This window comes from Lysobacter sp. TAF61 (assembly GCF_052113485.1).
Lineage (GTDB): Bacteria > Pseudomonadota > Gammaproteobacteria > Xanthomonadales > Xanthomonadaceae > Lysobacter_J.
The window spans coordinates 55,355-111,036 of record NZ_JBFRDH010000002.1; the positions used below are offsets into that span (position 1 = coordinate 55,355).

Genomic DNA, 55,682 nt, shown 5'->3' on the forward strand with positions numbered 1-55,682 from the left:
CGCGGCGACGCTGCGGCGCACCGACAGCCTGGCCGGCCAGCAACTGCTGTCGGCGCAGGACCTCGACAACGCCTACGCCGCCAACGCCCAGGCGGTGGCCGGGCTGAGCCAGTCGCGCGCGGCGGTGGAGGCGGCCGAACAGAGCGTGCGCAGCGTCAGCGTCAACCGCGCCGCGCTGGAGGCGGCGGTGGCCGGCGCCGAAGCCGCGGTCAAGCTGGCCCAGATCAACCTCGACCACACCCGCATCGACGCGCCGCGCGACGGCCAGCTCGGCCAGGTCACGGTTCGCCAGGGCGCCTACGTCACCAACGGCACGCAGTTGATGGCGCTGGTGCCGGGCATCCTGTGGGTGGTGGCGAACTACAAGGAAACGCAGATGCAGCACATGCGCATCGGCCAGCCGGCGCGCTTCAGCGTCGATGCGCTCGGCGGGCAGCGCCTGACCGGCCGCGTGCTGGAGATTTCGCCCGCGGCAGGTTCGGAGTTCAGCGTGCTGCCGGCCGACAACGCCACCGGCAACTTCGTCAAGATCGCCCAGCGAATCCCGGTCAAGGTGTCCATCGACCGCGGCCAGGAAGCGGCCGCGCGGTTGCGGCCGGGCATGTCGGTGGTGGTCGACATCGATACGTCGGCGCAGCGTGGCAATTGAGCACGTGGCAATTGAGCGCGTGACAATTGAGCGCGCGACGGCTCAGCGCGTGAGGACCGCGCGCGTCGCCGCTGGCATCATGTCGACATGAGCGACCACCCGACGATCCACTGGCAGGCCCGGCACTTTCGCGAGCTCGACATCGACACCCTGTATGCGTTGCTGAAGCTGCGCTCGGAAGTGTTCGTGATCGAGCAGAACTGCGTCTATCTGGACCCCGACGGCAAGGACCGCCACCCGGACGCGGTCCACCTGCTCGGCTACGCCGACAACGGCGAGCTGGCGGCCTACCTGCGGATCCTGCCGGCGGGCCTGAGCTATCCGCAGGTCAGCTTCGGCCGCGTCCTGACCGCGCCGGCCCATCGCGGCCGCGGACTCGGCGAGCCGATGCTGCATGCCGCGCTGCAACAGATCCAGGCGCGCTGGCCCGGCGCCGACATCCAGATTGGCGCGCAGGCGCACCTGCAGGCGTTCTACGGCAGGCACGGCTTCGTGCCGTCATCGGAACCCTACCTCGACGACGGCATCCCCCACGTCGACATGCTGCGCCGCGCCCACGGCTGAGCCGCGCTATCGACGTGGCATCGCGATCGCGGCAGACTGCGGCCGAACCGCACAGGTGCCCGCATGATCACCACGCCCGACTACCGCGCGCTGCTCGCCGCCGCCGTCGCCGAGGCCCGCCAGGGCCTGGCCGAGGGCGGCATCCCGATTGGCGCGGCGCTTTACCACCGCAATGGCAGCCTGCTCGGCTGCGGCCACAACCGCCGCATCCAGGAAGGCGATCCGTCTGTGCACGGCGAAACCGACGCCTTCCGCAAGGCCGGGCGCCAGCGCCGCTACCGCGACACCATCATGGTCACCACGCTGGCGCCGTGCTGGTACTGCAGCGGCCTGGTGCGGCAGTTCAACATCGGCACGGTGGTGGTCGGCGAATCGGTGAACTTCCGCGGCGGCATCGACTGGCTGCGCGAGAACGGCGTCGAGGTGGTCGACCTCAACGACGGCGAATGCATCGACATGCTCGGCGAGTACATCGCCGGGCACCCCGAGGTGTGGAACGAGGACATCGGCGAGGATTGACCCGGCGGCATTCGTGACTTCCGTCCGATGCCCCCGCCGCCGCCATCGCGCAGGATGCCGCCATGCCCGCCCACGAGTACGAAACCCGCCACGGCGCCGGCGACACGCTGCGCACGCATCGCCACGACGGCGCGTACGCCGCGCTGGTGCTCGATGGCAGCCATGTCGAAGCCAGCGCCGATGGCCCGGTGGAATGCACGCCGGGCACGCTGGTGCTGCATCCGCGCTGGCATGCCCACGGCAACCGCTTCGGCCGCACCGGCGCCAAGGTGATCAACCTCGAACTGGGCGGCGACTTCGCCGTCGGCGCCGGCGGGCTGGCGTTGCGCGTGCTGCGGGTAGCCGACCTGGTCGAGGCGGGCGCGGTGTTCGCCCGCGCACATCATCATCTCGATGACCTGCTGCGGGCCTGCACGCCGGCACAGGCGCCCGCGCTGCACGACTGGCAGCCGGCATTCCTGCACGAGCTCGAGCACGGCGACCTGCCGGTGTCGGTGCTGGCGCGCCGTGCCGGGGTATCGCTCGCCCATGCTTCGCGCAGCTTCCTGCGTTCGCACGGGATGCCGCCGCAGCTGCTGCGGCGCGAGCTGCGCTGCCGCCAGGCGCTGGCCCTGCTCGGCGGCGAGGCCCCGCTGGCGGAAGTCGCCGCGGCCGCCGGCTTCAGCGACCAGAGCCATCTGAACCGGACCCTGCGGCTGGCCACCGGCACCACCCCGGGGCGGCTGCGCGGACAGATCAAATCCGTTCAAGACCGCTCGGCCGTCCTTCGGCTGCAATAGGGGTGAAGGCGGCACTGCGACCGCCACCCCCGAATGGAAGCCCCAGATGACGCTCACTTCTTTCCTGACTTCGGCCGCGCTGACCGTGGCCCTCGCCGCGGCCCTCCCGGCCACCGCCGCCGACGCGCCGGCCAGCAGCAAGACCGCGATCGCCGCGATTGCCGAATCCACCAATGGCATCCTGCAAGGCGACAGCGCCCGTGCCCTGGCGGCGCTGGAAGCGGCGCCTGCCGCCGGGTTCCTCGGCAAGGACGCGGACTACCGCGCCTGCATGCTCGGGCAGTACCAGGCGAAGAAGCCGGTGCTGACCACGGCCGGCATCGACGATCCCTACCTGCGCGGCGTGCTCGACGACTACCAGGATTACTGGTGGCGTTCGATGGCGGCGCCGGCACAGCGCGACGCGCAGGAAGCGGCGCTGCTGGCCAAGCTGCACAAGCGCCTGGGTGCGCGCGCGGCCAAGGCCACCAGCATGGACGAGATCGAACCGTTCCTGCAGGCCCAGCTGGAGCAGCACGGCTATCACGCCCAGCTCGGCCGCACTCCGCCGCTGCGCGAGCTGATGGTCTGGCGCAAGCAGGACACTCGCATGTTCGATGTCCAGTTGCCCGATGGTCCGTACAAGGTCCAGGTCGAACTGCTCGATGATTTCGCCAGCCGCGGCTGGACCGCCTACGGCCGCTGCGAACGCGGCTCGGCCGGCGGCTGGGCAACCGACAAGGCGCTGTTCGCGGTCGTGCCCAGCTACACCGAAGGCCTCGACAGCGAAGCGTTCCGGGTCGTCTTCCTCGGCCACGAAACCCAGCACTTCGCCGACCAGAACGCATTCCCGGGCCTGGCCCCGTGGGAGTTGGAATATCGCGCCAAGCTGGTCGAACTGGCACAGGGTCGCGAGGTCAGCGCCAAGCGCCTGGGCTGGATGATCACCGCGCAGAGCGACGACATGAGCTCGCCGCATACCTATGCCAACAAGCGCGTCGTCGCCGACCTGACCACGCGCCTGGGCAAGTCGCCCGATGCGGTCAGCATCGACGAGCTGCAGGTGGCGGCGCGCGACCAGCTGCTGGAAGACACCCGCCAGCGCAAGGCCAGGGCGGCCTCCACCGCGGTCGCGAAGTAACCACGGCCATGGCATCGTGACGGCTCCCCCCAGACCGGAGCCGTCCATGTCCGAGCATCGTGCTTCGATCCACTGGCTGCGCAACGACCAGCCGTTCGGCAATGAAGGCTATCCGCGCGACCACGAATGGGCATTCGACGGTGGCCAGCGCATCACCGGCTCGGCCGCACCGGAATACCTTGGCAGCCCGCAAGGCGTGGATCCGGAAGAAGCCCTGGTCGCGGCGCTGTCGTCATGCCACATGCTGACGCTGCTGGCGATCGCGGTGAAGAAGGGTTGGGTGGTCGACGACTACCACGATGAAGCCGTCGGCACGCTGGAAAAGAACGGCGAAGGCCGGCTGGCGGTGACGCGCGTCGTGCTGCGGCCGCGGATCGTGTTTGCGGCCGGCAAGGGGCCGGATGCGGAGGCGCTGACGAAATTGCACGAGTCGGCGCATCGCAATTGTTTCATCGCCAATTCGGTGAAGACCGGGGTGACGGTGGAGGCGCGCTAGCGCTGTGCCCTTCTCCCCCTCGCGGGAGAAGGTGGTCCGAAGGACCGGATGAGGGCGCTGCTGCCCTCACCCCAACCCTCTCCCGCGCAGCGGGAGAGGGGCTCATGTCACAGGATGTACCGGCTCAGATCCGGATCCTTCACCAGCTCGCCCAGGTGCGAGTCCACGTAAGCGCGGTCGATCGTGATCGCCTGCCCGCCACGGTCCGGCGCCTCGTAGCTCAACGTATCGAGCAACCGCTCCAGCACCGTATGCAGGCGCCGCGCGCCGATGTTCTCCTGGCGCTCGTTCACCAGTGCCGCGATCTCGGCCAGGCGATCCACCGCATCGGCGCCGAACTGCACCGCCACGCCCTCGGTCTTGAGCAGCTCCACGTACTGCGTCACCAGCGCCGCCTTGGGTTCGGTCAGGATGCGGACGAAGTCGTCCTTGCTCAGCGCGGTCAGTTCGACGCGGATCGGGAAACGGCCCTGCAGCTCCGGAATCAGATCGCTCGGCTTGGCCAGGTGGAACGCGCCGGAAGCAATGAACAGGATGTGGTCGGTCTTGACCGGGCCGTACTTGGTGCTCACGGTCGACCCTTCGACCAGCGGCAACAGGTCGCGCTGCACGCCTTCGCGGCTCACATCGCCGCCGGTCATGCCGGATTCTCCCCGCTTGGCGACCTTGTCGATCTCGTCGATAAAGACGATGCCATGCTGTTCGCAGGCTTCGATCGCGGCCTCGCGCACATCGTCCTCGTTGACGAGCTTGCCGGCCTCGTCCTCGGTCAGCTGTGCACGGGCGGTGCGGATCGCCATGGTCTTCTTGTGGGTCTTGGCACCGGCGACCTGCGAGAACATCTGCCGCAGCTGCTGGCCCATTTCCTCCATGCCCGGCGGCGCCATGATGTCGACACCGACGTTGACCGCGGTTTCGATCTCGATCTCGCGGTCGTCGAGGGCGCCCGCACGCAGCTGCTTGCGCAGCTTGGCGCGGGTCTCGTTGTCCTGCGACGACGGCTCGTCCCTGGCCGCTTCGGCGGCGTTGAATCCGAATGCGGAACTGGCGGCACCGGCGCGACGCGGCAGCAGCGCGTCGAGGATGCGCTCCTCGGCGCGTTCCTCGGCCTGGGTGCGGACCTTCTGCTTGGCCTGCTCGCGGTAGAGCTTGACCGCCGTGTCGGCGAGGTCGCGGATGATCTGCTCGACGTCCTTGCCGACGTAGCCGACTTCGGTGAAGCGCGTCGCTTCGACCTTCACGAACGGCGCGTTGGCGAGCGTGGCCAGTCGCCGCGCGATCTCGGTCTTGCCGACGCCGGTGGGGCCGATCATCAGGATGTTCTTCGGCATGACTTCGTTGCGCAGCTCGTCGTCGAGCTGCATGCGCCGCCAGCGGTTGCGCAGGGCAATGGCGACCGCGCGCTTGGCCGCGTGCTGGCCGACGATGTGGCGGTCGAGCTCCTGCACGATCTCGCGCGGAGTCATGGTGGCGTGGCTGGTATCGGGCTTGATGGGCATGGGTTTACAGCTCTTCGACGACAACGTTGCGATTGGTATAGATGCACACGTCGCCGGCGATGTTGATCGCCTCGGTGGCAATCGTGCGGGCGTCGAGCTGGGTGTGGGCGATCAGCGCGCGCGCGGCCGACAAGGCGTACATGCCGCCCGAGCCAATGGCGATGATGCCGTCCTCCGGCTCGATCACGTCGCCGGTGCCGCTGATGATCAGCGAGGTGTCGCGATCGGCCACGGCGAGCAGCGCTTCGAGCTTGCCCAGGCGGCGCTCGGTGCGCCAGTCCTTGGCCAGCTCGACCGCGGCGCGTGCGAGCTGGCCGTGCTTCTCGAGCTTGGCTTCGAACAGTTCGAACAGGGTGAAGGCGTCGGCGGCGGCGCCGGCGAAACCGGCCAGCACCTGGCTATCGCGGCCGAGGCGGCGGACCTTGCGGGCATTGGCCTTCATCACGGTGTGGCCGAGGGTGACCTGGCCATCGCCGGCGACGGCGACGCGGCCATCGCGACGCACCGAGACGATGGTGGTGGCGTGGAAGACGTTGGGATTCTGGCTCGGGTCCATGGGGACCTCCGGGGGGGACCGGAACGAGATGGGGTCGGGCGGTGCGGCTTTTCAAGGACAGGCCGCCGCAGGCGCCGAGGGAGAGGGGAATGCCTTAAGGCTTCCGCTTCGCCCGCGGGTGCGCTGCGTCGTAGACCTTCGCCAGGTGCTGGTAATCCAGGTGCGTATAGATCTGCGTGGTGGCGATGTCGGCGTGGCCGAGCAGCTCCTGAACGCCACGCAGGTCGCCGGACGATTCCAGGATGTGGCTGGCAAACGAATGCCGCAGCAGATGCGGATGCACGCGCTTGAACAGCCCCTGCCGCTGCGCCAGCTGACGCAGGCGCAGCTGCACCGCGCGCGGGGTGATCGGGCCGCCGCCGCGTCCGGGAAACACCGGCGCATCGTTCGCAGCGCCGGTGGATCCCCGCCACTCCTGCAGCGCCGCGCGCGCATGCCGGCCCACCGGCACGCTGCGCTGTTTGCTTCCCTTGCCCAGCACATTCACCAGCGCATCGGCCAGGTCGATGTCGCGCCAGCGCAGGCCGCACAGTTCCGACAGGCGCAGACCGGAGGAATAGAACAGTTCGAGCAACGCGCGATCGCGCAGGCCCAGCGGCGCGTCGGTGGGCACTTCCACCAGCGCCTTGGCCTCGTCGGGGTCGAGCACCTGCGGCAGCTTGCGCGGTGCTTTCGGTGAACGGATCGCCGCGGCGGGACTCGCGCTCAGGCGGCCCTGGCGGACCAGCCAGGCGAAGAAACTTCGGCAGGCCGACAGCCGTCGTTGCAGGCTCTTTGGCGACAGGCCGCGGCGATGTTCGGAAGCGACGAATGCGCGCACCTGCTCGGCATGCAGCGCGGTAACGTCGGTCGATTGCGATTGCGCCCATTGCGCCAGCGCCAGCAGGTCACGCCGGTAGGCATCGAGCGTGTGCGCGGACATGCGCCGCTCGACCTGGAGGTGGGCGAGGTATTGCTCGACGGTGGGGTCGGGCGCAGCAGGCTGCACGTTGGGCTTTGTCGTGCTCATGCGCAGGAGCACCCCTCCCCGGCCCTCCCCTTCGCTGCGCGAAAGGGAAGGAGAAACGCGGGGCGCATTGCTTTCATCGTCAGTCGAAGCGCTTCAGCGCCGTCACCAGCGACTCGCCCATCATCCGCAGGAACAGCGTGCCCATGCCGGGGAAGAAGCGGTTCGCATCGCGGCTGCCGACGGCGACCATGCCCACGCCCGGCAGCGGCAGCAACGCAGTCGACTGCACTTCCTCGGCACGCATGCCGTAGAGCAATGCATGCTTCTCCGGCTGCAGGCGGCCGCACAGCGGTTCGCCGTCGCCGAGGCAATCGCGGAACGGTTGCAGGCGCGCGTCGTCCTGCGCGACGACCTGCAGCCAATCGACGTCGCCGACGCCGTCAACCGGTTTGAACATCACCAGCCGCACCAGGTCGCCGTTGAAGTCTTCGGCCAGGCTCGCCGCCATCGCCCGCAGCGTGTCGGCTGCGCTGCCCTGGCGCATCAGCGCCAGCGTGAGCTGGTGCGTGCGCACCGACAGGCGCTCGTTCTCCTGGGCGTTGCCGAACAGCTCCTGCAGGCGCCGCGACAGTTCGCGGTTCTTGTCGCGCAGCACTTCCAGCTGGTAGCTGGCCAGCGACGCCGCCGAGCCTTCCTCGCGCGGCACCACCAGGGTCACTGCCAGGTCGGGGAACTGCTGCAGGAAACGCGGATGCCGGCGCAGCCAGGCTGCCACTTCGTGCGCGCCCAACTTTTCCTGGGTCTCGTTCATTGGTTCCACTCCCCTTCGAACACGAATGCGGTCGGCCCGGACATCGTCAGCGGCACGTCGTCGGCCGGCCAGGAAATCTGCAGCTCGCCACCCGGCAGGGCCACGGTGACGTCGCGATCGACACGGCCACGGCGCATCAGCACTGCCGCCGCGGCACAGGCGCCACTGCCGCAGGCCAGAGTTTCGCCGACGCCGCGCTCGTACACGCGCAGGCGGATGCGCTTGCGCGACTCGACCTGGGCGAAACCGACGTTGACCGATTCCGGAAACGCGGCATGCGACTGCAATACCGGCGCAACGGTTTCGACCGGTGCGGCCTGGACATTCTCGACCTCGATCACCGCGTGCGGGTTGCCCATCGACACCGCGCCGAAGGTGAACACCGAATCGTTCTGCTCGACGACGTACTCGTCCTGCGCACCGGCAAAGCCGTGCAGCGGGATGCTCGCCGGGGCGAAGCGCGGCGTGCCCATGACGATCCGGTAGCGGCCTTCGCCGAGCTGCGTCACCGCGTGCGTGCCGACCGGACTGTCGAGCAGGAAGTCGGCAGGCAGCGCCTTGCCGCGTGCCTGCGCGTCGCGCACCAGCCAGGCGGCAATGCAGCGCGCGCCGTTGCCGCACTGCTGCGAGGACGAGCCGTCGGCGTTCCAGATGCGGTAACGGGCGACGGCATCGCTGCCGTGCGCATCCTCGACGGTGAGGATCTGGTCGCAACCGACACCGAAGTGGCGGTCGGCCAGTGACCTGCACAGGTCCGCATCGGGTGCCGGCGAAGTGCCGCGCAGGTCGTCTTGCCGAAGATCCAGCACGACGAAGTCGTTGCCGGCGCCCTGCATCTTGCTGAACCGCACCGGCTTGCGCGGGTGCACTGGCTCAGCCATTGCCATTGCCGGCCGGCGCGGGAACGGGGGTCGGTACGGCGGTGTCCTTCTTCTTGCCGTCGATGTCCTCGGCGTCCGTGGCCGGGACCTGGTTGGCCGGCGCTTCGGTGGCCGGTGCGGGCGCGTCGACCGGCTGCCGCGGCGGCAGGGTCGACGGGTCGACCGGGATCGACTTGGGCGGCAGGATCAGCGGGCCCTTGTTGCCACAGCTGGCCAGGGCCAGCGGCAGCGCGACCAGGGACAGCGCGATGAGGATCAGTCGTGCGGCAGGACGTGCGTTCATGGCCGCAGTGTAGCCCGCGGCGATGAACGATTCGACGTGGCCGGGCCGGGCTGTCATCGCGGGGGCGGCGGGGGCTCCGGCCGCGCCCACAGCCAGAGTGCGACGACCGTCATGATGGCCGCCCCGGTCGCCGCCATCCACCAGCGCGGTGCGGTCAGGAACATGATCACCGCACAGGCCGACATCATCGTCACCGCCAGCCATTTGGCGCGGCGGCTGACCGCGCCGTGCGCCTGCCAGTCGCGGATCATCGGCCCGAACTGCGGGTGCGCCAGCAGCTTGTCGTGCAGCCGCTGCGAACCGCGCGCGGCGGCGAACGCAGACAGCAGCACGAACGGCACGGTCGGCAGGCCGGGTACGACTATGCCGATCACGCCCAGGCCCAGGCTGGCATAAGCCAGCAGCCACCAGGCCCAGCGCCAGCGGCTGGGGGGCGTGGAAGGGTTGGGGGAAGGTCTGGACATGGGGATTTCTGTCCGTCATTCCCGCGCCGGCGGGAATCCATGGACGCGATGGGCGCCCGGAAGAGCAACGTCCATGGATCCCCGCCTGCGCGGGGATGACGGTGACGGTTATTGCTGGGTGGTGCCCGCCAGGCCGAGCTGGTCGAGCATGAACGCGTACATCTCCGACAGCTCGCGGTAGCGGCGGAAGCGGCCCGACTTGCCACCGTGGCCGGCGTCCATGTTGGTGCGGAACACGATCGGCTGCTTGCCGGCGTCGAGGTCGCGCAGGCGCGCGATGTACTTCGCCGGCTCCCAGTACTGCACCTGCGAGTCCCACAGGCCGGTGCCGACGAACATCGCCGGATAGGCCTGGGCCGTGAGGTTGTCGTACGGCGAGTACGACAGCATGTAGTCGTAGTACTCCTTCTTTTCCGGGTTGCCCCACTCGTCGTATTCGTTGGTGGTCAGCGGGATGGTCGGGTCGAGCATGGTGGTGACCACGTCGACGAATGGCACCTGCGACAGGATCACGCGGTAGCGTTCCGGGGCCATGTTGCCGATCGCGCCCATCAGCAGGCCGCCGGCGCTGCCGCCGTAGGCGGCGACGCGGTCCTTGGCTGCATAGCCCTGCTTGACCAGGTCGTCGGTGACGTCGATGAAGTCGGTGAAGGTGTTCTTCTTGTGGAACAGCTTGCCTTCGTCGTACCACTTGCGGCCCATTTCCTGGCCGCCGCGGATGTGCGCGATCGCATAGACCATGCCGCGGTCGAGCAGGCTCACCACCGGGCCGTTGAAGCGCGGGTCGGTCGAGCTGCCGTAGCTGCCATAGGCGTACTGCAGCATCGCCGCCTTGCCGTTCTTCTCGAAGCCCTTCCTGTAGACCAGCGACACCGGCACCTTGACACCGTCGCGAGCGGTCGCCCAGACGCGCTCGGTGACGTACTTCTCCGGGTCGTAGCCGAGCACCGGATCGCGCTTGAGCAGTTTGCGCTCACCGGTTTCGACGTTGACTTCGTACGTGGTGCCCGGGGTGGTCAGCGAGGTGTAGCTGTAGCGCAGCCACGGCGTGTCGTGCTCGGAGTTGACCGACAGGCCCATCGCGTAGGCCGGCTCGTCGGCTTTCACGAACTCTTCCTTGCCGTCCTTCTTGAGCAGGCGCAGGCGCTCGAGGCCGTCGGAACGCTCGGCCACGGCGGTGAAGCCGTCGAACAGCTCGAAGCCCTCGACGAAGACATCGTCGCGATGCGGCACCCAGTCCTTCCACTGCTTGCGCGAGGTCGCATCGCTGGGCGCGGTGACCAGCTTGAAGTTGGCGGCGGGCTTGCCATCCGCACCCGGGGCATTGGTACGGATCACCCAGCGGCCATCGAGATGGTCGGCCTGGTACTCGACGTCGCGTTCGCGCGGCGCCAGCACGACGAACTGGTCGGGCTTGGCGGCCGGTGCGCAGCGCATCTCGCTCGACACCGTGCTCTCGACGCCGATGCAGATGTACTTGTCGTCTCGCGAGCGGTCGATGCCCATGTAGAAGCTGTCGTCCTTCTCCTCGTACACCAGCACGTCCTTCGATGCCGGCGTGCCGAGCACGTGCTTCTTCACGCGCACGGTGAGCAGGGTTTCCGGATCGTTCTCGACGTAGAACAGGGTGCGGTTGTCGTCGGCCCAGACGATGTTGGGCGACACGCCGGGGATCTCGTCGGCATAGGCCTCGCCGGTGGCGAGGTTCTTGAAGCGGATCGTGTACTGGCGGCGGCCGACGGCGTCATCGGCCCAGGCCAGGATCTGGTTGTCCTGGCTGACTTCCCAGTCGCCGACGCTGAAGTAGTCCTTGTCCTTGGCCATCGCGTTGACGTCGAGCAGCACCTGCTCGGGCGCGTCCATGCTGCCGCTGCGGCGGGCATGGATCGGATAGTCCTGGCCGGTTTCGAAGCGGCTGTAGTAGTAGAAACCGCGCTCGTGGTACGGCACCGAGCTGTCGTCCTGCTTGATGCGGCTGACAATTTCCTCGTACAGCTTGTTCTCCAGCGGCTTGAGCGGCGCCATCAGGGTGTCGGCGTAGGCGTTCTCGGCATTGAGGTACGCCAGCATCTCCGGATTCTTGCGCTTGTCGTCGCGCAACCAGTAGTACTCGTCGTCGCGCTGCGCGCCGAACGGCGCCTTGACCACGTGCGGCTTCCTGGTGGCGTCTGGCGGTGTGGCGGCGGTCGCGGCGATGGTGGGGGTGGAGAGGGTCATGGTCAGGACGGCCGAAAGCAGGAGGGAGGTCGGGTTCATAGATTGGGTCCGTTTACGCTCGGGACAACGGGGGCGTCACTTGCTCAACTCATTCCACAGAAAGGTGAACGCCAGCGCGCTCATGTGCGCGGCCTGGGCATTGTTGGCCGAACCGCCGTGGCCGCCTTCGATGTTCTCGTAGTAACGCACGTCCTTGCCCGCGTCGAGCATCTTCGCCGCCATCTTGCGGGCATGGCCCGGATGGACGCGGTCGTCGCGGGTGGAGGTCATGAAGATCACCGGCGGGTACTCGCGCCCGGCATCGAACAGGTGATACGGCGAGAAGCTGCGGATGTAATCCCAGTCGGCGCTGTCGGGATCACCGTATTCGGCCATCCACGACGCACCGGCCAGCAGGTGGCTGTAGCGCTTCATGTCGAGCAGCGGCACCTGCACCACGACGGCGCCGAACAGGTCCGGGTATTGAGTCAGCATGTTGCCGGTGAGCAGGCCGCCGTTGCTGCCGCCCTGAATGCCCAGGTGCTGCTTCGAGGTGATCCTGCGCGCGACCAGGTCCTGCGCGACCGCGGCGAAGTCCTCGTAGGCCTTGTGGCGCTTGGCCTTGAGCGCGGCCTGGTGCCAGCGCGGCCCGTACTCGCCGCCGCCGCGGATGTTGGCGACGGCATACACGCCGCGCTTCTCCAGCCAGCCCTTGCCGACGCTGCCCGAATAGGCCGGGGTCAACGAGATCTCGAAGCCGCCATAGCCGTACAGCAGGGTCGGCGCCTTGCTGTCGAGCTCCAGATCCTTCGGCCGCACCAGGAAGTACGGCACCCGGGTGCCGTCCTTCGACGTGGCGAAGTGCTGTTCGATCAGGTCGCCGGAGCCGTCGAAGAACACCGGCATGGTCTTGAGCACCTGCGGACGCTCGCCCACCTGCGCCAGCGACAGCGTGGTCGGGGTCAGGTAGTCGGTGGCGGTCAGCCACACGGCATCGCTCTCGTCTTCATCGACCGCGGAAACGGCGAGCGTGCCGAAGGCCGGTGCCCCGATGAACTCGCCGTGCTTCCAGGCGCCATCGTCGCCGGGGGTGAGCACGCTGAGGCGGTTCTTGACGTCGTCGAGGACGTTGAGCACCAGGTGATGGCGGGTCCAGTTGAAGCCGGCCAGCGAGGTGCTTTCCCCCGGCGCGAACAGCACGGTGAAATCGCGCTTGCCGGCCATGAAATCGTCGAAACGCGTGGCGATCAGGCTGCCCGCGGCGTAGGTCTGGCCGCCCGTGCTGTAAGGGTCGCGCAGTTCCAGCAGCAGCCAGTCGCGATGGACCGACTTGCTGGCCGAATTCGGCGCCTCCACCATGCGCAGCTTGCCGTCGGCATCGCGCAGAAAGAGTTCGTCGTTGTAGAAGGCCAGCGTGCGGCTGACGAAGTCGCGGGCGAAACCCGGGGTGTGGTCGTGCGTGGCGGCGATGTAGAGGTCGCTCACCTGGCCTTCGTAGACCAGGCGCGCCTGCTCCAGCGGCGTGCCGCGCTTCCATTCCTTGACGATGCGCGGGTAGCCGGAGCTGGTCATCGAGCCCGCGCCGAAATCGCTGAACACATATACGGTGTCGCGATCGATCCACTGCAGGCCTCCCTTGGCCTCGGGGCGGAAGAAGCCGCCTTCGACCCACGTCTTCGTCGCCAGGTCGAACTCGCGGGTGACATTGGCGTCGGCGCCGCCGCGCGAGAGCGCGATCAGGCAGCGCTCGGGCGTTTCCCCCTGGCGCTGGGGCTTGAGGCAATCGGCGCCGTGCCAGACCCAGTTCTCACCCTCGGCCTTGTTGAGCGCATCGAGGTCGATGATGGTTTCCCACGCCGGCTTGTCCTTGCGGTACTCCTCCAGCGTGGTGCGGCGCCACAGGCCGCGCTCGTGCTGCTGGTCCTTCCAGAAGTTGTAGTAGTACTCGCCGATCTTCTCCACGCCCGGGATCTTGGCGTCCGAATCGAGGATGGCGCGGATGTCGGATTCGAGCTGCCTGAAATGCGGCGTGGTCGTCAGCTCGGCTTCGGCCTGGGCGTTGTGCTGCCTGACCCAGGTCAGCGCTCGCTCGCCCTGGACTTCCTCGAGCCAGGCGTAGGGGTCTTCGGACACGTTGGGGGATTCCTTGGGGGCGGCGCCAACGGCCGCCAATCAAGGGCCAAACGCTAGCACAGCGGGCACGCCCGATCAGGCCGCCTGCGAATGCTTCCTGCGCGGGCTGGCCGAACGCCGGCGCCGGGCTTGCTCGCCGCTGCGACGGCGCACTCGCGACTGCGACCCGGCGGCCTCTCCGTGCGCCGACCGGCGCAGGCGGTGCAGCGCCCACCAGGCGCTCAGCGGCATCGCCAGCAGCCACAGCGGCAACCAGCCAAGGGTATCGCTGAAACCACGCGCGGCAGGCAGCAGCACGACGATGGCGGCGCCGATGGCGACGGCATGGCGCAGCAGGTCTTCGAGGCCGGGTTCGGCTGTCTCGGCGTCCTGGCGGGGCAGGTCTCTGGGCAGGTTCATCGCGCTGGCTCCTGGGTGGATGGAGCGAGCGTGCTGGCGGGGGGTCTCACGGGCTGCGACGGTCCACGGTCATTCCCGCGAAGGCGGGAATGACGGACCCTCAGCGGTCGTAGTTCGACAGCGCCAGCTGCAGCAGGGCGCGTGCCTGTTCGCGCAGCACCGGTGGTTCGACGATCTCGGCGTCGCTGCCGTAATGCATCACGTCCATCAGCAGTTCGCGGCCGGCGCTGTAGGGCACCTTGAGCTCGTAGCGGCCGTCGGGCAGGAAGCGGCCCTGCTGCTGCGAGTGCCAATGCTCATCGGCGACCCAGCGCGCGGCCTTGGGGCTGAAGAGGATCGTCGCCCAGCCCTTGGGCGTGCCCGAGAAAATGCCGTAGCTGGACGCCAGGTGGCTGTCGAGCTGTTCGTCCGCCACGTCCTGGGCCGCCTGCTCACCCAGCTTTGCCGCGCTGATGCGGTCCACGGCAAAGCTGCGCAGCGCTTCGCGGTTGTGGTCCCAGGCATCCAGGTACCAGTTCTCGCGGTAGTGGGTCAGGCGCTGCGGCGAGACCAGGCGCCGGGTCTGCTCGTCGGTGGAACGGGCACGGTATTCGAAACTCAGTTGCTTGCGGTCGAGCACCGCCGTGGCGACGATCCGGAACGAGGTTTCGTCGAGCCTGCGCGTGCGGTGCGGGATCACGCGCACGCGCTCGACCGGCACCCGGCGGCCGCCGGCGTGTTCGTCGAGCAGTTTCTCGATGCGGTGCTGGAGCGGCGCCAGCGCATTCGACAGCACGCCACCACCGCTGCGCACGAGCAGTTGCTGCGCGGCGAGCAGCGAATGCAGTTCCTCCGAACTGAGCCACAGGCCGGGCAGCTCGAAGCGCTCGCCTTCGCTGTGGTCGTAGCGGAAGCCGGCCTCGCCGTTTCCGACCACCGGCGCCATCAGGTAGTCGCGCAGGTAGGCCAGGTCGCGGTAGACCGTGGCACGCGAACACTCCAGGTCTTCCTGCAGACGCTGCACCGTGACCGGGTAGCGTGAGGCGCTGAGAATGCGATGCAGGGAGTGGATGCGTTCGATGCGTTCCATTGGCGTGGCATCAGGGAATCAGGGCCAAGGATCGCACTGCCGGCGCACTTGCCGCCACCTCGACGCATCGCAACCGGGTCCGCCGTCAAGGCAGGTAGCGGCTGCCTGGCGGGCCTTCGACGGCGTGCGGGCGCCATTTTCCGGTAACCGTCGCTTAACTGCCCTGCGACCATACGGCTGCCGGGCGACGGGGTGCGGCAGCGCAGCAACGGCGTGAGCGGCGTCGTTGCGTTCGCTTGCCTGCGCCGTCGCAGGCACAATGCCCGGATGCGCGCGCCCGTAGAGCCAGCCATCGATCTGTCACCCGCGACCGCCGACGAGGTCAAGACCACGACGTGCTACATGTGCGCGTGCCGCTGCGGCATCAAGGTGTGGCTGCGCGACGGCCAGATCCGCTACATCCAGGGCAATCCCGAGCATCCGGTCAACCGCGGCGTGCTGTGCGCCAAGGGTTCGGCCGGGATCATGCAGCACTACTCGCCGGCGCGGCTGGACAAACCCTTGCTGCGCGTGGGCGAGCGCGGCAGTGGCGAGTTCCGCGAGATCGAATGGGACGAGGCGCTGGAGATCGCCACCTCGTGGCTGGCGCCGATCCGCGCGCGCAATCCCGACGAACTGGCGTTCTTCACCGGCCGCGACCAGTCGCAGGCGCTGACCGGCTGGTGGGCGCAGCAGTTCGGCACGGTCAACTACGCCGCCCACGGCGGCTTCTGCTCGGTCAACATGGCCGCTGGCGGACTGTATTCGCTGGGTGGCAGCTTCTGGGAGTTCGGCGAGCCGGACTGGGAGCACACCCGCTACCTGATGATGTGGGGCGTGGCCGAAGACCACGACTCCAACCCGATCAAGCTCGGCCTTGGCCAGTTGAAGGGGCGCGGCGCCAAGATCGTCGCGGTCAATCCAGTGCGCTCGGGCTACGGCGCGATCGCCGACGAATGGATCGGCATCCGTCCCGGCACCGATGGGCTGTTCGCGTTCGCACTCGCGCATGAGTTGCTGAAGGCCGATCGCATCGACCTGGAATACCTGGTGCGCTACACCAATGCGCACTGGCTGGTGGTGCGCAATCCCGGCGGCGCCGATGATGGTCTGTTCGCGCGCGATGGCGAGGACAACGCGCTGTGCTGGAATCGCCAGGGGGCGCAGGCTAACGCCAACGACATCGGCATTTCGCCGGCGGTGGTTGGCGAGTACACCCTGGCCGACGGCCGTCGCGTCGTCCCCGTCTTCCACCTGGTCGCCGAACGCTACCTCGACCCGCAGTACTCGCCCGATGCGGTCAGCGAGCGCTGCGGCATCCCTGCGGAAACCATTCGCCGCATCGCCCGCGAACTGGCGGAGGCGGCGTTCGACCAAGCCATCGAACTGCCGATCGCCTGGACCGATGCCTGGGGCCGCAAGCACGCCACCATGCGCGGCCGCCCGGTGGCGATGCACGCGATGCGAGGCATCAGCGCGCACAGCAACGGCTTCCACACCTGCCGCGCCCTGCACCTGCTGCAATTGCTGCTCGGCGCGGTGGATACACCCGGTTCGTTCCGCTACCAGCCGCCGTTCCCGAAGCCGATTCCGCCGCCGAACCGGCCCGGCAAGCGCCGCCAGGACAACGGCGTGCTCGATGCCGCGCCGCTGGGTTTCGTGCATTCGCCCGAGGACCTGGTGGTCGACAGCAACGGCCAGCCGCGCCGCATCGATCACGCGTTCTCGTGGGCCTACCCGCTGTCCGCGCACGGGATGATGCACACCGTCATCCGCAACGCCTGGGCCGGCGATCCGTACAGGATCGACACGCTGATGATGTTCATGGCCAACATGAGCTGGAATTCGGCGATGAACACCGCCCAGACCATGCAGTGGCTCACCGACAAGGACGACTCGGGCGAGTACCGCATCCCGCGCATCATCTACGCCGATGCCTATGCCTCGGAAATGGTCGCCTATGCCGACCTGGTCCTGCCCGACACCACGTACCTGGAACGCTTCGACGCGATCAGCCTGCTCGACCGGCCGATTTCCGATGCCGACGGCGCCGCCGATGCGATCCGCCATCCGGTTCTCGACGCCGCCGAGCAGAGCCCGGGCCGTGACGTGCGCGGGTTCCAGTCGGTGCTGATCGATCTGGGCGCGCGGCTCGGCCTGCCTGGCCTGATCAACGAGGACGGCTCGGCCCGGTATCACGACTACGCCGACTACATCACCCGCCACGAGCGCGCGCCGGGCGTGGGCCTGCTTGCCGGCTGGCGCGGCGCTGACGGCGAACTGGAAGCCAAGGGCCAGCCCAATCCGGAGCAGTTGCAGCGCTACATCGACAACGGCGGTTTCTGGCGGAGCGAGATCCCCGAGGATGCGCGCTACTTCAAGATGGCCAACCGCGGCTACCTCGACTGGGCGCAGCGGATGGGCTTTCTCGGTCACGCGGAGCCCATCGTCCTGCAGCTGTACTCGGAGACGCTGCAGAAGTTCCGCCTGGCAGCGCAAGGGCATGGCAGTGCGCAGCCGCCTGACGAACACCGCGAGCGGGTGGCCACGTATTTCGATCCGCTGCCGATCTGGTATGAGCCGTTTGAAGGGGCGCAGGTGGCCGCTGCCGAAGCCAACGCGTTTCCGCTCAGCGCCGTCACGCAACGACCGATGTTCATGTATCACGCGTGGGGTTCGCAGAATGCCTGGCTGCGCCAGATCGCCACGCGCAACTGGATGTACATGCATCCGGACACCGGCGCGCGGCATGGCATCGCCGACGAGGACTGGATCGACGTGACCTCGCACAACGGCACGATCACGGTACAGGCCAAGTTCGCCGCCAACGTGCAGCCCGATACGGTCTGGACCTGGAACGCGATCGGCAAGCGCCGCGGTGCCTGGCGCCTGGGCAAGGATGCGCCGGAGGGCCGCCAGGGCTTCCTGCTCAATCACCTCATTTCCGACATCACGCCGCGCGGCGACTACGCCAACGCCGACCCGGTGACCGGACAGGCCGCCTGGTTCGATCTGCGCGTGCGCATCGCTCCGGCGGCAGTGGCGGACACTTCGGCCAGCGCGCCGCAGTTCCCGCCGCTCGATCTTGGCCAGGCCGACGACAAACCGCTGCGCTACGGCGCGCAATTCCGCAGGAATCCGTCCCGATGAAAGCATTGCGTCTGGTTGCCGGCTGGAGCTGCATCCTGCTCAGCTTCGTGCTGGTGGTGCTGTTGGGCTTTGGCGTGTTCGAACTGCCGTACGTCACTCCGACCGGATCGACCTCGATGGTGCCCACCCTCATTGGCCTGCTGCCCAGCACCAGCTTCTCGCTGGCGCTGTTTGTACTCGGCGTGTGGCTGCTGTTGAAGGATGGCCCGCGATGACCGGGTTGCCGCCGCCATCGAAGAAGAAGATGGGGCTGGTGATCGACCTCGACACCTGCGTCGGCTGCCATGCCTGCGCGGTGAGCTGCAAGGAATGGAACACCGGCGGCTTCTCTGCACCGCTGACCGACGAACAGCCCTACGGCAAGGATCCGAGCGGCATCTGGTTCAACCGCGTGCATAGCTACGAAGTGGCGGAAACGGCGCCAGGTTCGTGCGGCAGTGCGGCGCCGCTGCCGGCGATGACCCTGCACTTCCCGCGCTCGTGCCTGCATTGCGAGCAACCGGCCTGCGTCACCGTCTGCCCGACCGGCGCCAGTTTCAAGCGCGCCGAAGATGGCATCGTCCTGGTCGACGAGGACAAGTGCATCGGCTGCAAGCTGTGCTCCTGGGCCTGCCCCTACGGCGCGCGCGAGTACAGCCCGGTCGAAGGCGTGATGAAGAAATGCACGCTGTGCATCGACCGCATCTATAACGAGAACCTGGCCGAGGCCGAGCGCCAGCCCGCCTGCGTGCAGGCCTGCCCGACCCGCGCACGCCACTTCGGCGACCTTGGCGATCCGGATTCGAACGTGTCGAAGCTGGTGGCCGAACGTGGCGGCCTGGATCTGTTGCCGCAGCTGGGCTACCAGCCGGTCAACAAGTACCTGCCGCCGCGGCCGCGACGCGCCGGCGAGACGCAGCCGGCGGTGCCGGCGCCGGCCGAACCTGTCGAAGCTACCGAATCGGTTGACACCGCCGCGTTGTCGCCGCTGCTGCGCTGGGTCGACCGCGTGCTGTCGCGATGACGGCGTGCGGCGCGCCGGAAATGAATGAGACGAAAGAGAACTGAACGATGCATCCCGCCTTTTCCGTCATCTTCTTTACCACGCTGTCCGGCGCAGGCTACGGCGTACTCGCGCTGATCGGCGCGTTGCTGACGGACGCACCGCTGGGTACCCGCGTCGATGCTGGCGAACCTGCGGGCGGTTTCTTGATGCTGCTCGCCGTGCTGCTGGTGCTGGCACTGGCGATGGTCACCATCGGCCTGCTCAGTTCGACGTTCCACCTTGGCAAACCCATGCGGGCATGGCGCGCGTTCTCGCAGTGGCGCACGTCCTGGCTGTCGCGCGAGGGCGTGCTTTCGCTGGCGACATACGTGCCGGCGCTGGCGTTGCTGGGATTGACGCTGGCAGTGATGCTCGGCAACCCCGCCGGCCGCGATGCATTTGCCTCGGCCGGCCCCGCGCTTGCCTGGGCGGCCGCGGCGCTGGCCGTGTTGACCGTTGCCTGCACGGCGATGATCTACGCCTCGCTCGTGCCGATTCCCGCCTGGCGGCATGGACTGGTGCTGCCGGCGTACCTGGGCTTCGCGTTGCAGGGCGGCCTTGCGATCGTCGCTGCAGCTATCGCCCTGCTGGGTTGGCCTGCGGCGGGCTTGGCGTTGGCGCTCGGGCTGGTCAGCCTGGTGCTGGCGGCGATCAAGCTGCGCTACTGGCGCGATATCGACCGCGATCCATTGCCGGCAACGCGCGGCGATGCGGTCGGATTGCCGGGGCGCGAGGTCAGCGTGTTCGAGCGCCCCCACAGCGAGCAGAACTACCTGACGCGCGAAATGGGCTTCGTCGTGGCGCGCAAGCATGCGCACAAGTTGCGCGCCATCGCGCTGGTCCTGTTCGGGCTGGTGCCGGTGATGGCGGCCCTGCTTGTGTGGGCATTGCCGGCATCGGCGCCGGTTGCGTTGCCGCTGGCAGCCCTTTCGGCCTTGCTGGGCGCCTTCGTCGAGCGCTGGCTGTTTTTTGCCCAGGCAAAGCACCTGGTCACGCTCTATTACTGAACGCAATTCGCACAAAGCGGCCGTGCGGGTGGACCTGTAACCGCTTTCACTGCATTATTCGGGCCCTTCACCACCGCCTGCCCCTGTCATGCCTGGTGTGCTCGGGCTCGCCCTGCTGGGCGGCTCCCTCCTCACCCTGCCCTCGCCAGCGTTGAATGGCGACCCGACGCTGATCGCCATTGCGAGCGATCCGGCGCAGATGCGGCTGTACTGCTTTTCCACGCGCTGCGGCGACGAGGAATGGAAGCTGGCGACGTCGGCTTCCGCGCCCACCCCGCCTCCGGCCAACGCCCGCGCCCGCTCGGTGCGACTGCCCGGCAGCCAGCGCTATGCGCAGCTCAGCGCGCCGGCGACACCGCGCGAAAGCCGCGGCAACTACTCCAACGATTTCCGCATCGGCACGCGCTACGGCGTGCAGGCGATGCGCGATGGCCCGACCCAGCTCGGCCTGACCCTTGGCGCCGGTTACCGCCTGGCGCCGCTGTATGACGACGGCATCAACCAGGCCGGGCCGGTGCTGCGCGGCGAGCTCAACTTCGGCCAGAAGATCGGCGAGCGCGCGATCTGGACACAGCGCGTGCAGTTCGAGAGCGGCCGTGGCGAGGCCTTCGTCAAGCAATCGCTGAGCCTGGACGTGACGCTGTGGCCGAACTGGACGCTGCAAAGCGACTTCGCGATCCGCCACGACACGCAGAACGGTGGCGGCAGCGAAACGGCCGAGAGCAAGCTGGAGCTGCGGCGGCGGTTCTGAGGCGCCCTTCGACTTCGCGCCGGGGCGCTACGCTCAGGACGAACGGGGGTTTGCTCAGGTGGCCGCGATGAACTCGGCGGCGCCCTGTTCCAGCAGCATCTGCGCGACTTCCAGTCCGAGGCATTCGGGCGCATCGCCGCGGCCTTGCGCCTGTGCGCGCACGACGCGGCCATCGGCCACCGAACCGACCAGGCCGGCAAGGTGCAGGTGTTCGCCGTCGAGTTGCGCGTAGGCCGCGACCGGTACGTGGCAGCTGCCGTGCAGGGCGCGGTTCATCGCACGCTCGGCCTCGGCGCACACGCGCGTGTCGCTGTGGTCGAGGCGGGCGCACAGCTCACGGGTGGCGACATCGTCGTCGCGGCACTCGATCGCGACCGCGCCCTGCGCCGGCGCCGGCAACCACTCCGGCGCCTGCAGGCGCGAGCGGATGCGGGCGTGGAACCCGAGTCGATCCAGGCCGGCGCAGGCCAGCACGATCGCGTCGTACTCGCCGCCGTCGAGCTTGGACAGGCGGGTGTTGACGTTGCCGCGCAGGTCGAGCAGTTGCAGGTCGGGCCGCAGCGCGCGCAACTGCGCCTGGCGCCGCAGCGAGGACGTTCCCACGCGCGCACCCTGCGGCAGCGCGGCGATGTCGGCATGGTGGTTGCTGACGAAGGCATCGGCGTAGTCAGCACGCGCCAGGATCGCCGGCAGGGCGAATCCCGGTTCGAGCTCCATCGGCACGTCCTTGAGCGAGTGCACGGCGCAGTCGGCTTCGCCGCGCAGCATCGCCAGCTCCAGCTCCTTGAGGAACAGGCCCTTGCCGCCGATCGCCGCCAAAGAGCGGTCCAGCACCTCGTCGCCGCGCGTGCTCATCGGCACCAGGGTGACGGCGAGGCCGGGGTGGGCCTCGCGCAGGCGCTGGGCGACATGCTCGCTCTGCCACAGGGCGAGCGGACTCTTGCGGGTGGCGATGCGGAGCGTGGTCATGCCGGCATTATCGCCGGAACACTCCGGCAGGAGCACGCGGGGCGGCGGCCTAGAGGTGTTTCAGTGCATCCTTCAGCCCGGCCACGCAGCGCCGGCTGACTTCCAGCGGCTGCTTGCCATGGCGCAGCACCGCCTGCACGTGGCCGTCGGCGGCGCGACGCAGTTCGACGATCTCGTGGCGGGCGACCAGGCAATTGCGGTGGATGCGGACGAAGCGCTCGCCGAACTCATCCTCGAGCGATTTCAGCGACTCCTCGATCAGGTCCTCGCCGCGCGCGTGATGCACGACCACGTACTTCTCTTCGGCCTGCAAGTAGTGCACGTCCTCGATCGGGATCAGGCGCAGGCTGCCGCGCAGGCGCGCGCACAGGTGGCTGCGGCGCTGGCTGGTTCCAGCCGTTGCGGTGGCGGTGGTGCGTTCACGCCCGGCAGCGAACGTGCGCACGCGCTCCAGCGCCGCAGCCAGGCGCTCGGCGCGCACCGGCTTGACCAGGTAATCGATCGCCTCGGCCTCGAAGGCCGACAGCGCGTGCGCGTCGTAGGCAGTGCAGAACACCACCGCCGGCCGCGGTTCGAATGCGGCCAGGTGGCGTGCCGCCTCGAGCCCGTCGATGCCGGGCATGGCGATGTCGAGCAGCACCAGATCGGGATGGTGTTCGGCGCAGGCATGCAGTGCGTGCTGGCCATCGGCCGCTTCGGCGACGACTTCGACGCCGACCTGTTCGGCCAGCAGTCCCCGCAGGCGCTCGCGCGCCAGCGGCTCGTCATCGGCGATCACTACCCTCATTGGCGCGTCCACCCGGTCGGCATTACATCCGCACCGATGGTAGCCCCCGCCAGCGCCCGCTACCAATCGGCCGGGGCCTTTCGATCAATGAGGATGCGACTCAGCCCGCAAAACGGTGACCCAGCCAGTCGCCCAGGGCCTGGATTTCCTCGGCGCAGACCTGGTGGGCCATCGGGTAGTCGTGCCACTCCAGGGCGAAACCGAGGTCCTTCATGGTGGCCGCACCGAGCTGGCCGATCACCGCCGGCACCACCGGATCGAACTGGCCATGGGCCATGAACACCGGTTGCGACAAGGCCGCAGGCCTGAGTTTCGCCGCTGCCTGCTGCTGCCCCAGCGGCAGGTAGGTCGACAACCCGGCCACGCCGGCCAGGGGCACTTCCCGGCCCAAAGCCGACGCCAGCGCAATCGCGCCGCCCTGGGAAAAGCCGATCAGGACGATCCGCTCGGGCGGGATGCCGCGCGCACCTTCGCGCGCGATCAGGGCTTCGACCTGCGCCACCGACTCGGCCACGCCGGCCTCGTCGGCACGCTTGCCGGCAGCCAGCGCGTCGAAGTCGAAGCTGATGATGTCGTACCAGGCGCGCATGCGCATGCCGTTGTTGATCGTGACCGGACGCACCGGCGCATGCGGGAACACGAAGCGCAGCGCCGGCCAGTCGCGACGCACCAGCTCGGGCACGATCGGGGCGAAGTCATTGCCGTCGGCGCCCAGGCCGTGCAGCCACAGCACGGTCCAGGTCGGCGAGGGGGCGGTTTCGTGCTCGACCGTTTCGAGCAGGGGGGCGATGGCATCCATGCCGGCATTGTCGCCGCTGCGGCGCTGCCCTGCCATCGCCGCCGCGATGGCGAGGTCGTTTCCCGGGCTTGCTGCGCCAAATCGGCCGCCACCTGGGGCAATAGCGCCTTGCCGGCGATGCCATCAGCGAAATTGTGTATCGCCGCGTCCAACGCTTACCCTTGCTGTCATGCCTGCGTCCTCCGCCATCGCCGCTGCCCTGCGCCTGCTGTTGCTTGGCCTGCTGCTGGCCGGCTTCACGCTGAAGCCGGCGCTGGCGTTCGCCGAGGAAGTGCATGAACTCACCGCGCACGTGGCGGCGGGCGCGCAGGCGCACGACCACGAGGCGAGTGTCCACGGCCACGACGGCGCGCCCGCACCGGATGGCAAGGACGGGCACGACGACGATCATTGGCACCTGAGCCACTGCTGTGGCCAGCAGGCGGCTGTGCTGCCGCGCATGCAGATCGAGCTAGCCGTCGCCGTGGCCGCCTCGCCGGTCGCCACGCTGTCGGTCGCTTTCGCGCCGGCGCGCCTGACAGCTCCGTTCCGTCCTCCGATCCAGGCGTGACCGGTCCCGGCCCCTGCGCCGGTTTTCCGCCACCCTTCCAATCGGAGTAATTCCCATGCCTTCGCGACTCGCGGCCTGTGCCGCGTTGGTCGTCGTGCTTGCTGCGGCCCTGCCCGCCCAAGCCGCCGACCGCCTGACCCTGGACGATGCGTTCGCACGCGTCGTTGCCCCCAAGTCATCGGGCAGCCCGGACCAGCCACTGCCCCATCCCGACCTTCGCCTGTCCGACGTGCGCGGCGACATCCTCAGCGCCGAGCGCGAGGTCGCCGGTCAGCGTCCCGCGCTGGTCGCCGGCGCCGAACTCGAGAACGTACTGGGCAGCAACGACTACCGCGGGCTGGACCGCGCCGAACTGAGCCTGACGCTGGCCTCGGTGCTCGAACGCGGCGGCAAGCGCGACGCTCGCCGCGCGCTCGCGCAAAGCCGCATCGACGCGCTCGGCGTGGAGCGCGAAACCACCCGCCTGGACCTGCTGGCGGAAACCGCGCGGCGCTACCTCACCGTCGCCGCGGGCACGCCGCTGCTGCAGATCGCCGACGACGACATCGCGCAGCGACGCCGCACCGTGGCCGCCGCGCAGCGGCGCCTCGATGCCGGCGCATCGCCCGAGTCGGTGGTGCTGACCGCGCAGGCGGCACTGGCACGCGCCGAACTCGAACGCCGCCGCACCACCCAGGCGCGCGATGCCGCACGCCAGCACCTGGCCGCACTGTGGGGCGAACGCGAACCCGACTTCGAACTCGCCAGCGCCAACCTGCTGACGCTGCCGGACATTGCCGATTTCGACGTCCTCGCCGAACTGCTGCTGCGCACACCGGAACTGCTGCGTTTCGCCGACCAGCGCCGGATCGGGGAAGCACGCCTGCAGCTGGCGCGTGCCCAGGCCGCGCCGGACCTGCAATGGCAGGTGGGCGTGCGGATGTTCAACGAGAAGACCGACGCCGCCGACAACGACGTCGCGCTGCTCGGCGGCGTTTCGCTGCCCCTGGCCAGCCGCAGCCGTGCGCAGCCGCTGGTGCGCGCGGCGGAGGCGGAGCTGGTCGTCACCGAAGTGGAACGCGAGGCACAGGGCATGGCGCTGTACTCGACCCTGGTCGAGGCCCACGGCCGCTACCGCGTGGCGCAACTGGAAGTGCTGCGCCTGCGCGATGACGTGTTGCCGAAACTGGCGCGTGCACAGCGCGCGGCCGAGCACGCATTCGGCGCCGGTGCGATCAGCTACCTGGAACTGTCGCAGCTGCAATCGGACGTCACCGACGCACGCCGCCAGCAACTCGAGGCCGCGCTATCGGCGCAACGTGCCCTGATCGAAATCCAGCGACTCACCGGCGAGCCCCTCGTCGTCGCCACCGCCCACGCACGAGGCCAGACCCCATGATCACGTTCGCCAAGACCAGCGCGCTGGCGCTGATGTTGTCCCTGCTGCTGTCCGCGTGCGGCGGCGAAACCTCCAACGATGCGGGCCACGCCGACGAAAGCGGCGACGACCACGGCCAGGCCGAAGAGGCCGTCAAGGGCGTCCACGGCGGACGCGTGCTGGAGCAGTCCGGTTATCGGGTCGAACTGGCCATCGCCGAAGACGGCACGCCACCGCGCTACCAGGCGTGGATCTATCGCGGCGAGACACCGCTGCCGGCCACGGCCGGCACGGTCGAAGTCCGACTGCGGCGGTTGGGAGGCGCGAGCGAGCGACACGCCCTCACCGCCCGGCCCGACGGCAGCCTCATCGCCACCGGCACCGTCGCCGAGCCGCATTCGTTCGACGTCGAGGTGATTGCCAGCATCGAAGGCAAGCCGCTGCGCTGGAACTACCCCAGCTACGAGGGACGTACCCGGATCGAGGACGCCACTGCGCAGTCGTCGGGCATCCGCGTTGCGCCGGCAGCGCCGGGGCTGATCGCCGACGAGCACGAGGTGCAGGGCCTGCTGACCCCGGTGGAGGGCCGCGAAGCGAAAGTCGCGGCACGCTTCCCCGGGCCGGTCCGTGCACTGCGCGCCAACCTGGGCGACCGCGTCCGCGCCGGCCAGCCACTGGCGACGATCGAAAGCAACCTCAGCCTGACCAGCTACACGGTCGCCTCGCCCATCGACGGCGTCGTGCTGGCGCGCAATGCCAGCGTCGGAGATGTCGCCAGCGAAGGCGCGCCCTTGTTCGAGATTGCCGACCTGTCGAAGCTGTGGGTGGACCTGCACATCTTCGGTGCCGACGCCCAGCACATCCGCCCGGGCGTGCCGGTGCGGGTCACGCGGCTGAGCGACGGCGTGAGTGCCGACACCCAGCTCGAGCGCGTGTTGCCCAACACCGCCACCGCCAGCCAGAGCACGGTCGCCCGCGCCACGCTGGACAACATCGACGGCTTGTGGCGCCCGGGCTCGGCGGTGCGCGCGCGCATCACCGTGGCCCAGCAACCGGCGTCGCTGGTGGTGCCGCTGTCGGCGTTGCAGACCTTCCGCGACTGGGACGTCGTGTTCGTCCGCGTCGGCGACACCTACGAGGTGCGTCCGCTGGAACTGGGCAAACGCGACGGACAACGGGTGGAAGTGCGCTCCGGCCTGAAGCCGGGCGACCTGGTCGTGGTCGAACAGAGTTATCTCATCAAGGCGGACATCGAAAAGTCCGGCGCCTCGCACGATCACTGAGGAGACGCCGACATGCTCGAGAAAATCATCCGCTTCGCCATCGGCCACCGCTGGCTGATGCTCGCGCTCACCTTGGCGCTGGTGGTGCTGGGGATCTGGAGCTTCCGCCAGCTGCCCATCGACGCCACGCCCGACATCACCAACGTCCAGGTGCAGGTCAATTCCGAAGCCACCGGATATTCACCGCTGGAATCGGAACAGCGCATCACCTTCCCGATCGAGACGGCGATGGCCGGACTGCCCGGGCTCGACTACACGCGCTCGCTGTCGCGCTATGGCCTCTCGCAGGTGACGGTGGTCTTCAAGGACGGCACCGACCTGTACTTCGCCCGCCAGCAGGTGGCCGAGCGGCTGCAGCAGGCGCGTTCGCAGCTGCCATCGGGGATCGAGCCGGAAATGGGGCCGATCGCGACCGGACTCGGCGAGATCTTCATGTACACCGTCGAGGCCAATCCCGAGGCGCGCAAGGCCAACGGCACGCCGTGGACCGCGACCGACCTGCGCACGCTGCAGGACTGGGTGGTCCGGCCGCAGTTGCGCAATACGCCGGGCGTCACCGAGGTCAACACGATCGGCGGTTTTGCCCGGCAGATTCACATCACTCCGGAACCGTCGCGGATGATGGCGCTGGGCTTCACCCTGCGCGACCTGGTAACGGCCATCGCCGCCAACAACCAGAACATCGGCGCCGGCTACATCGAGCGCAACGGCCAGCAGTTCCTGGTGCGGGTGCCGGGCCAGGTCGCCAACATCGCTGCAATCGGCGAGATCGTGCTCGACCGTCGCGACGGCGTGCCGATCCGCGTGGGCGACGTTGCCCGCGTGGGCGAGGGTCCCGAGCTGCGCAACGGCGCGGCCACGCAGGACGGTCGCGAGGTCGTGCTCGGCACCGTCTTCATGCTGGTGGGCGCCAACAGCCGCGAGGTCGCCCAGGCCAGCGCCGCCCGCCTGGAGGCGGTCAATGCCAGCCTGCCCCCGGGGGTGGAAGCGACACCGGTCTACGACCGCACCGGGCTGGTCGACCGCACCATCGCCACCGTGTCGAAGAACCTGGCCGAGGGTGCGTTGCTGGTGGTGGTGGTGCTGTTCGTCCTGCTCGGCAACTTCCGCGCGGCGCTGATCACTGCCGCGGTGATTCCGCTGGCGATGCTGTTCACGGTCTGGGGCATGGTCCGCGGCGGCGTCTCGGGCAACCTGATGAGCCTGGGCGCGCTCGACTTCGGCCTGATCGTCGACGGCGCGGTGATCATCATCGAGAACTGCCTGCGCCGCTTCGGCGAGATGCAGCACCTGCTGGGCCGAGCCCTGGACAAGGAGGAGCGCTTCGAGCTGACCGCCACGGCAACGGCCGAGGTGATCCGGCCGAGCCTGTTCGGTGTCGGCATCATCACCGCGGTCTACCTGCCGATTTTCGCCCTCACCGGCATCGAGGGAAAGATGTTCCACCCGATGGCGATCACCGTGGTGCTGGCGCTGAGCGGGGCGATGCTGCTGTCGCTGACCTTCGTGCCGGCGGCGATCGCGCTGTTCCTGGGTGGCCGCGTCGAGGAGAAGGAAAACCGGGTGATGCAGTGGTGCAGCCGCCGCTATGCACCGATGCTGGCGTGGACGCTGCAACGTCGCGGCTGGGTGTTCGCCGCCGCGGCCGCGCTGGTCGTGGGTTGCGGATTGCTGGCAACGCGCCTGGGCAGCGAGTTCATCCCCAACCTCGACGAAGGCGACGTCACCATCCATGCCATGCGCATTCCCGGCACCAGCCTGACCCAGGCAGTGGGCATGCAGACGACACTGGAGCGCACGCTGGGCGCGTTGCCCGAAGTCGAGCGGGTCTTCAGCAAGATCGGCACCGCCGAGATCGCCAACGACCCGATGCCGCCATCGGTGACCGACACGTTCGTGATGCTCAAGCCGCGCAAGGCCTGGCCCGACCCTGGCAAGTCCAAGGACACGCTGGTTGCCGAACTCGAGGCGGCGGCGCGCAGCCTGCCCGGCAACAACTACGAGTTCACCCAGCCGATCCAGATGCGCATGAACGAGCTGATCTCGGGGGTGCGCGCCGATGTCGCGGTGAAGGTGTACGGCGACGACCTCGACACGCTGGTGGAGGTCGGAAAACGCATCGAGGCGGTGGCCAGGTCGGTGCCGGGTGCGGCCGACGTCAAGATCGAGCAGACCACCGGCCTGCCGCTGCTGACCGTGCTCCCCGATATGCAGGCTCTGGTCCGCTACGGCCTCAATCCGGGCGACGTGCAGGCCACGGTCGCTACCGCCGTCGGCGGCGAGGTCGCCGGGCAGCTGTTCGAGGGCGATCGTCGCTTCGACATCGTCGTGCGCCTGCCCGAACGCCTGCGGCGTGATCCGGCCGCGTTGGCCGACCTGCCCATACCGCTGCCCGGCGGTGATGCGGATGACGACGAGTCCAGCCTCGCCGGCAGCTGGACATCGGGAACGCCACGCACCGTGCCGCTGCGCGAAGTGGCCAGGATCGAGACGCAACTGGGCCCGAACCAGATCAACCGCGAGAACGGCAAGCGCCGCGTGGTGGTGACGGCAAACGTGCGCGGCCGCGACCTCGGCGGCTTCGTGACGGAACTGCGCGCGCGTGTAGGCAGCCAGGTCGAGATGCCGAGCGGCTACTGGATCGACTACGGCGGCACGTTCGAACAGCTGATCTCTGCCAGCCAGCGGCTGTCGGTGGTGGTGCCGGTGACCCTGGTGATCATCTTCGCCCTGCTGTTCTGGTCGCTGGGCTCGGTGCGCGATGCCGGCATCGTCTTCAGTGGCGTGCCGCTGGCGCTGACCGGCGGCGTGATCGCGCTGGCGCTGCGCGGAATCCCGTTGTCGATTTCGGCCGGCGTCGGTTTCATCGCGCTGTCGGGCGTGGCGGTGCTCAACGGGCTGGTGATGATCGCCTTCATCCGCAAGCTGCGCGAACAGGGCACTGCGCTGGACCTGGCGATTCGCGACGGTGCGCTCGGCCGGCTGCGGCCGGTGCTGATGACGGCGCTGGTGGCCTCGCTGGGCTTCGTGCCGATGGCCTTCAACCAGGGCGCTGGCGCGGAAGTGCAACGGCCGCTGGCGACGGTGGTGATCGGCGGTATCGTTTCGTCGACGCTGCTGACCCTGCTGGTGCTGCCGGTGCTGTATCGCTGGCTGCATCGCAAGGAGGGCACCAACGCGACCGCAGCAACCTGATGGTGTCTGGTGGCAGGAGCCGACCGCCGGCTCCTGCCGTCACGTCACGACTGGCCCGGCTTCACGAGTGGCCCACCGCGTCCGGGCACGGCCCACCGGCGTCGGTCCACGCCTTGAAGGCCTGCACGAACTCGTCGTGCGGCACCGGCACCGGTTCGCGGTTGCCACCCGGGGCCCAGCCCCACAGCACCAGCTTGTCCTCGGCGATGTGCTTGAACAGCGCATTGAAATCGCGATCGCCGTTGCGCTTGCGGTCCTTGATCATCTCGCACAGCTGCGCCGCCGGCACGCCGATCCAGGCCATCTTCCGGTCCGGTGGCGGCAGCGACCAGTGCGGCGCACCGGGTGGCGCGTGCGGGCCGTAGCTCGCCGGCAGGTTGGCCTCGCCGTGGCAACTCGCGCACGGCAGGCCCGCCGCGCCCTTGCCGTCGGGGCCGCGCACGACGTTCATCATGTGCGGCGTCTGCGCATCGAACTGCAGCGGCTGGTCGCCCGGAATATGGCAGTTGCTGCAGCGCGGGTGCTGGAACACTTTCTCGATGGTGGCGAAGGCGGCAACGCCCTGGGCCTTCTGCTCCGGGCTCATCTTCGGCGCGCAGGCCGTGGACACGGCCAGTGCCGACAGGATCAGCGATGCGATCGAAAGACGCATGGACGGCTCCTCAGGCAGTGGCTGCGGCGGGTGCGCTCTTTTCGGGCGCCACGGCCGCCAGGCGCAGCGGCAACTCGCGCAGGCGCTGGCCGGTCAGGGCGAAGACCGCATTGGCCACGGCCGGCGCGATCGGTGCGGTACCGGGCTCGCCGGCGCCGCCCATCTTTTCGCTGCTCGGCACGATGTGCGCTTCGACCTTCGGCATCTCGCTCAAGCGCAGCACCTGGTAGTCGTGGTAGTTCGACTCCTGCACGTGGCCGTCCTTGAAGCTCAGCGCGCTGTGCAGCGCCGCGCCCAGGCCGAAGGCGATCCCCGATTCCATCTGTGCGCGCACGCCTTCGGGATTGACCGCCAGGCCGCAGTCGATCGCGCAGACCACGCGGTGCACGCGGATCGCACCGTTCTCGACCGACACTTCCGCGACCTGCGCCAGATAGCTGCCGAACGACTCGTGCACGGCAACACCACGCCCGCGCCCCTGCGGCAGCGGCGTGCCCCAGCCGGACTTCTCCGCGGCCAGGTTCAGCGCCGCCAGGTGGCGCGGATGGTTCCTGAGCAATGCGCGCCGGTACGCGACCGGATCCTGGCCGGCCGCATGCGCCAGTTCATCGACCAGGCTTTCCATGACGAATGCGTTGTAGCTGTGCCCGACCGAGCGCCACCACAGCACCGGGATGCCCGTGCGCGGCGAATGCAGTTCGACGCGGTGGTCGGCGATGTCCTCGAGGTAGGGCGAGTCGGCGACACCCTCGACCGAAGTCGAGTCGATGCCGTTCTTGACCATCGCCGATTCGAACGGCGTGCCCGCCAGGATCGACTGCCCGACCAGCACGTGGTGCCAGGCGATCGGCATGCCCTGCGCGTCCAGGCCGATGCGCGCCTGCTGCAGGTACATCGGACGGTAGTAGCCGCCGCGCACATCGTCTTCGCGGGTCCAGACCGTCTTGACCGGCGCGCCTGCGGCCTTGGCCACCTGCACTGCTTCGCTGACGAAATCCGAGGTGGGCGTGGCGCGCCGGCCGAAGCCGCCGCCCAGGAAGGTGGTGTGGATCTGCACCTGTTCCGGCTTGAGCCCGGTGATCTGCGCGGCCACCTGCTGGTCGATCGTCTGGAACTGGGTGCCGGTCCAGATCTCGCAGCCGGCGGCATCGATCTTGACCGTGCAGTTGAGCGGTTCCATCGGCGCATGCGCCAGGTACGGCACGTGGTACTCGGCCTCCAGCGTCTTGGCCGCTTTGGCCATCCCGCCCTTGGCATCGCCTGCAGTGCTGGCGACCGTGCCGGCATTGGCGGCGAGCGCGCGGAACTGCTCGCGCAGTGCCTGGGTGTCGAGCGCGGCGTTGGGGCCGAGGTCCCAGTCGACGCGCAGGGCATCGCGACCGAGCTTGGCCGCCCAGAAGTGATCGGCGACCACCGCCACGCCACTGGGCACCTGCACCACCTTGCGCACGCCCGGCACGCCCAACGCCGTCGTCGCATCGAACGACTTCACCGTGCCGCCGAACACCGGCGCCCGCGCGACCAGCGCCGTCAGCAGGCCTTCGAACTGCACGTCCATGCCGAACTGCGCGCGGCCGGTGATCTTCTCCGGGGTATCCAGGCGTCTGGTCGGCTGGCCGATCAGCTTCCAGTCCTTGGCATCCTTCAGCGCCACCTTCGCCGGTGGCGGCAACTGCGCGGCGGCCTGGGCCAGTTCTCCGTAGCGCGCGCGCTGGTCGCCGGCAATCGCCATACCGTTCTCGGTACGGACCTGATCGACTGGCACGCCGAAACGCTGCGCGGCGGCGGCCACCAGCAGCGCCCGCGCGGTGGCGCCGGCCTGCCGATAGCGATCGAACTCCGACCAGGTCGAGGTCGACCCGCCGGTCATCTGCATGCCGAAGACGGTGTGCGCATAGGCCGGCGCCGCCGGTGCGTGTTCGACCCTGACTTTGGACCAGTCGGCGTCCAGCTCTTCGGCGATCAGCATTGCCAGGCCGGTCCAGATGCCCTGGCCCATTTCCGAATGCGAGACCAGCACGGTCACGCTGTCGTCGTCGCCGACGCGCAGGAAGGCGTTGGGTGCGAAGCCGGCCGCAACGGCGGCGGTTGCCGGCTCGGCGGCGGCCAATGCGAATCGGCTGGCGCCGGGAATGACGAAAGCGACCACCAGGCCCGCGCCTGCGACGGCGCCGGACTTCAGGAAGCGACGACGGGACGCTTGCATCGCGGCGTTCATGGGACCTCCGGAAATGTCATGCCTTGCAGCGTCAGGCCTTATCAAGCTCGGCGGCGCGATGCACGGCGGCGCGGATGCGCTGGTACGTGCCGCAACGGCAGATGTTTCCCGACAGCGCCTGGTCGATATCGGTGTCGGTGGGCACCGGCACTTTCGCCAGCAACGCCGCGGCCGACATGATCTGGCCGGACTGGCAGTAGCCGCACTGGACCACGTCGAGTTCTGCCCAGGCGCGCTGCACCGGGTGCGAGCCGTCCTTCGACAGCCCTTCGATGGTGGTGATCTGCTTGCCTGCGACGGTGGCCACGGGCGTGACGCAGGCGCGCCGCGGTGCGCCGTCGACGTGCACCGTGCAGGCGCCGCACTGGGCGATGCCGCAACCAAACTTGGTGCCGGTGAGATGGAGCAGGTCGCGCAGCACCCACAGCAGTGGCATGTCGGGTAGGGCGGCGACCTCGTGCTCGCTGCCGTTGACCAGCAATTTCATGACGATTCCCTTGCGGCGGCTGGGGACCGGGGCAGCCTAGCACCGCCCCTGCCAGCGCCGCGTGCAGGCGTGGCGATCACGGCAAGCGTGCCCGCACAGGCTCTAGACTCGCGCCATGGAACCCTTCAAGCCCGGCGCCACCCGTGGCGTGCTCGAAGCCACTGCCAACGCCATCGCACACGGCGAGCCGGCCGCCCTTGCCCTGGTGCTGGAGACGTCGGGCTCGACCTACGTCCATGCCGGCGCACTGGCGCTGTTCGGCAGCGAAGGCCGCCAGGTCGGCTGGCTCAGTGGCGGCTGCCTGGAGCCGGAAATCGCACTGCGCGCCGCCGAAGCGGTGCGCACGCAGGCGATCCAGTGGCTGGAGATCGACACGCGCAACGACGAGGACCTGCTCTCCGGGTCCGCCGTCGGTTGCCGCGGCCGCCTGCGGATCGCGCTGGTGCCGCTGGCGGAACTGGCGCCATGGCCGGCACTGATCACGGCGTGGCGCTCGCGGCAGGGACCACTCGAGTTCACCCTGGATCCCGGCGGCGTGTTCGTCGGCAGCGTTGGTTCGCAGCAGGGCGAACACCGTTTTGAAGCCACGCCCGTGCCGTGGCCGGATGTGCCGCCGGCCTGGACGCTGAGCATCGCGCGCCCGCCGTCGGTGCTGCTGCTCGGCGCCGGCCCGGAGACCGAACTGCTGCTGCCGATGCTGCGCCTGCTCGGCTTCACCACCACGCTGGTCGAGCGCCGCCCGCGCTGGCAGTCCGCCGCCGCGGCTGCCGACGTCGCCCTCGCCCAGTTGCCGGCACAGGTGCTGCCGGCGGCCGAGGGCCAGTTTGATGCGGCACTGGTGATGCACCACCATTTCGAACTCGACCGCGAAGCACTGGCGGCGCTGGCGGAGGGCAGCATCCGCTTCATCGGCCTGCTTGGCCCGGTGCGCCGCCGCGAGGATCTGTTCCGCGTGCTGTCGGCCCCGGTGCGCGACGCGCTGTTGCCGCGCCTGCATTCGCCGGTGGGGCTGGCGCTCGGCGGCACCGGGCCGGAGGCGATCGCGCTGAGCATCGCCGCCCAGCTGCAGAACCATCTGCACGGCGGTCGCGCATGAGCGAGGCGACGACGACACATGCCGCGGTCGTGCTTGCGGCCGGCGGCAGTCGCCGCCTCGGACGTCCCAAACAGCTGCTGTGCAGGGACGGCGAGACCCTGGTCCACCGTGCCCTGCGCCTGGCCGCCGCGACACGACCGCGACGGTTGCTGCTGGTGACCGGCGCCGATGCGGCACGGGTGGCAGCCGCAGCGGCCGATATAGGCGCGCAATGCATCGTCAACCCCGACTGGTCGCAAGGCCTGGCCAGCAGCCTGAAGTGCGCGGCCGCGGCACTGTCGGGATTCGACGGGTCGGTGCTCGTGCTCGGCTGCGACCAGCCCGCACTGGAGGTCGATCATCTCCACGCGTTGTTGCTGGGCGCGGGGGAATCCGCGTCAGGGTGCGCGGCAACCGCACACGGCGAAGCGGCCGGCGTCCCGGCGGTGGTCACGATGGCGCTGATGCAGTCCTGCGCACAACTTCAGGGCGATCGCGGACTGGGCGCGCAGCTGACGGCGATGGCGACGACGGTATGGCGGCTGGATGCGCCGGAACTGCGACTGGACATCGATCGCGAGGAGGACGTCGAAGAAGCCGCGGCGCTGGGAGTGCTCGACCGCTGAGCGCGGATCGGTGTCGGGGCGTGGCGCCCGGAGACGGTGAATCGACGGCCGGCGCATGCACGCGGGCCGGAATGGATGCGGTGGCTTGCGCACACCGCATCCCGGTACATCACGCAGCTATCAGGCTGCGGCGTCCTTCAGCTTCTTCAGCGGACGGACCTTGACCTTGACCGAAGCCGGCTTGGCGGCAAACCAGACTTCTTCCTTGGTGAACGGGTTGATGCCCTTGCGCTTGGGCTTGGCCGCAACGCTGACGGCGGTGATCTTCAGCAGGCCCGGCAGGGTGAATGCACCGGCGCCCTTCTTGCTGACCGAGCCGTGCACTGCGCCTTCCAGCGCAGCCAGGACAGCGCGCACGTCCTTGGCAGCAACGCCAGCAGCCTCGGCGATGTGCGCCACCAGGCCCGACTTGGTCAGCGCTTCCTTGATCGGCTTCGGTGCAGCCGGCTTGGCGGCGGCGGCCTTCTTCGGCGCGGCCTTCTTTGCCACTTTCTTCGTCTTCGCCATATGTGTCTCGTAGTACTCGATTAGTTGATGGGTGCCCGGATTTCCCCGCTAGGCAAGCGGAATGTAGGGCAAGCCAAAGGCGACGCCAAGTGGTAAGAGGCGAAAAAATGCGGGAAATCGCTACTTTCTTCGTTTGCGGCCATCCGGATGGCCCGCCGCGACCGTTTGTCCGTCAGACAATCGACAACGCCGCGGCCCCGCGCGCCAGGGTTTCGATGCGGTTCCAGTCGCCGTGCGCCAGTGCGTCGGCGGGTGTCAGCCACGATCCGCCCAGGCAGGCGACGTTGGGCTGGCGCAGGTATTCGGGCGCCCGCGTGGCGTCGATACCGCCGGTCGGACAGAAGCTGACCCCGGCGAACGGCCCGCGCCAGGCAGCCAGCAACGCCAGCGCATTGATCGCCTCGGCCGGGAACACCTTGAGCAGGCCGAACCCCGCGGCCACCGCCGTCATCACTTCGCTGCCGGTGGCGACGCCGGGCAGGTAGGCCATCGATTCGTCGCGCGCGGCCGCCAGCAGTTTCGCCGAGGAACCCGGCGACACCGCAAACGAGGCACCGGCGCGCTGCACCTGGCGCATCTGCCCGACGTCGAGCACGGTGCCGGCACCGACCTTCATGCCCGGCACCTGCTCGGCGACGGCGGCGATCGCGTCCAGCGCCACCGGCGTGCGCAGCGTGACTTCGATGGCGTCGATGCCGCCGCGCAGCAGCGCCTGTGCCACGTTTACGGCTTCCACGACGCTGCGCGGCGTGTACACCGGGATGATGCGGCTGCCGCGCAGCAGTGCCCGCGCATCAACGACGGACATGGAAGCCCGCCTGCGCCATGAAATCCTCCACGTCCGCGCGTGCGACCAGGTTGAAATCGCCCGGCAGCGAATGCTTGAGGCAGGCCGCGCCAAGCCCGAAATGCAGCATTTCGGCCGGGGCCATGCCCTCGATCAGGCCGTGCAGCACGCCGGCGGCGAATGCATCGCCGGTGCCGATGCGATCGACGATCGCCTCCAGCTCGTAGGCGGGTGCGCGATGGCGCTCGCCACCGCGGCCGACCATCACCGCCGACAGCGTGTGGTGGTCGACGCTGTGCTGGCCACGCAGGGTGCAGGCCAGCCATTGCAGATGCTCGAAAGCGGCAAACGCGTGCGCGGCCGCTTCGGCCACGGCGTCCTCGCCTTCGCCGCTGCTGGCCTGCCCAAGCACCACCGCGATGTCGCGATGGTCGGCGAACAGCACATCGGCTTCGGCAAAGATGCTGCGCAGGATGCTGGCGGCATCGCCGTTCCAGGCCTGCCAGAGCTTGCCGCGGAAGTTGCCGTCGAACGACACTTTGACCCCGCGCCGGCGCGCGGCGCGGGCCGCAGCGATGGTCGCCTCGGCCGTGGCGGCGCCCAGTGCCGGGCTCACGCCGGACAGGTGCAGCCAGCTTGCGCCGTCGAGCATCGCGTCCCAGTCGTAGTCGGTGGCGCGCACGAACGCCGAATCGGCGCGGTCGTACAGCACTTCGCTCGGGCGCTGCATCGCGCCGTGCGACAGGAAGTACAGACCCATGCGTCCGTGCGCTGTGCGCACATGACGCGTGTCGACGCCATGCCGGCGCAGTTCGCCGACCGCCGCCTCGCCCAGCGCGTTGTCGGCCACCGTGCTGACCACAGCTGCGTCGTGGCCGAACCGCGCGAGCGACACGGCGACGTTGGCTTCGGCGCCACCGATGTGGACGTCCAGGCCCGGCGACTGCAGAAGACGCTCCCGCCCCGGCGCCGACAGGCGCAGCAGCAGTTCCCCAAAACACACGATCCGTTGACTCACGCCCTGCTCCCGGAGGAAGGAATGCCCCTATTGATACCGCCAGTCATGCGGCTTGTGACCCCTTCTGGGTCGCACGGTGACCCCATGGAGGACCCGATGTCGATCCCGCGAGCCGGTTATGGCGCACCGCAGCATGCCAACCGCCGTCCACTTTGCTAGGGTTTTGACCATCGGTGTCATTTGCACCGCGGGAACACGATAGCAAGCGTCGCAAGCCAGTCAACAAGCACCTTACAAGCTGTATTCGTCATTAGGGAGGGGAACCTATGCAATTTCAGCGTGCCACCAAAAAGACACCGGTTACCTTATTGGCGGCCTCGATAGGCCTCGCGCTCCAGATGGCGGCGCTCAGCGCGCTTGCCCAGGATGCGTCGACGACCAACAAGTCCACCGCACCGGCCGAAGCCGTCACCAATACCTCCGCCCAGGGCCAGCAGGCGACCGATCTCGATACGGTCGTGGTCACCGGCTTCCGCGGCAGCCTCGAGCGCGCGCTCGACATCAAGCGCAGCGAAACCGGCGTGGTCGATGCCATCGTTGCCGAGGACATCGCCGACTTCCCGGACCTGAACCTGGCCGAATCATTGCAGCGCATTCCGGGTGTGTCGATTGCACGAGACGCCGGTGAGGGGCGGCAGATCTCGGTGCGCGGCCTGGGCCCGGATTTCACCCGCGTGCGCATCAACGGCATGGAGGCGCTGACCACCACCGGCGGCACCGACAGTTCCGGCGGCGCCAACCGCGGCCGCGGCTTCGACTTCAACGTGTTCGCCTCCGAGCTGTTCAACAGCATCAAGGTGCGCAAGACCGCCTCGGCGGACATCGAGGAAGGCTCGCTCGGCGCCACCGTCGACCTGCAGACCGCACGCCCGTTCGACTACGACGGCTTCACCTTCGTCACCGGCGCGCAGATGGGCTACAACGACCTGGCCGGCGATCTCGATCCGCGCGCCACGATGCTCATCAGCGACACCTGGTTCGACAACAAGTTCGGCGCGCTGATGTCGGTCGCCTATACCAAGCGTCGCCTGATCGAGGAAGGCCACAGCACGGTGCGCTGGGACAACGGCACCAGCAGCGGCGGCTTCTCGGGCACGCCGTCGGTCGAGAACGCCGCCGTGTTCCATCCGCGCATCCCGCGTTACGGCGTGCTCGAGCATGAGCAGGAACGCCTGGGCGTGACCGCTTCGCTGCAGTTCGACCCCAGCGCCAGCACCCACATGGGCCTGGACCTGATGTACGCCGACCTGGACGCCAACCGCACCGAGAACTTCCTGGAAGGCATCTCCTTCAGCCGCACCGGCACCGGCAAGCCGCAGACGGTGGTCGTCGACAGCGCGGTCGATGCGCACGGCAACATGGTCTACGGCCTGTTCAACAACGTCGACGTCCGCTCCGAGGCCCGCTACGACGAGCTGGAGACGAAGTTCACGCAGTGGAACTTCTACGCCGACCACTCGATCACCGACGACTTCAAGGTCAACGCCGAGTTCGGCCAGGCCAAGAGCGAGTTCGAGAACCCGATCCAGACCACCATCACGCTCGACCGCAACAACGCCCAGGGCTACAGCTACGACTACCGCGGCGACAACCGCCTGCCGATCATCCACAACGGCTTCGACGTCAACGATCCGTCGCAGTGGGGCTTCATCAGCGGCACGTCCGAGATCCGCCTGCGTCCGCAGTTCGCCGAGAACACCATCGACAGCGGCCAGCTCGGCTTCACCTGGGCGTTGAACGATGCCTTCAGCCTCAAGGGTGGCGGCCAGTTCAAGCAGTACACCTTCGAGTCCCGCGAAGAGCGTCGCGCCAACGAGCTGACGATCCCGGCGCTGCCGGCCGGCTCGACACTGGCCGACTTCACCCGCCAGATGAGCCTGGAAGACATCAATGCCGGCGCCGGCAACGACTCGACCTGGCTGATCCCGGACATCGATGCGTTCAACCGTGCCTTCGGCATCTACAGCGACAGCGGCATGTTCGCCGTCAGCGACCAGGTGCCCGGCGTGCTCGGCAACAATCGCAGCGTGACCGAACGCGACCAGGGCTTCTTCATCCAGGGCGACTTCAACACGCAGATCGGCAGCATGCCCTTCAGCGGCAACGTCGGCGTGCGCCAGGTCAACACGTCGCAGGCCTCGACCGGCTACGCCACCGTCGGCGGCACGCCGAGGCTGACCACGGTCAAGCGCAGCTACGACGACACCCTGCCCTCGTTCAACCTCGTCGCCGATGTCACGCCGGACTTCCTGATCCGCCTGGCCGGCGCCAAGGTGATGGCGCGCCCGGGCCTGGGCAACCTGACCCCGGGCGTCACGGTCAGCGTCAGCGGCGGCAACAAGGTCGTCACCGGCGGCAATCCGGACCTGGAACCGTTCCGCGCCAAGACCTTCGACCTGAGCTTCGAGTGGTACTTCACCGAAGAGGCGCTGCTGAGCCTGGGGCTGTTCTACAAGGACATCGACACCTTCGTGCAGACCTCGCGCGAAATCCGTCCGTACAACACCTCCGGTTTGCCGGACAGCCTGCTGGCCGGCACCACCGCGCTGCCGACCGACGACTTCCAGTTCAACATCCCGCTCAACACCCCAGGCGGTGACCTGCAGGGCGCCGAGCTGAGCTACCAGCAGCCGTTCACCTTCCTGCCTGGTTTCTGGAGCGACTTCGGTGTGCAGCTCAACTACACCTACGTCGATTCCAAGATCCAGTACATGACCGCCGCGGGCGCCAACTCGCTCAGGACCGACCTGGTCGGCCTGTCGAAGAACGCCTACAACGCCACGCTCTACTACGAAGGCGACAAGTTCAGCGCGCGTGTCTCGGCTGCGTACCGCGACCAGTTCCTGACCACCGTGCCGGGACGCAACAACAACGACGTCGAAGGCACGGCCGAAACGCTGACCATCGACATGTCGGCCTCGTACAAGATCAACGATCAGTTCGAGCTGACCCTGGAAGGTCTGAACCTGACCGACGAGTTCCAGGACCAGTGGGTGGATTCGATCGGCGATCGCGCATCGGTCTACCACCACACCGGCCGCCAGTACTTCCTGGGCGCGCGCTACAAGTTCTGATGTTTGCCTGAAGCCCCTCTCCCTCTCGCGGGAGAGGGGTGCTACCTGCCGCAGTCGCATGTCGTGTCCCATCAGCGGACGCCGTGCCGCCTCCGCTGCCGACGTCCGCTCCGTCCACACCACGAAGGAGCGGTACCGATGAGCACTCGCACGTCCGTCCTGCTGTCCGCAATGCTGTTGTCCCTGCCCGTCGCCGGCACCATCGCCGCGCCACCGGCCGATCTCGAACGCCAGACCCTCGCACCCAATGACGGCTGGGCCTCGCAGCCCACCGCCGCCTTGCCGCAAGGCACCACCGGTGGCTCGGCCGCCGATGCCGCGCACGTCTTTACCGTCAGCGACCGCAACGCGCTCGTTGCCGCTCTGGCATTCCCCGACGCCACGCCGAAGATCATCCGCATCGCCGGCATGATCGACGCCAACGTCGACGACGCCGGCAACGCGTTGACCTGCGCCGACTACGCACGACCGGATCCGCAGACGGCCACGCCCTATTCGCTGGAGGCGTTCCTCGCCACCTACGATCCTGCCGTGTGGGGCCGAGTGAATCCCAGTGGCCCGCTCGAACGTGCGCGCGTGGCCTCGGCCGCGGCGCAGCAGGCGCGCGTGCGCATCCGCGTGCCGGCCAACACCACCATCGTCGGCGTCGGTCGCGGCGCGGGGCTGCGCGGCGCGTGGATCGACATCCGCCCGGGCAGCACCAGCGGCAACCAGCCGATGAACGTGATCGTGCGCAACATCAGCTCCGTCGACACCTACGACTGCTTCCCGCAGTGGGCGCCGACCGACGGCGCCGAGGGCAACTGGAACTCGCTGTACGACGCCATCTCGGTGCGCAACTCGACCCATGTCTGGATCGACCACAACGCCTTCCTCGACATCGACAGCGACGACCGCACCCAGCCGACCTATTTCGGCCGGCTCTACCAGGTTCACGACGGCCTGGTCGACGTGACCAACGAGTCGGACCTGGTCACGGTCTCGTGGAACCTGCTGGCCAACCACGACAAGGCGATGCTGATCGGCTCGTCCGACAGCGCCGTCGCCGACCGCGGCAAGCTGCGCGTGAGCCTGCACCACAACCTGTTCCACGGCCTGGGCCAGCGCGTGCCGCGGGTGCGCTACGGCCAGGTCCACGTCTACAACAACCAGTACAGCCTGACCAATAGCGGCGCCCTGACCTACGGCTACAGCTGGGGCGCCGGCATCGAGTCGCAGATATACGCACAGAACAACCATTTCCTGATGCCCGTCGCGGTTACGCCGGACCTGTTCGTGGAACGCTTCAACGGCACCGCGCTGCATGCACAGGGCACGCTGCTGAACGGTTTCACCCGCTTCAGCGAGGTCGACGTGGTCGCCGCTTTCAACGCGACCAGCGCCACGCTGCTCGATCCGAACGTGGCATGGACGCCAACGCTGTATCGACGCATCGATCCGACCTGGTCGGTGCCGTTGACGGTCATCCTGGGGGCAGGTCCATTCAAGTGAGCGTCCGACCTTGATGAACCATGATGTGTCGAAGCAACGGCGACGCCTGCTGCAGGCGTCGCTGACCGCCGCAGCCGCGGCCACGCTTCCGCCGTTGCGGGCAGCCGCCACCGCACCACCATTCGACGCCATCGTCGCGCGCACGCCCCAGCCGGGCGCGCGCACGTTCGCCAGCGTCGGCGAGGCGATTGCAGCTGCGCCAATGGAAGGACGGGCGCCGTTCCGCATCCTGGTCACGCGCGGGCGCTGGCACGAGAAGCTGGTGGTCGACCGGCCCAACATCCACCTGGTCGGCGAGGACCGCAGCGGCAGCGTGCTCACCTTCGACGCCGCAGCCGGCATGAAGCGCCCCGACGGCGAACCCTGGGGCACCTGGGGCTGCGCCAGTGTCACGGTGCGCGCGCCGGACTTCCGCGCGCAGCGGCTGGCGATCGAGAACGCGTTCGACTACGTCGGCAACCTGGCCACGCCGAAGTTCGAACCGATCGGCCCGAACGGTGCGCAGGCGGTGGCGCTGATGCTCGATGCCGGCGCCGACCGCTGCGAGTTCGACGACGTCGACCTCAGCGGCCATCAGGACACATTGTTCGCCGATGCCGGGCGCAGCCTGTTCCGCAGCTGCCGCATCAGCGGCAGCGTCGATTTCGTCTTTGGCGGCGGCAATGCGCTGTTCGAGGACTGCGAACTGCATTCGCGGTTCCGCCCGGGCAAGGAGCGCCAGGGTTATGTCGCCGTGCCATGCACGCCTGCCCGCCAGCCGCATGGCCTGACCTTCCTGCGTTGCCGCCTAAGCCGCGACGCACTGATTCCGGACGCCAGCGTCGCGCTCGGACGCGCATGGCGCCCGGGCCGGACGTTTGCCGACGGCAAGTACGGCGATCCCGATGCGGTTGGCGCCGCGGCGTATCTGTCGTGCTGGATGGATGCGCACATCGACCCCAAAGGCTGGGACGCGATGGGCTATACCGCGCGCGACGGCAAGCGCGTGATGCTGGAACCGGAGCTGGCACGGTTGTTCGAACACGACAGCCGCGGCCCGGGTGCACATCAGTCGCCGACGCGGCGACAAATCGATCCGACGCAGCTGGCGATGTACACGCGCGAACGCGTGCTCGCCGGCTGGATGCCTGAAGCGTAACGAGAGACTGCAATGCTGAGATTTGCCCTGGCCCTGGCCCTGTGCCTGTCGATCCTGTCCATGGCCGGCCCGGCCCTCGCGGCCGATCCGGCGCCCGTGACCATCCACCTCGCCGGCGATTCGACGATGGCGGAAAAGCTCCCGGAAAAGCGCCCCGAGACTGGCTGGGGCGAGTACCTGGAGGCGCAGTTCAAGCCCGGCGCGGTCATCGTCGACAACCGCGCGAAGAACGGTCGCAGCACGCGCACGTTCATCGAGGAAGGGCGCTGGCAGGCGCTGCTCGATGCGACGCGCGCCGGCGATGTGGTGCTGATCCAGTTCGGCCACAACGACCAGTCGGTGGAGAAGAAGGATCGCTATACGCCGCCGGCGGACTACGCCCGCAACCTCGCCCGATTCGTCGCCGACGTCCGCGCGCGCCAGGCCACGCCGGTGCTGCTGACACCTGTGGCGCGGCGACGCTTCGACGAGGGCGGCAAGGTGCTCGACAGCCACGGCGAGTATCCGGGCCTGGTGCGTGCACTGGCTGCGCGCGAACAGGTCGCGCTGATCGACATGGAGCGGCGCAGTGCGGCGGTGCTGCAGGAGGCCGGCGTGGAAGGGTCGAAGCGGTTGTTCCTGTGGGTGCCGGCGGGAGCGAATCCGAACTATCCCGATGGCGTGGAAGACAACACGCACTTCTCGCCGGCGGGAGCCGAGCGCATGGCGCGCGAGTTTGCGTTCGCGCTGCGCGAGTCGGGGTTGCCGGCGGCGCAGTTGCTCGGCAACCCCTGAACTCTCTCCCCGAGCCCTACTTCAACGGCGCCCGCCGCGGCAACGGCTTCAGCGGCTCCATCGTGTCGAGGTCCCAATCGGCCGGTACGAAGGCCTGCGTCGTCGCCTGCTGTTTGGGGTAGCCACCGACCTGTTCCTGGCTGTCGATGATGCGACCCCGCCCTTCGATGGTGTCGGCGAGGATCCGCCGGTCGACATCGTCGCGATCCCACGGCCGCGCGCCGGCATTGGCGACCACCGCGTCCTGCACCTGCGACGACGGCATCACGGTCACGCCGAACGGCAAGGCCGGCGGCTTCTTCAGCATGTCGACCTTGATCGGCGTGGTGGTGTAGCGCCCCTGCTGCGGCAGCGGCGCACCGAGGCGATCGACCGCGAGGTTGTCGTCCAGGTATACGTCCAGATCGCCGGAACCGCCGACGCTGAAGAAGGCCACTTCCTCGGTCGAGATGCCCGCGCGCATGACATTGCCGCGCGCAATCACCTGCCCGCGCGAGTACGGATGGCCGAGCCATTCCTCGGCGATCAGGTTGTAGTGCACGCCGCGCTGGCCCGGGTCGTAGATCAGGTTGTTGATCACCTGGCCGCGCGCGCCGCCCTTGAACAGGGGGTTGCGTTCGTAGTTGTGGGCGTAGAGATTGCCGATGATCAGCACGTCGTTGACGTGGTCGTGGATCAGCGAGCCCTTGGAGTGTTCGCCCTTGGCGTGGGTGGCATTGGCCAGGCCCTCGGCGATGATGTTGTTGCTGTAGGTGATGCGGCGCGACGCTGCGTCCATCCACTGCTGCTCGCTTTCGCCGTAGAAGCGCGTGCTCGATGCCGACAGGTTCTCGTCGGTGGCCCAGCTCAGCGAGCAGTGGTCGACGATGACGTCATGCGCGCCGCGCACGGTGGTGATCGCATCGATGTCGCCCGACCACTTGGGCTTGTTGCCGTCGCCCGGGCGCATCCGGATGTGGCGCACCACCACGTCATGCGTGGCGATGGTCAGGCCGCCCTTGATGAAGCTGATCCCCGGCTGCGGTGCGGTCTGGCCGGCGATGGTCAAGTAGGGTTCCGTGATGCGCAGTTCCTTCATGCCCAGGTCGATCACGCCGCCCACTTCGAACACCACGATGCGCGGCCCGCTGGCCGCCAGCGCCTCGGCGAAGGAGCCCGGGCCGGACGCCTCCAGCGTGGTAACGCGGATGATCCGGCCGCCGCGTCCGCCGGGCGTATGCGCCGCCCAGCCCTGCGCGCCCGGGAAGGCCAGCGCGGACGCTGCTGCGGCTGTCCCCGTCGAGACAGGCGCCCCTTGGGCGCCATTGGCGGCCAGGCCGGGGCCGGCCATGGCCAGAGCCAGCGCGGTGACCGCAAATCCGCGGCCAAGCCCCTGAAAAACGTGCCCCTTCCCCTGCTTCCCCATCCGTGCCTCTCCCCGAGTCGTGGTCCGAGTGTAGGCCCCGATTGTCAATGACACCGGTTTCCTATACAACTCCATCGAAGAGACATCACCAGGGGATAGGGCACTGCATGGACAGACTCGCGCCGGAAGGGGACAGCGCCGACAGCGCCGCAATCGCGCAACGGCTGGTCACGGCGCGGCGTCAGGCGGTGGCGTTACCGGACTATCCCGGCGCGCTGCCGGAGACGCTCGATCAGGGCTACGCGATCCAGGACCATGCCATCGCGCTGTGGGGACGGCCGGTGGTGGGCTGGAAGGTTGGCCGCATTCCCGCCGACTGGGAGGCGCGCCTGGGTGAGGAACGCCTGGTCGGTCCGATCTTCGAAGGCGCGGTGCAGGCGCCTGCCGACGGCGTCGGCGAATTCGCGGTGATCACGGGCGGCTTTGCCGCGGTCGAGGCCGAATACGTGTTCCGGCTGCGTGCCGATGCGCCTGCCGACAAGATCCGCTACAGCGATGATGAAGCGGCTGCGCTGGTGGATGTGCTGCTGGTCGGCGTCGAGCTCGCCGGCAGCCCGCTGCCGCTGATCAACGTGCTGGGGCCGCCGATCGTGGTCTCCGACTTCGGCAACAACACCGGCCTGGTCCTCGGCCGGGAAGTGCCGGACTGGCAGACGCTGGATCCGGCCGCTCTTCGCTGCGAGACCTTCATCGACGGTGAGTCGGTCGGCACCGGCGGCGCCAGTTCGATTCCCGGCGGCCTGCTCGCCGCGCTGGCGTTCGCGCTCTCCCGCTGCGCCAGTCGCGGCCACCCGCTCAAGGCGGGCATGCTGGTCACCACCGGCGCCGCCACCGGCATCCACGACATCCTGGCCGGGCAGGACTCGCGCATCAGCTTCGGTAGCTGGGGCGAGCTGCATTGCCGCACGACCACCGCCACCGAGGGGCGCGCATGATCGAAAGACGCCGGTTCCTTGCTGGCATGGCCGCGGCCTGCGGCGCGTCGGTGCTGCCTGCGCTGGGCGCCAGCCCCGACGTCCGCATCCTTACCGCCACCGACGTCCATGTGAAGGACTACCCGACCGTTGCCGCCGTGCAATGGATCGGCAAGCAGCTCGAACAGGAAACCGGCGGCCGCCTGCGCCTGCGCATGTACCACTCCGGCCAGCTCGGGCGTGAGTCGGAGGCCATCGACATGGCCCGCTTCGGCGCGATCGACATCACCCGCGTCTACTCCGGTGCGCTCAACAACGCATTCCCGCTGACCCAGGTGCTGTCGCTGCCGTACGTCTTCGATTCCGTGCCGCACCTGCGCGCGGCACTCGACGGCAACGTCGGCGCCGCCGTGCTGAAGGGTTTCGAACAGCGCGACCTGGTTGGCCTGGCGATCTACGACAGCGGTGCGCGCTGCTTCTACAACGTGCGCCGGCCGATCCACACGCCGGCGGACATGCACGGGCTGAAGTTCCGCGTGCCGGCCTCGGACATCTTCATGCGGATGATCCGCCTGTTCGGCGGCAACCCGACACCGCTGGCCTACGGCGAAGTGTTCTCGGCGTTGCAGACGCACCTCATCGACGGCGCCGAGAACAACCTGCGCAGCTTCCACTCCAGCCGCCAGTTCGAAGCCGCCCACTACTGGTCGCAGACCGAGCATTCCTACGCACCCGACGTGCTGCTGATCTCACGCCGCAGCCTGGATTCGCTGCAGTCACGCGACCGCGCCCTGCTGCTCGACATCTCGCGTGCGTCGGTAGCGGTGATGCGCACCCTGTGGGACGAGTCCGAAGCGCAGGCGCGCAAGGACCTCATCGCCGCCAACGTGCGCATGAACGACTGCGACCTGGACGCATTCCGCCAGGCCGTGGCGCCGTTGCTGGCCGACTACCACCGCGACCCGGCGATCGAAGCGCTGTATCGCCAAATCCGCTCACTGGCCTGAGGCATGACGATGGCAGAAGTTCCCATGGCAGTTCCGCCGGATGCCGATGCCGAACGCACCGGCGAGCACGCCGACAGCGAGGCCGCGCCGCGCACATGGCTCGATCGCGTCGCCAGTTTCGCCATCGGTGTGGCCGGCGTTGCCCTGGTCGGCATGGTCGCGGTGCAGGCGCTGCAGGTGTTCGCGCGCTACGTGCTCAACGATTCGCCGGGCTGGACCGAGCCGGTCGCGCTGCTGCTGCTCAATACCGCCATGAGCTTCGGCGCGGCGGCTGGCGTTCACCGCGGTTCGCACTTTGGTTTCTTCATCCTCGTGCACTCCGCTCCGCCGACCGTGCGCCGGGTGCTGATGTCGCTGACCAACCTGGTCATCGCCGGCATCGGTTTCGTCCTGGCGTTGTGGGGCGGTGAGCTGCTGCTCGACGGCATCGACATCCCGATGGCCGGCGCGCCGCTGCCGCAGAGCGCCGTGTTCGCGCCGATGTCGATTGCCGGCGCGCTGATGGTGCTGTTCGCCCTCCAGCGACTGGTCGCGGTGATCACCGCGCCGGCCGAACCTGCACGGAGCAAATGATGGCAGTCACGATCCTCTTCGTCGTTTTTGGCGTGCTCCTCGTCATCGGCGTGCCGGTCGCCTTCTCGCTGGCGTCTGCCGCGCTGGCGACGCTGCTCTACATCGGCCTGCCGCCGATCGTGATGGTGCAGCAGACCGCCGCCGGTGCCGGCTCGGCCTCGCTGATCGCCATTCCGCTCTTCATCTTCGCCGGCGAGATCATGCTGCGCGGCGGCATCTCCGAACGCCTGATCGGCCTGGCCTCGTCGCTGGTCGGCCACCTGCGCGGCGGCCTGGGCCAGGTCAGCGTGCTGTCGTCGCTGTTCTTCGGCGGCGTGTCGGGTTCGGCCATCGCCGACGTGTCGGCGATCGGCAGCGCGATGATCCCTCAGATGGTGCGGCGCGGCTTCGACCGCGACTTCGCCGTCAACGTCACCATGACCGCGGCGATGGTCGCGCTGCTGGTGCCGCCTTCGCACAACCTGATCCTGTACTCGGCATCGGCCGGCGGCAGCATCTCCATTGCCGACCTGTTCGCAGCCGGCATCCTGCCGGCGCTGCTGATGACGGCAACGCTGATGCTGACCTGCTGGATCATCGCCCGCCGCCGCGGCTACGCCATCGAGGCCTTTCCAGGCTTCGCCGTGGTGCTGCGGCGCCTGGTCGCGGCGGCGCCGGGCCTGCTGCTCGTTGCGATCATCTTCATCGGCATCCGCGCCGGCATCTTCACCGCGGTGGAAAGCGCGGCCATTGCCGTGGTCTATGCACTGCTGGTGACCGCACTGGTCTACCGCAATCTGCGCTGGCGCGACTTCCTGGAGACCGTCACCGGCGCGGCGCGCACCACCGGCATGATCGTGTTCGTAATCGCCTCGGCGGCGTCGTTCGGCTGGCTGCTGGCCTACCTGCAGGTGCCGTCGGCCGCGGTCGAAGGGCTGACCAGCATCACCACCGACAAGAACCTGCTGCTGTTGCTGATGATCCTGATCCTGCTGGTGCTGGGCACCTTCATGGACCTGGCGCCGATGATCATCATCTGCACCCCGATCTTCCTTCCGCTGGCCAAGGCGATCGGCGTGGACCCGGTGCATTTCGGCGTGATCCTGATCCTCAAGGGCGGCATCAGCCTGATCTCGCCGCCCCTGGGGTCGGTGCTGTTCGTCGGTACCGCGATCGGCAAGATCAGCATCGGCGAGACCCTCAAGACGATCTGGCCGTTCTGGCTGGCGGCCTTCTCGGTACTGCTGGTGGTGACCTTCGTGCCGCAGCTGTCGCTGTGGCTGCCGGCGCTGATGAAGTGAGCCGCTGCCATGGCCGCCGCCACGCCCGCAACCGCGCCAGCGCCTGCGGCGGCTAGAATGGGCCAACCCACGGGCTGCCCATGACCGACTCCACCTCCCGACCCCGCCGCCGCGTCCGCACCACCACGGCCACCGCCGCGGCCGCGCCGTCCGAGCCGGTGACGCTGGCAGGCAAGGCGACGATCAACGACATCGCCCGCCTCACCGGCGTGTCGAAGAAGACCGTGTCGCGGGTGATCAACGACTCGCCGCTGGTGCACCCGGAGACGCGCGAGAAGGTCCTGGCGCTGATGAAGCAGCTGGGTTACTCGCCCGATCCACAGGCGCGCGGGCTGGCGTTCCGGCGCTCGTTCCTGATCGGCCTGGTCTACGACAACCCGACCGCGCAGTTCATCGTCAACATGCAGTACGGCGCGCTCGACGCGCTGCGCGACTCCGGCTATGAGCTGGTCGTGCATCCCTGCGACAGCTCGAAAGAAGACTACATCGACGGTGTCAGGCGCTTTGCCCAGCAGCAGAAGCTGCATGGCGTGATCCTTATTCCGCGCGTGTCCGAGGACGAACAGCTGGCCACCGCCCTGCGCGAGATCGGTGTGCGCTACGTGCGCATCGCCTCGATTCCGCTCGACCAGGCCGCGAACATGGTGGTCACGCACGACCGCCGCGCCGGCACCGAGGCCGCCAACTATCTCGAATCGCTCGGTCACCGCACGCTTGGCCTGATCACCGGCCCGCGCCGGTATCGCTCGACCATCGAGCGCGGCGGTGGCTTCCTCGCCGGCCTGGCCGATCGCGGCATCGAACTGTCGCCGGACTACATGTTCGAAGGTGGCTACACCTTCGAGTCCGGCGTCGCCGGCGCCGAGTACCTGCTGGCCAAGTCGCCGCGCCCGACCGCGATTTTCGCCTGCAACGACGAGATGGCCGCCGGTGTTTACAAGGCGGCGATGCGTCGCGGTCTGTCGATCCCCGGCGACCTGTCGGTGGTCGGCTACGACGACAGCCCGCTGGCGTCGCAGTTGTGGCCGGCGCTGACCACGATCCACTCGCCGATCCGTGATCTCGGCCGCCAGGCCGCGCAGATGCTGCTGGCCACCGAAACTGCCGCACCGGCAGTGCCGCGCACGGTGACGCCGCAGCTGGTGGTCCGGGATTCGAGCCAGCGCCCCAAGGCCTGAAGCAAAAGCATCCCTCTTCCGCCTGGCCCGGCTTTTGACACCGGTTACCAAAACCCCGTTATCATCGCCACATCATCCCGCCGCGCGCCTGCTGGCACCCGGCACAAGCACTGCAAAGCCCGTATCGGAGGCCCGATGTTCGCCAAGACCTACCACGCCACCCATCCCGACATGATGGACGGGGCCAGCAACGACCAGCTGCGCGAGCGCTACCTGATCCAGGACCTGTTCGTTGCCGGCCAGGTCGTCCTCAACTACTCGCACAACGAGCGCTTCGTGATCGGCGGCGCCGCCCCGACCGCCGCGCCGGTCGCACTGCCCGCGCAGACCGAGCCGGCCTCGGCCGCCGGACAGCCGTTCCTGCAGCGTCGCGAGCTGGGCGTGGTGAACGTCGGTAGCGGCACCGGCACGGTCACCGTCGACGGCACCGCCTACACGCTCGAGCCCAAGGACGGCCTGTACGTGCCGATGGGCAGCGAGAAGGTGGAGTTCGCCTCCGCCGATGCGGCCAATCCCGCGAAGTTCTACCTGGCGTCGACGCCGGCACACACGCGCTTCGAAACCAAGCACATCTCGATCTCGCAGGCGGTTCCGCTTGAGCGCGGTTCGCTGGAGACCTCGAACGAACGCACGATCTACCAGTACATCGTCCCGGCCACGGTCAAGTCGTGCCAGTTGCTGCTTGGCCTGACGATCCTCAAGACCGGCAGCGTCTGGAACACCATGCCGCCGCACCTGCACGACCGCCGCTCGGAGGTCTATTTCTACTTCGACCTGGGCAGCGAGCGCGTCATGCACTTCATGGGCGAGCCGGCCGACATGCGTCACATCGTCATCGCCAACGACGAGGCCGTGGTGTCGCCGCCGTGGTCGATCCACATGGGCTCGGGCACAAAGAATTACTGCTTCATCTGGGCGATGGGCGGCGAGAACCTCGACTACACCGACATGAACCAGCTCGACATCTGCCAGCTCAAGTAAGGGGACGCATGGGCACGGAACTGTTCAACCTGCAGGGCAGGGTCGCGGTCGTCACCGGCGCCAACACCGGCCTGGGCCAGGGCATCGCCCTGGCGCTGGCGCAGGCCGGCGCCGACATCGCCGCGGCCGGCACCTCGGCGCCGACCGAGACCGGCGAGAAGGTGCGCGCGCTGGGTCGCCGCTTCATCGCGATCGAGGCCAACCTGTCGAGCCTGGAGCCGGTCGAACGGATCGTGCGCGAGACCGTCGATGGGCTCGGCGGCCTCGACATCCTGGTCAACAACGCGGGCATGATCCGCCGCGCCGACGCCGTGGATTTCAGCGAGCAGGACTGGGACGACGTCATGAACGTCAACCTCAAGTCGGCGTTCTTCCTCGCCCAGGCCGCCGGCCGCCACATGATCGGCCAGGGCAGCGGCAAGATCATCAACATCGCCTCGATGCTGTCGTTCCAGGGCGGCATCCGCGTGCCGTCGTATGCAGCCAGCAAGAGCGGCATTGCCGGCATCACCCGCCTGCTTGCCAACGAATGGGCGGGCAAGGGACTGAACGTCAACGCGATCGCGCCGGGCTACATGGTGACCAACAACACCGCGCAGCTGCGTGCCGACGAGGATCGCAACGCGCAGATCCTCGGTCGCATTCCGGCCGGCCGGTGGGGCGAGCCGTCTGACCTCGGCGGTGCGGCCGTGTTCCTGGCATCGCATGCGTCGGATTACGTCAACGGCGCGATCATCCCGGTCGACGGCGGCTGGCTGGCGCGCTGATCAGGCGAGTAACGGAAGGCGACGACGATGCGCGCACAGCTCTCAAACGTGATCACCGTTGTTGCCATCCTCGCCTGCACTGCGGCGTACGCAGGCGAACCGCGCCGCGACTCCTATGTCGAACAGGCGCGCGACATCGCGGTTGAGCAACCAGGTCCGCACGAGGGCCTGGGCACCACCACCGCCTACCCGTTCTTCGCCGACGCCGCCGGGTTCGACCTGGTGTTCCGCCAGCGCGCCCTGCACCCGGGCGCGACCATCGGCGAGCACCGCAACGACAAGGACGAGATCTATTACGTCCTGTCGGGCCGCGGCGAGTTGATGCTCGATGGCAAGCGACGGGAGGTCGGTGCCGGCGACGCGATCCTTACGCGCAACGGCAGTACCCACGCCCTGGCGCAGCGCGGACAGGCCGACCTGGTGATCATCGTCGCGTACCCGAAGCAGGCGCCCGCGCCGTAGCCGGCCCGCTCGCCCCGGCTGCCAACCGGCTGGCAAAACGCCTGCCTGGGGGAAAAACGGTCACGTCGCGCGGACCTGACTGAATGCTTCAGAAAGCCCCCCGTCGCCCCTCGCTTGCGCGACGGCGGCAGGCGTATGCTGATGTCGCCGCCACTTGGGAGCCGGCCATGAAACGCTCACTCATTCTGTTCGTCGCGATGGGCATCGCGATGCTTTCCGGCTGCGCCACCACGCCGGCCGTGTTCACCGACTACGACCCGGGCGTGAGCTTCGGCCAGTACCGGACCTACCGCTGGGCGCAGAAGCCGGAAGGCTATTCGCCGCTCGAGCAGCAGCGCCTGGTCGCGGCGGTCGACGCCAAGCTGCGCGAGCGCGGCTGGACCCAGTCGACCGAAGCGCAGATCGACATCGTCGCCAACGTCGCCACCGAAACGCGCTACAGCCTCGACAGTTTCTACAGCGGCCCGGCATGGGGCGGCTGGGGCTGGGGCGGCGGTTGGGGCGGCTGGGGTTGCTGCGGCGGCGGTTGGGGCTGGGGCGCCAGCTACGGTTCGACCACTACCCGCGCCTACACCTACGGAACGCTCGTGCTCGACATGTTCGATTCGCAGAGCAAGCGCGCGATCTGGCGTGGCATTGCCCAGGGCACCATCCCGTCCAATCCGCAGCGCCAGACCACCAACATGCTCGCCAGCGTCGACAAGATGTTCGCAACGTTCCCGCCGGGAACGCCGGTCGCGCAGGCGCAGTAAGCGTGCAGGTCGCGGCGCCGGTTGACCGGCGCCGCACGGTCTCTTTACTTGCCCGCCTGCGGCGTGAACAGCAGGTCGTGGTAGTCCCAGCTGAAGTCAGCGATCGGCGACACCGCCTTCATCTTGATCCGGTCGACCTTGCCGTCGGCATCGATCCCGAAACTCACGTATGCAGGCTCGGCGGTGCGGTCGTCCCAGCGCACAATGAAGGTGTCGTACTGCCAGTGCTCAAGCGTGCCGACCATGTTCGGCGTCTGCTTGAAGTCCAGGCGCAGACGGCCCTTCTCCTCGCGAATGTCGATCGGCCCGTACCACGGGTCGGCGAACTTGCCGGCGTAGCCGCCCAGCGGCATCGACGGACGTGACGGCTTCTTCTCGGCCTTGCTCTTGGCCAGGAAGTCCAGCGCGCCCTGCACGCGGCTCTTCTTGTAGGCGGCGAAGTCGCCGACCCAGTCGCGATGCGGTGCACCCAGGTAATGATCGAGCAACTCGTAGCCAAGCCCGCGCAGGACGACGCCGTCTTCGGAGTTGATCTGCAGCGAGAAGCCGACCTGCTTGTCGGGGATCAGCACCACCAGCGTCTGCACGCCAAACACGGCGCCGCCGTGCTCGAGGATCTTGACGCCGCGATAGTCGCGCACGTCCCAACCCAGCGCGTAAGCCGAGAACTGCGGCGTGGCTTCGGCGATCGGGGCCGGATAGGCATCGATCGGCATCAGCACCTGCGGCGTCCACATCTCGCGCGATGCGTCCTCACTGAAAAGGCGACCGCCCTCGGGCAACGCACCGTGGGCCAGCTGGATCGACAGCCAGCGACCGAAGTCATTGGCACTGGACGACACGCCACCGGCCGGCGACGCATTGGCCCCCAGGCTCTGGCGCTCGTCCAGCACTTCCTGCTTGCCGACGCCGCGGAAGCCGCCGTCCATGCGCGCATGCGGCTGCACGCGGTTGGCCGTGGCGAAACGGTCGGCGTCGCGGGTGGTCGAGGTGCGCATGCCTGCCGGCTTGAGCACGCGCTCGCGGACGAAGGTTTCCCAGTCCTGGCCGCTGACGTCCTCGATCAACTGGCCGGCGACGGCGTACAGCAGGTTGTCGTAGGCGTAGCCGCTGCGGAAGCTGGTGGCCGGCTTGATGTAGCGCAGGCGACGCACGGTCTCGGCGCGGCTGAGCGAGGAGCGCGGCACGAACATCAGGTCGCCCGCGCCCAGGCCCAGGCCGCTGCGATGCACCAGCAGGTCGCGGATGGTCATCTCCCGCGTGACCCAGGCGTCGTACATCTGGAAGCCCGGCATGTGGTCGATGACCTTGTCGTCCCAGCCGATCTTGCCTTCGTCGACCAGCACGGCCAGCGCCGCGGTGGTGATGGCCTTGCCGGTCGAACCGGTCGGGAAGATGGTGTCGGCGTCGACCGGCTCGTTCGAACCGAGCCTGCGCACGCCGTAACCCTTGGCGTGCACCACCTTGCCCTGCTCGACGATGGTCACCGCCATGCCCGGCACGCCCTGCTCGCGGATCACCGCGTTGACGTGCGCGTCGAGGTCGGCAGGCGGCGCTGCCCAGACCGCGAAGGAGAACGCCAGCCCGGCCACGGCCGGCACCAGTTTCAGCAGGGTTCGCGGGTGCATCCGTCGCTCGTCAGACATTTTCATCCCAGACATTGGTTGACCAGTGCTTCGAATTCGGCGCCGCCGCGGATCGGATCGGCGACGGCGCAACCCAGGCGATCGCTTTCTGCCGTCAGCAGGCGACGCGCGGCGTTTTCGTCGAGGTGCGCGGTGTTGAGGCTGACGCCGCCGCAACGGATCTGCGGATTGGTGCGACGGCCCAGCTGCAGGTTCAGTGCGATCGTGTCTTCGATGCTCGGCACGGCGTAATGCGGACTGCCCAGAACGCGCTCGCGGCCGGGCTGGTGGCAGACCACGATCACGTCGGGCTGGCTGCCGTGCAGCAGCGCCAGCGAGACACCGGCATAGGCCGGATGGAACAGCGATCCCTGGCCTTCGATCACGTCCCAGTGCAATGCCGCGGCATCGGGCGTGAGCATCTCGGCTGCGCCGGCGGCGAAGTCGGCGATCACCGCATCCAGCGGAATGCCGCCGCCGGCGATCAGGATCCCGGTTTGGCCGGTGGCGCGAAAGTCCGCCGCGACGCCGCGCGAGGTGAACTCACGCGCCAGCGCCAGTGCGGTGTACTTCTTGCCCAGTGCGCAGTCGGTGCCGACCGTCAGCAAGCGCTTGCCGCTGCGCTTGCGTCCCGATGCGATCGGCAGCTTGTCCGGCGGACGCCGCACATCGA

The 55,682-nt window shown here is 68.4% G+C and carries 53 protein-coding genes (2 of these 53 running past the window's edge); 30 read left to right on the forward strand and 23 right to left on the reverse strand.

Annotated features, from left to right (window positions below; translation table 11 throughout):
• From AB4Y64_RS04695 to AB4Y64_RS04720, 6 genes are all read left to right on the forward strand, one after another.
• On the forward strand, positions 1-649 hold the 3' portion of the coding sequence (locus AB4Y64_RS04695) for an HlyD family secretion protein (protein WP_441815287.1). Its footprint begins 485 nt before the window's first position; only the last 649 of its 1,134 coding nucleotides appear in the window; its start codon lies off the left edge, out of view; the stop codon is at positions 647-649.
• An 87-nt stretch (positions 650-736) separates the two neighbouring features.
• On the forward strand, positions 737-1,213 hold the full coding sequence (locus tag AB4Y64_RS04700) for a GNAT family N-acetyltransferase (RefSeq protein WP_441815288.1): 477 nt from the start codon (positions 737-739) through the stop codon (positions 1,211-1,213).
• Positions 1,214-1,276: 63 nt separating this feature from the next.
• Complete coding sequence (locus AB4Y64_RS04705) at positions 1,277-1,732, forward strand: nucleoside deaminase (protein ID WP_441815289.1); 456 nt, start codon at positions 1,277-1,279, stop codon at positions 1,730-1,732.
• A gap of 62 nt (positions 1,733-1,794) precedes the next feature.
• Positions 1,795-2,511 carry a helix-turn-helix domain-containing protein gene (locus AB4Y64_RS04710; protein ID WP_441815290.1) on the forward strand — a complete coding sequence of 239 codons (717 nt, stop codon included), beginning with the start codon at positions 1,795-1,797 and terminating at the stop codon, positions 2,509-2,511.
• 46 nt (positions 2,512-2,557) lie between these two features.
• Complete coding sequence (locus AB4Y64_RS04715; RefSeq protein WP_441815291.1) at positions 2,558-3,631, forward strand: hypothetical protein; 1,074 nt, start codon at positions 2,558-2,560, stop codon at positions 3,629-3,631.
• 46 nt (positions 3,632-3,677) lie between these two features.
• Positions 3,678-4,127 (forward strand): OsmC family protein, encoded by a 450-nt coding sequence (locus tag AB4Y64_RS04720; RefSeq protein WP_441815292.1) that lies wholly within the window; start codon positions 3,678-3,680, stop codon positions 4,125-4,127.
• Positions 4,128-4,234: 107 nt separating this feature from the next.
• Here AB4Y64_RS04720 and hslU read toward each other — a convergent pair whose 3' ends face one another.
• The 11 genes from hslU to AB4Y64_RS04775 form a co-directional block, all read right to left on the reverse strand.
• Positions 4,235-5,626, reverse strand: coding sequence for an ATP-dependent protease ATPase subunit HslU (hslU, locus tag AB4Y64_RS04725; RefSeq protein WP_441815293.1), 1,392 nt, complete (start codon positions 5,624-5,626; stop codon positions 4,235-4,237).
• A 4-nt stretch (positions 5,627-5,630) separates the two neighbouring features.
• On the reverse strand, positions 5,631-6,182 hold the full coding sequence (gene hslV / locus AB4Y64_RS04730; RefSeq protein ID WP_441815294.1) for an ATP-dependent protease subunit HslV: 552 nt from the start codon (positions 6,180-6,182) through the stop codon (positions 5,631-5,633).
• A 94-nt stretch (positions 6,183-6,276) separates the two neighbouring features.
• Complete coding sequence (xerC, locus tag AB4Y64_RS04735; RefSeq protein WP_441815295.1) at positions 6,277-7,191, reverse strand: tyrosine recombinase XerC; 915 nt, start codon at positions 7,189-7,191, stop codon at positions 6,277-6,279.
• Positions 7,192-7,270: 79 nt separating this feature from the next.
• Positions 7,271-7,942: a DUF484 family protein gene (locus AB4Y64_RS04740; protein WP_441815296.1), complete on the reverse strand. Its 672-nt coding sequence runs from the start codon at positions 7,940-7,942 to the stop codon at positions 7,271-7,273.
• Positions 7,939-8,823, reverse strand: a complete 885-nt coding sequence (gene dapF, locus AB4Y64_RS04745; protein WP_441815297.1) for a diaminopimelate epimerase — start codon at positions 8,821-8,823, stop codon at positions 7,939-7,941. The genes AB4Y64_RS04740 and dapF overlap by 4 nt, the downstream gene beginning before the upstream one ends.
• Complete coding sequence (gene lptM, locus AB4Y64_RS04750) at positions 8,816-9,106, reverse strand: LPS translocon maturation chaperone LptM (protein WP_441815298.1); 291 nt, start codon at positions 9,104-9,106, stop codon at positions 8,816-8,818. Before lptM ends, dapF begins: the two co-directional genes overlap by 8 nt.
• A gap of 53 nt (positions 9,107-9,159) precedes the next feature.
• Positions 9,160-9,570 carry a YbaN family protein gene (locus tag AB4Y64_RS04755; RefSeq protein ID WP_441815299.1) on the reverse strand — a complete coding sequence of 137 codons (411 nt, stop codon included), beginning with the start codon at positions 9,568-9,570 and terminating at the stop codon, positions 9,160-9,162.
• Positions 9,571-9,678: 108 nt separating this feature from the next.
• Positions 9,679-11,787 (reverse strand): S9 family peptidase, encoded by a 2,109-nt coding sequence (locus tag AB4Y64_RS04760; protein WP_441815300.1) that lies wholly within the window; start codon positions 11,785-11,787, stop codon positions 9,679-9,681.
• Positions 11,788-11,862: 75 nt separating this feature from the next.
• A complete protein-coding gene (locus tag AB4Y64_RS04765; protein ID WP_441815301.1) occupies positions 11,863-13,938 on the reverse strand; it encodes a prolyl oligopeptidase family serine peptidase in 2,076 nt (691 codons plus the stop codon).
• Between the two features lie 36 nt (positions 13,939-13,974).
• On the reverse strand, positions 13,975-14,298 hold the full coding sequence (locus AB4Y64_RS04770; RefSeq protein ID WP_441815302.1) for a hypothetical protein: 324 nt from the start codon (positions 14,296-14,298) through the stop codon (positions 13,975-13,977).
• Positions 14,299-14,398: 100 nt separating this feature from the next.
• Positions 14,399-15,367 (reverse strand): helix-turn-helix transcriptional regulator, encoded by a 969-nt coding sequence (locus tag AB4Y64_RS04775; protein ID WP_441815303.1) that lies wholly within the window; start codon positions 15,365-15,367, stop codon positions 14,399-14,401.
• A 267-nt stretch (positions 15,368-15,634) separates the two neighbouring features.
• Here AB4Y64_RS04775 and AB4Y64_RS04780 point away from each other — a divergent pair, with 267 nt between their 5' ends.
• The 5 genes from AB4Y64_RS04780 (at position 15,635) to AB4Y64_RS04800 (ending at position 21,278) form a co-directional block, all read left to right on the forward strand.
• Positions 15,635-18,496 (forward strand): molybdopterin oxidoreductase family protein, encoded by a 2,862-nt coding sequence (locus AB4Y64_RS04780; RefSeq protein ID WP_441815304.1) that lies wholly within the window; start codon positions 15,635-15,637, stop codon positions 18,494-18,496.
• Positions 18,493-18,711: a hypothetical protein gene (locus AB4Y64_RS04785; protein ID WP_441815305.1), complete on the forward strand. Its 219-nt coding sequence runs from the start codon at positions 18,493-18,495 to the stop codon at positions 18,709-18,711. The genes AB4Y64_RS04780 and AB4Y64_RS04785 overlap by 4 nt, the downstream gene beginning before the upstream one ends.
• Entirely contained in the window at positions 18,708-19,499 is a 792-nt protein-coding gene (locus tag AB4Y64_RS04790) for a 4Fe-4S dicluster domain-containing protein (RefSeq protein WP_441815306.1), read from the forward strand. Before AB4Y64_RS04785 ends, AB4Y64_RS04790 begins: the two co-directional genes overlap by 4 nt.
• Positions 19,500-19,546: 47 nt before the next feature.
• Positions 19,547-20,527, forward strand: a complete 981-nt coding sequence (locus AB4Y64_RS04795) for a dimethyl sulfoxide reductase anchor subunit family protein (protein ID WP_441815307.1) — start codon at positions 19,547-19,549, stop codon at positions 20,525-20,527.
• An 88-nt stretch (positions 20,528-20,615) separates the two neighbouring features.
• Complete coding sequence (locus AB4Y64_RS04800; protein WP_441815308.1) at positions 20,616-21,278, forward strand: DUF481 domain-containing protein; 663 nt, start codon at positions 20,616-20,618, stop codon at positions 21,276-21,278.
• A gap of 54 nt (positions 21,279-21,332) precedes the next feature.
• On the opposite strand, the gene hemC is transcribed toward AB4Y64_RS04800, so the two are convergent.
• The 3 genes from hemC to AB4Y64_RS04815 form a co-directional block, all read right to left on the reverse strand.
• Positions 21,333-22,247, reverse strand: coding sequence for a hydroxymethylbilane synthase (hemC, locus tag AB4Y64_RS04805; RefSeq protein WP_441815309.1), 915 nt, complete (start codon positions 22,245-22,247; stop codon positions 21,333-21,335).
• Positions 22,248-22,296: 49 nt separating this feature from the next.
• A complete protein-coding gene (locus tag AB4Y64_RS04810; protein WP_441815310.1) occupies positions 22,297-23,034 on the reverse strand; it encodes a LytR/AlgR family response regulator transcription factor in 738 nt (245 codons plus the stop codon).
• 100 nt (positions 23,035-23,134) lie between these two features.
• Complete coding sequence (locus AB4Y64_RS04815; RefSeq protein WP_441815311.1) at positions 23,135-23,833, reverse strand: alpha/beta hydrolase; 699 nt, start codon at positions 23,831-23,833, stop codon at positions 23,135-23,137.
• Between the two features lie 169 nt (positions 23,834-24,002).
• On the opposite strand from AB4Y64_RS04815, the gene AB4Y64_RS04820 reads away from it, so the two are divergent.
• The 4 genes from AB4Y64_RS04820 to AB4Y64_RS04835 are packed head-to-tail and all read left to right on the forward strand — an operon-like array spanning position 24,003 to position 30,218.
• Complete coding sequence (locus tag AB4Y64_RS04820; protein WP_441815312.1) at positions 24,003-24,383, forward strand: hypothetical protein; 381 nt, start codon at positions 24,003-24,005, stop codon at positions 24,381-24,383.
• A 55-nt stretch (positions 24,384-24,438) separates the two neighbouring features.
• Entirely contained in the window at positions 24,439-25,761 is a 1,323-nt protein-coding gene (locus AB4Y64_RS04825; protein WP_441815313.1) for a TolC family protein, read from the forward strand.
• Complete coding sequence (locus AB4Y64_RS04830; protein WP_441815314.1) at positions 25,758-27,023, forward strand: efflux RND transporter periplasmic adaptor subunit; 1,266 nt, start codon at positions 25,758-25,760, stop codon at positions 27,021-27,023. Before AB4Y64_RS04825 ends, AB4Y64_RS04830 begins: the two co-directional genes overlap by 4 nt.
• Before the next feature lie 12 nt (positions 27,024-27,035).
• Positions 27,036-30,218, forward strand: a complete 3,183-nt coding sequence (locus AB4Y64_RS04835) for an efflux RND transporter permease subunit (protein WP_441815315.1) — start codon at positions 27,036-27,038, stop codon at positions 30,216-30,218.
• A gap of 61 nt (positions 30,219-30,279) precedes the next feature.
• On the opposite strand, the gene AB4Y64_RS04840 is transcribed toward AB4Y64_RS04835, so the two are convergent.
• From AB4Y64_RS04840 to AB4Y64_RS04850, 3 genes are read right to left on the reverse strand one after another with little or no spacing between them, the layout of a single operon-like run.
• Positions 30,280-30,870: a hypothetical protein gene (locus AB4Y64_RS04840; protein WP_441815316.1), complete on the reverse strand. Its 591-nt coding sequence runs from the start codon at positions 30,868-30,870 to the stop codon at positions 30,280-30,282.
• Between the two features lie 10 nt (positions 30,871-30,880).
• Positions 30,881-33,076, reverse strand: a complete 2,196-nt coding sequence (locus tag AB4Y64_RS04845; RefSeq protein ID WP_441815317.1) for a molybdopterin cofactor-binding domain-containing protein — start codon at positions 33,074-33,076, stop codon at positions 30,881-30,883.
• A gap of 43 nt (positions 33,077-33,119) precedes the next feature.
• The gene (locus tag AB4Y64_RS04850; protein ID WP_441815318.1) at positions 33,120-33,575 is read right to left on the reverse strand and encodes a (2Fe-2S)-binding protein; all 456 of its coding nucleotides are present in this window, start codon (positions 33,573-33,575) and stop codon (positions 33,120-33,122) included.
• Between the two features lie 115 nt (positions 33,576-33,690).
• Between AB4Y64_RS04850 and AB4Y64_RS04855 the strand changes: the two genes are divergently transcribed.
• Positions 33,691-34,671, forward strand: coding sequence for an XdhC family protein (locus AB4Y64_RS04855; RefSeq protein WP_441815319.1), 981 nt, complete (start codon positions 33,691-33,693; stop codon positions 34,669-34,671).
• Entirely contained in the window at positions 34,668-35,276 is a 609-nt protein-coding gene (locus AB4Y64_RS04860) for a nucleotidyltransferase family protein (protein ID WP_441815320.1), read from the forward strand. The genes AB4Y64_RS04855 and AB4Y64_RS04860 overlap by 4 nt, the downstream gene beginning before the upstream one ends.
• A gap of 120 nt (positions 35,277-35,396) precedes the next feature.
• On the opposite strand, the gene AB4Y64_RS04865 is transcribed toward AB4Y64_RS04860, so the two are convergent.
• The 3 genes from AB4Y64_RS04865 to AB4Y64_RS04875 all read right to left on the reverse strand — a co-directional run bounded on the left by AB4Y64_RS04865 (position 35,397) and on the right by AB4Y64_RS04875 (position 37,588).
• Entirely contained in the window at positions 35,397-35,783 is a 387-nt protein-coding gene (locus AB4Y64_RS04865; RefSeq protein WP_158732745.1) for an HU family DNA-binding protein, read from the reverse strand.
• A gap of 172 nt (positions 35,784-35,955) precedes the next feature.
• On the reverse strand, positions 35,956-36,591 hold the full coding sequence (gene eda / locus AB4Y64_RS04870; protein ID WP_441815321.1) for a bifunctional 4-hydroxy-2-oxoglutarate aldolase/2-dehydro-3-deoxy-phosphogluconate aldolase: 636 nt from the start codon (positions 36,589-36,591) through the stop codon (positions 35,956-35,958).
• On the reverse strand, positions 36,578-37,588 hold the full coding sequence (locus tag AB4Y64_RS04875; RefSeq protein WP_441815322.1) for a sugar kinase: 1,011 nt from the start codon (positions 37,586-37,588) through the stop codon (positions 36,578-36,580). Before AB4Y64_RS04875 ends, eda begins: the two co-directional genes overlap by 14 nt.
• Before the next feature lie 266 nt (positions 37,589-37,854).
• Here AB4Y64_RS04875 and AB4Y64_RS04880 point away from each other — a divergent pair, with 266 nt between their 5' ends.
• From AB4Y64_RS04880 to AB4Y64_RS04895, 4 genes are all read left to right on the forward strand, one after another.
• On the forward strand, positions 37,855-40,662 hold the full coding sequence (locus tag AB4Y64_RS04880; RefSeq protein ID WP_441815323.1) for a TonB-dependent receptor: 2,808 nt from the start codon (positions 37,855-37,857) through the stop codon (positions 40,660-40,662).
• A gap of 138 nt (positions 40,663-40,800) precedes the next feature.
• Positions 40,801-42,153 carry a pectate lyase family protein gene (locus AB4Y64_RS04885; RefSeq protein WP_441815324.1) on the forward strand — a complete coding sequence of 451 codons (1,353 nt, stop codon included), beginning with the start codon at positions 40,801-40,803 and terminating at the stop codon, positions 42,151-42,153.
• Positions 42,154-42,166: 13 nt separating this feature from the next.
• On the forward strand, positions 42,167-43,291 hold the full coding sequence (locus AB4Y64_RS04890) for a pectinesterase family protein (RefSeq protein ID WP_441815325.1): 1,125 nt from the start codon (positions 42,167-42,169) through the stop codon (positions 43,289-43,291).
• A 12-nt stretch (positions 43,292-43,303) separates the two neighbouring features.
• Positions 43,304-44,065, forward strand: coding sequence for a rhamnogalacturonan acetylesterase (locus AB4Y64_RS04895; protein ID WP_441815326.1), 762 nt, complete (start codon positions 43,304-43,306; stop codon positions 44,063-44,065).
• A gap of 16 nt (positions 44,066-44,081) precedes the next feature.
• Here AB4Y64_RS04895 and AB4Y64_RS04900 read toward each other — a convergent pair whose 3' ends face one another.
• Positions 44,082-45,395: a pectate lyase family protein gene (locus tag AB4Y64_RS04900; RefSeq protein ID WP_441815327.1), complete on the reverse strand. Its 1,314-nt coding sequence runs from the start codon at positions 45,393-45,395 to the stop codon at positions 44,082-44,084.
• Positions 45,396-45,577: 182 nt separating this feature from the next.
• Here AB4Y64_RS04900 and AB4Y64_RS04905 point away from each other — a divergent pair, with 182 nt between their 5' ends.
• The 9 genes from AB4Y64_RS04905 (at position 45,578) to AB4Y64_RS04945 (ending at position 53,384) form a co-directional block, all read left to right on the forward strand.
• The gene (locus AB4Y64_RS04905) at positions 45,578-46,405 is read left to right on the forward strand and encodes a 2-keto-4-pentenoate hydratase (RefSeq protein ID WP_441815328.1); all 828 of its coding nucleotides are present in this window, start codon (positions 45,578-45,580) and stop codon (positions 46,403-46,405) included.
• 26 nt (positions 46,406-46,431) lie between these two features.
• Positions 46,432-47,391, forward strand: a complete 960-nt coding sequence (locus AB4Y64_RS04910) for a TRAP transporter substrate-binding protein (RefSeq protein ID WP_441815832.1) — start codon at positions 46,432-46,434, stop codon at positions 47,389-47,391.
• A gap of 24 nt (positions 47,392-47,415) precedes the next feature.
• Positions 47,416-47,964: a TRAP transporter small permease gene (locus AB4Y64_RS04915; RefSeq protein WP_441815329.1), complete on the forward strand. Its 549-nt coding sequence runs from the start codon at positions 47,416-47,418 to the stop codon at positions 47,962-47,964.
• Complete coding sequence (locus AB4Y64_RS04920; RefSeq protein ID WP_441815330.1) at positions 47,964-49,244, forward strand: TRAP transporter large permease; 1,281 nt, start codon at positions 47,964-47,966, stop codon at positions 49,242-49,244. Before AB4Y64_RS04915 ends, AB4Y64_RS04920 begins: the two co-directional genes overlap by 1 nt.
• Positions 49,245-49,324: 80 nt before the next feature.
• Positions 49,325-50,422, forward strand: coding sequence for a LacI family DNA-binding transcriptional regulator (locus tag AB4Y64_RS04925; RefSeq protein WP_441815331.1), 1,098 nt, complete (start codon positions 49,325-49,327; stop codon positions 50,420-50,422).
• A gap of 135 nt (positions 50,423-50,557) precedes the next feature.
• Positions 50,558-51,403 (forward strand): 5-dehydro-4-deoxy-D-glucuronate isomerase, encoded by an 846-nt coding sequence (gene kduI, locus AB4Y64_RS04930; RefSeq protein WP_441815332.1) that lies wholly within the window; start codon positions 50,558-50,560, stop codon positions 51,401-51,403.
• 8 nt (positions 51,404-51,411) lie between these two features.
• Positions 51,412-52,170, forward strand: a complete 759-nt coding sequence (kduD, locus tag AB4Y64_RS04935) for a 2-dehydro-3-deoxy-D-gluconate 5-dehydrogenase KduD (RefSeq protein WP_441815333.1) — start codon at positions 51,412-51,414, stop codon at positions 52,168-52,170.
• 27 nt (positions 52,171-52,197) lie between these two features.
• Positions 52,198-52,632, forward strand: a complete 435-nt coding sequence (locus tag AB4Y64_RS04940) for a cupin domain-containing protein (protein WP_441815334.1) — start codon at positions 52,198-52,200, stop codon at positions 52,630-52,632.
• Between the two features lie 167 nt (positions 52,633-52,799).
• Positions 52,800-53,384 carry a DUF4136 domain-containing protein gene (locus AB4Y64_RS04945; RefSeq protein ID WP_441815335.1) on the forward strand — a complete coding sequence of 195 codons (585 nt, stop codon included), beginning with the start codon at positions 52,800-52,802 and terminating at the stop codon, positions 53,382-53,384.
• A gap of 44 nt (positions 53,385-53,428) precedes the next feature.
• Here the strand turns inward: AB4Y64_RS04945 and AB4Y64_RS04950 are convergent, their stop codons facing one another.
• Positions 53,429-55,012, reverse strand: coding sequence for a serine hydrolase (locus AB4Y64_RS04950; protein ID WP_441815336.1), 1,584 nt, complete (start codon positions 55,010-55,012; stop codon positions 53,429-53,431).
• A 20-nt stretch (positions 55,013-55,032) separates the two neighbouring features.
• Positions 55,033-55,682, reverse strand: the 3' portion of a protein-coding gene (locus AB4Y64_RS04955) for a DUF1611 domain-containing protein (RefSeq protein WP_441815337.1). 394 nt of this gene lie beyond the right edge of the window; 650 of the gene's 1,044 nt are visible here — the last part of the coding sequence; the start codon falls outside the window, past its right edge — the gene reads right to left on this strand; its stop codon occupies positions 55,033-55,035.

Excerpts from the sequence above, each read along its gene's own strand:
- AB4Y64_RS04700 (WP_441815288.1), top strand. The coding sequence starts at position 737 with ATGAGCGACCACCCGACGATCCACTGGCAGGCCCGGCACTTTCGCGAG.
- AB4Y64_RS04705 (WP_441815289.1), top strand. The coding sequence starts at position 1,277 with ATGATCACCACGCCCGACTACCGCGCGCTGCTCGCCGCCGCCGTCGCC.
- AB4Y64_RS04710 (WP_441815290.1), top strand. The coding sequence starts at position 1,795 with ATGCCCGCCCACGAGTACGAAACCCGCCACGGCGCCGGCGACACGCTG.
- AB4Y64_RS04715 (WP_441815291.1), top strand. The coding sequence starts at position 2,558 with ATGACGCTCACTTCTTTCCTGACTTCGGCCGCGCTGACCGTGGCCCTC.
- AB4Y64_RS04720 (WP_441815292.1), top strand. The coding sequence starts at position 3,678 with ATGTCCGAGCATCGTGCTTCGATCCACTGGCTGCGCAACGACCAGCCG.
- hslU (WP_441815293.1), bottom strand. The coding sequence starts at position 5,626 with ATGCCCATCAAGCCCGATACCAGCCACGCCACCATGACTCCGCGCGAG.
- hslV (WP_441815294.1), bottom strand. The coding sequence starts at position 6,182 with ATGGACCCGAGCCAGAATCCCAACGTCTTCCACGCCACCACCATCGTC.
- xerC (WP_441815295.1), bottom strand. The coding sequence starts at position 7,191 with ATGAGCACGACAAAGCCCAACGTGCAGCCTGCTGCGCCCGACCCCACC.
- AB4Y64_RS04740 (WP_441815296.1), bottom strand. The coding sequence starts at position 7,942 with ATGAACGAGACCCAGGAAAAGTTGGGCGCGCACGAAGTGGCAGCCTGG.
- dapF (WP_441815297.1), bottom strand. The coding sequence starts at position 8,823 with ATGGCTGAGCCAGTGCACCCGCGCAAGCCGGTGCGGTTCAGCAAGATG.
- lptM (WP_441815298.1), bottom strand. The coding sequence starts at position 9,106 with ATGAACGCACGTCCTGCCGCACGACTGATCCTCATCGCGCTGTCCCTG.
- AB4Y64_RS04755 (WP_441815299.1), bottom strand. The coding sequence starts at position 9,570 with ATGTCCAGACCTTCCCCCAACCCTTCCACGCCCCCCAGCCGCTGGCGC.
- AB4Y64_RS04760 (WP_441815300.1), bottom strand. The coding sequence starts at position 11,787 with ATGACCCTCTCCACCCCCACCATCGCCGCGACCGCCGCCACACCGCCA.
- AB4Y64_RS04770 (WP_441815302.1), bottom strand. The coding sequence starts at position 14,298 with ATGAACCTGCCCAGAGACCTGCCCCGCCAGGACGCCGAGACAGCCGAA.
- AB4Y64_RS04775 (WP_441815303.1), bottom strand. The coding sequence starts at position 15,367 with ATGGAACGCATCGAACGCATCCACTCCCTGCATCGCATTCTCAGCGCC.
- AB4Y64_RS04780 (WP_441815304.1), top strand. The coding sequence starts at position 15,635 with ATGCGCGCGCCCGTAGAGCCAGCCATCGATCTGTCACCCGCGACCGCC.
- AB4Y64_RS04785 (WP_441815305.1), top strand. The coding sequence starts at position 18,493 with ATGAAAGCATTGCGTCTGGTTGCCGGCTGGAGCTGCATCCTGCTCAGC.
- AB4Y64_RS04790 (WP_441815306.1), top strand. The coding sequence starts at position 18,708 with ATGACCGGGTTGCCGCCGCCATCGAAGAAGAAGATGGGGCTGGTGATC.
- AB4Y64_RS04795 (WP_441815307.1), top strand. The coding sequence starts at position 19,547 with ATGCATCCCGCCTTTTCCGTCATCTTCTTTACCACGCTGTCCGGCGCA.
- AB4Y64_RS04800 (WP_441815308.1), top strand. The coding sequence starts at position 20,616 with ATGCCTGGTGTGCTCGGGCTCGCCCTGCTGGGCGGCTCCCTCCTCACC.
- hemC (WP_441815309.1), bottom strand. The coding sequence starts at position 22,247 with ATGACCACGCTCCGCATCGCCACCCGCAAGAGTCCGCTCGCCCTGTGG.
- AB4Y64_RS04810 (WP_441815310.1), bottom strand. The coding sequence starts at position 23,034 with ATGAGGGTAGTGATCGCCGATGACGAGCCGCTGGCGCGCGAGCGCCTG.
- AB4Y64_RS04815 (WP_441815311.1), bottom strand. The coding sequence starts at position 23,833 with ATGGATGCCATCGCCCCCCTGCTCGAAACGGTCGAGCACGAAACCGCC.
- AB4Y64_RS04820 (WP_441815312.1), top strand. The coding sequence starts at position 24,003 with ATGCCTGCGTCCTCCGCCATCGCCGCTGCCCTGCGCCTGCTGTTGCTT.
- AB4Y64_RS04825 (WP_441815313.1), top strand. The coding sequence starts at position 24,439 with ATGCCTTCGCGACTCGCGGCCTGTGCCGCGTTGGTCGTCGTGCTTGCT.
- AB4Y64_RS04830 (WP_441815314.1), top strand. The coding sequence starts at position 25,758 with ATGATCACGTTCGCCAAGACCAGCGCGCTGGCGCTGATGTTGTCCCTG.
- AB4Y64_RS04835 (WP_441815315.1), top strand. The coding sequence starts at position 27,036 with ATGCTCGAGAAAATCATCCGCTTCGCCATCGGCCACCGCTGGCTGATG.
- AB4Y64_RS04840 (WP_441815316.1), bottom strand. The coding sequence starts at position 30,870 with ATGCGTCTTTCGATCGCATCGCTGATCCTGTCGGCACTGGCCGTGTCC.
- AB4Y64_RS04845 (WP_441815317.1), bottom strand. The coding sequence starts at position 33,076 with ATGCAAGCGTCCCGTCGTCGCTTCCTGAAGTCCGGCGCCGTCGCAGGC.
- AB4Y64_RS04850 (WP_441815318.1), bottom strand. The coding sequence starts at position 33,575 with ATGAAATTGCTGGTCAACGGCAGCGAGCACGAGGTCGCCGCCCTACCC.
- AB4Y64_RS04855 (WP_441815319.1), top strand. The coding sequence starts at position 33,691 with ATGGAACCCTTCAAGCCCGGCGCCACCCGTGGCGTGCTCGAAGCCACT.
- AB4Y64_RS04860 (WP_441815320.1), top strand. The coding sequence starts at position 34,668 with ATGAGCGAGGCGACGACGACACATGCCGCGGTCGTGCTTGCGGCCGGC.
- AB4Y64_RS04865 (WP_158732745.1), bottom strand. The coding sequence starts at position 35,783 with ATGGCGAAGACGAAGAAAGTGGCAAAGAAGGCCGCGCCGAAGAAGGCC.
- eda (WP_441815321.1), bottom strand. The coding sequence starts at position 36,591 with ATGTCCGTCGTTGATGCGCGGGCACTGCTGCGCGGCAGCCGCATCATC.
- AB4Y64_RS04880 (WP_441815323.1), top strand. The coding sequence starts at position 37,855 with ATGCAATTTCAGCGTGCCACCAAAAAGACACCGGTTACCTTATTGGCG.
- AB4Y64_RS04885 (WP_441815324.1), top strand. The coding sequence starts at position 40,801 with ATGAGCACTCGCACGTCCGTCCTGCTGTCCGCAATGCTGTTGTCCCTG.
- AB4Y64_RS04890 (WP_441815325.1), top strand. The coding sequence starts at position 42,167 with ATGAACCATGATGTGTCGAAGCAACGGCGACGCCTGCTGCAGGCGTCG.
- AB4Y64_RS04895 (WP_441815326.1), top strand. The coding sequence starts at position 43,304 with ATGCTGAGATTTGCCCTGGCCCTGGCCCTGTGCCTGTCGATCCTGTCC.
- AB4Y64_RS04900 (WP_441815327.1), bottom strand. The coding sequence starts at position 45,395 with ATGGCCGGCCCCGGCCTGGCCGCCAATGGCGCCCAAGGGGCGCCTGTC.
- AB4Y64_RS04905 (WP_441815328.1), top strand. The coding sequence starts at position 45,578 with ATGGACAGACTCGCGCCGGAAGGGGACAGCGCCGACAGCGCCGCAATC.
- AB4Y64_RS04910 (WP_441815832.1), top strand. The coding sequence starts at position 46,432 with ATGGCCGCGGCCTGCGGCGCGTCGGTGCTGCCTGCGCTGGGCGCCAGC.
- AB4Y64_RS04915 (WP_441815329.1), top strand. The coding sequence starts at position 47,416 with ATGGCAGTTCCGCCGGATGCCGATGCCGAACGCACCGGCGAGCACGCC.
- AB4Y64_RS04920 (WP_441815330.1), top strand. The coding sequence starts at position 47,964 with ATGGCAGTCACGATCCTCTTCGTCGTTTTTGGCGTGCTCCTCGTCATC.
- AB4Y64_RS04925 (WP_441815331.1), top strand. The coding sequence starts at position 49,325 with ATGACCGACTCCACCTCCCGACCCCGCCGCCGCGTCCGCACCACCACG.
- kduI (WP_441815332.1), top strand. The coding sequence starts at position 50,558 with ATGTTCGCCAAGACCTACCACGCCACCCATCCCGACATGATGGACGGG.
- kduD (WP_441815333.1), top strand. The coding sequence starts at position 51,412 with ATGGGCACGGAACTGTTCAACCTGCAGGGCAGGGTCGCGGTCGTCACC.
- AB4Y64_RS04940 (WP_441815334.1), top strand. The coding sequence starts at position 52,198 with ATGCGCGCACAGCTCTCAAACGTGATCACCGTTGTTGCCATCCTCGCC.
- AB4Y64_RS04945 (WP_441815335.1), top strand. The coding sequence starts at position 52,800 with ATGAAACGCTCACTCATTCTGTTCGTCGCGATGGGCATCGCGATGCTT.
- AB4Y64_RS04950 (WP_441815336.1), bottom strand. The coding sequence starts at position 55,012 with ATGCACCCGCGAACCCTGCTGAAACTGGTGCCGGCCGTGGCCGGGCTG.